Consider the following 57,671-nt stretch of genomic DNA (forward strand, 5'->3'; position numbering starts at 1 on the left):
TCGTCCGGAACGCATGAGCCGTACATGAACGGATATCCGGACGGCAAATTTAAGCCGGAGAGAGGGATTTCCCGCGCGGAACTCGCGGCTGTACTATCCCGCATTATTCCGGTGAACCCTGCCGTATCCGTTAACGTGCCGCAGCTTAGCGACCTGAAAACACGCTTCTGGGCATCGGAATCCATCGAAACGTCGCTTAAGCAGGGCTGGTTGAAAGGCTACACAGACGGAACATTCCAAGCGGCAAGATTCGTCACTCGCGCAGAGCTTGCTCAAGTCATTTACAATATGAAGGCTGCCGAATGGAAAGACGTAAGTCTTGATTCCAAATTCAGCGATATTGCCGGACATTGGGGAGCGAAAGCGATCGCTGCAGCTACAAATCAAGGTTTGTTCACGGGCGACGCAAACGGCAAATTCCGTCCTAACGATGCGGTAACGCGCGCGGAAGCGGTAACGTTGTTCAACAACCTGCTTGATCGCAATCCTGAAGAAGTGAGCGGAACACCTAGATGGTCGGATGTGCCAACTTCTTATTGGGCATATGAGGACGTTATGGAGGCTTCCATTACTCACGAGTATGTAAAGTATGACAATGGCGTTGAAGTTTGGGCTGCCGAATAGCTCATTTTATGGCAATAAGAGAACCTGATGCGGAAACGCATTGGGTTCTCTTTTTTAGTTTATTTAACTATATACCGCTCGTGATGGACGCGTCGAGTCAAACACTCTAATGCCCGGTCGCCGCAACAGCGAAGCAACCGGGCATTCTGCTTTTAATTTTCGCTATAAGGAATCGAAGTATCGATACCGACCAAGCTGCGCTGCGGGTCCCAGGTCACGCCGAAGTCAATCAGCTTTGCAATATCGCGCAGCTTGAAGTAGTTATTGCCGTCGATGTTGTAAGCGATCAACGGCACCTCGAGGCCGTCCACGTACAGCTTGGAGCCAGTCTGAAGCGCCGTCTTGTTCTTAGCGCCCAAGTTTCCGGCGGCAAGCTCGCCCCCGACGGGGGTATAGGCCTCGCCGACCGCCAGGCTGATGGCTTTCTTGGAATTGTCCCAGCCTACCTGGAACGCCCCCTCCGTGCCGTCCAGTGCCATGGCGAGATCCCGCAGCTTGAAGTAATTGCTTCCTGCGATTTTGTACGCGTCAAACGACACCTTGCTGCCATTAACAAGTACATCCGACGCGCTTGGCGTCGCCAACGCCGTCGGCTGCTTCACTGCGATGGATACGGTCTTCTCCGAAACCGGCTTGCCGTTTGCGGCATAGGCGGTAACCTTAAGCCCTACCGTCTTATTGATGTGCGGAGCAAAGTCGTACTTGAACGACCAGGGCGCCTTCGTCGCCGTCGCGATCGTCTTGCCGCCGATGGAGTAAACCACTTTGGACAGAATCGGCTCAACCGTTCGGATAAACGCGCTGAGCTCGACAGGCTTCGGCGCAACGGTTGTGCCCAGCGGCTTGTACGAAACCTTCGACTCCCCGCCTATCGTCGATAGATAAAATGGATTGGCGACCGCAGCCTTGTATGCGGCCAGCACCTTCGCGTTATCCGATAAGCTATACGAATTAAGTCTCCCGTCTGCCGTCCTCGTCGTATCGAACCAGAAGACGCCCTTGACCCCGGGATAAAGCATGGGAAGATTGGCGTAAAACTGCTCGATCTGATAGACCGCCCAATCCGACTTGTCGGTATGATGAACGGGGTCCGAGTAGGAGATGCCGCCCTCGGAAATAAATACCGGCTTCTTTTTGCCGTACAGCTTGTAGATATTATCGAATTTCTCGATAAAGCTGGACCGGTCTACGCCTTTCTTAAGCGGGTCAAGCGTTCCGTTGTGCGCCTGGTACATACTGACACCGACCCAGTCGACGTATTCGTCTCCAGGGTAATAATCTTCGATGTTGTCGATCGGGAAATAAGCCGGCGCCCAGACCATCGCGACATTTGGCGCTTCCTCGCGGAACACCTTGGCCACGATTCTGAATTTGTCGATATAGTCCTGCGGATTCGTCTCGTACCACTCGATCCAGCTGCCGTTCATCTCGTTCGCGAATCGAAGAAAGATGGGGATGCCGACATCCTTGGCGGAGCGGGCCAGCGAACGCAAATATTCTCCGTCCTGTACCTCATCCAATCCATTTATGGGCTGCAACGCAACCTGAAGGCCGACGCCAGCAGCTTTGGCGCGCTCGATATGCCCGCTGTATTGGCTAAAAAACGGTTTCCCCCAGCTCGTGTACAGCAGATACATGGCATGTTTTTTGCCCGTCAGCTCCGGAAAGGCGCTCATATAATGAGGATTGCCGTCCGTAGAATCATGCACTTTCTTGTCCGCTTCGGCATAAGCGCCTATGTAGGCCCCCGTCTTTGGCTCATACGGCGCGCCGTGGTAGATCGTATTCGGCGTCTCGCCCGCCTCCTGCGTAACGAACAGCTCTATGCGGCTGCGCACCCAATCCGCCTTCCGATTGGCGGCGATGGATTCTTGCGTCTTGCCGCCTTTGGCCCAATATGCCGCCTCGCTCTCCCAGCTTTTGACCGCATCGTCGTACTTGGCCAGCGCAATCTGGGATTCCGCCATCTTGTTGTACATTAACGCCGCGTTCGTAACTTCTCCGCTCTCCACAAACAGCCTGATGCTGGCTTTATAACCCTCGATAGCGGGCTCGTGCCTGCCAGCCGCCCTATCCTCTTCCGCCTGCTTGTACAACTGCCACACATTGGCCGCCGCAACCGGCTTAACCTCCATCATAAACAACGAAATTACCGTTGCGAAAATGAGAAATAATTTGACTCTTACCATGCTTCCAGCCCTGCGATTCAATCTTCTCTGCCTCCAGTTTCCTAGTCGAATAGTCATGTTTCCATTGCTGTATTCGCTAATGAACTGGGAAATTCCTCCTCCCAATCCTCCAAGTTCAACATCGGAAGGCCTATTTAAACCAAAAACCGCCGGCTGCAGCTTTGGGCTGCGCCGGCGGTCATGCGATTGTCGCGGATCGCGACAATGACCTTTTACATTTGGTTAGCGATCTTGGCTTTCAGAGCGTCTTTGCTCTGCAGGCCGACCATCTTGTCAACCGGTTGACCGTCCTTGAACAGGATCAGCGTCGGGATGCTCATTACTCCGAATTGGGAAGCGAGCTCGGGCTGTTCGTCCACGTTGATCTTTGCGATCGTCGCTTGGCCTTCCAGTTCTGTAGCCAGCTCCTCTACGATTGGAAGCTGCATCTTGCAAGGTCCGCACCATGGTGCCCAGAAGTCAACCAGGGATACGCCGCTTTCCACGCTTTGCGTGAAGTTGTCTTTAGTCAGTGCTACTGCCATTGTTAATCATCCTCTCTTATCCAATTCTATATGATCAAGGGGAATAACCCGTATCACCATCACTTCTTTACCCGCTAATCGCACGCGTGAATCTGCTTTAGCACATTGCCGATCGTAATGCCGAGGAAATGCTCCTCCAGCTGCTTCTCCGCCTTGCAGAAGATGCCGTACATGACCTGCGTCATGTTGGAGCCTACCTTGCAATCCATGTCCGGATCGCCGGAGCACCAGCTTGGGATCAGCGAGCCTTGGGCCATCACCCGGTAAATATCGGCCAGCGTAACGGATTCGGGATCGATCGTTAAGCGATAGCCGCCTCCCGAGCCCTCGCGCGTCTCGACATAGCCGCTTTTGCGCAAAGCGCTCATTACCTTGCGAACGCGGGCGGAATGCGTGCCTACGTTCTCGGCAATCATGTCGCTGCTCGCCATCTTCTCCGGCAAGTAAGCCAAGTATACCAGACTGTGCACGGCAATTGTAAATTCACTGTTCACGGTAAGCGAGCCTCCTTGCTTGTTACTGTAATAATATCCGTTACAGTTAGTCTTGTCAAGAGGCGGCACATTTTTTTCACCATGCTAGATAGCATGCGAAACATGACCGCTGGTTATGCAGGGGCTATTCGAGCTCGGGACATTTTTTTGCGTTCGGCAGTCATGATGGCAGCAGGTTCCCGAATACAATGAAATACCTGCTCCGAGTCGAAGGAGCGGCGAGTCTCCAATCCATGCGCTCGGCGGCGAGCCTTGAGGAGGTGGTGATGATGGGATTGTTTGGAAGGCGATGGGTGACGGTCCGAACGGAGAGCGGCTCCAAGGCGGACGACATCGACAGACTGCAAGCCGTGTTCAAGAGCAACGGGTTGAAGTCGAAGATTTTGATGGAAGGCAGCCATCTGAAAAAAATTCAAGTCACAACCAAAGATGTTGAACGTGCGAAGGAGCTGATCGACGTTTTTGAACAGGAAATTTGATGGAATGTACTTCATGCCCGTTCAAGTGGAATAAACCAAAAATAGGGTTTCGGGAATCGAATTCTTCAAGAAAATGGACCTCAAATGCCACTTCGAAGTGGCATTTGGGGTCCATTCGTTTATTAATGGGAAAGCTCCCGTTCAGATCCTCCAATCCGGCAAATAATCAGAGATGTTCCCCAGCATCCGCCGGAACAGTTCCTTGTTTCCCCTTCGAAGCTCATGAGTCTTCCTCCCTTATCCTTTTAACCCTGTAGTCGAGATGCCTTCCACGAAATACTTCTGAGCCATGAAGAATAAAATGATGCACGGCACGATGCTGACGACGGACATGGCCAGCACCTGGTTCCACGACACCGCCGAAGATGCGTCCAGCGTCATGCGAAGACCAAGCGATACCGTAAACTTCTTCACGCTGCTGATATAGATGATGGAATTGAAAAAGTCGTTCCACGTCCAGATGAACTGGAAGATGCCGACGGAGAAGATTGCGGGCTTGCAAAGCGGCAGCAGAATCCGTATTAATATCGTGAACGAGTTGCAGCCGTCGATCTTCGCCGATTCGTCCAGCTCCCGCGGCAAGCCGCGGAAGAACTGGATCAGCATGTAGACGAAAAACGCCGATGTCGCAAACGCCGCCGGCACGATAAACGGCAGGTACGTGTCCAGCCAGCCCATCTTGTTGAACAAAATGTAGCGCGGAATCATAATCGTCGAATCCGGCAGCATCAGCGTCGCCATCATGAGCGAGAACAGAATCGTCTGCAGCGGGAATCGGAATCGGGCGAAGCCGTAAGCGACGACAACGCTGGAGACAATGGTAAAGATAACGGTCGGAACGACCAGCACGAACGTATTAAGAAAAAAATCCTTGAAGCCGTACTGGCCCGTGCCGGCCCATCCCTTCGCGTACGAGTCGGTCACGTAGCTTCCCGCAAACAGGCTGCTGGAGCCGAAGATGTCCGCATTCGTCTTAAACGACGATACGACCAGCCAGATAAGCGGATAGACCATGGCGAAGCCCAGCACGACGAGTAATACGTAGGACAGCGTCTTGTTGCTCCCGTTTCGGGCATCCGTCATTTGCCTTTCCCCCCATCCTCGTAGTGCACCCAGTACGTCGAGCTTTTGAAAATAACCGCCGTCACGATCATGATGATGACGAACAGTACCCAGGACAAGGCCGATGCATAGCCCATCTTGAAGAAGGTAAACGCTTCTTCATACAGCTTTAGGGCGTACAGATACGTCGATTTCATCGGTCCCCCGTTCGTAATGACGAAGGCGCCGGTGAATTCCTGGAACGCGTTGACCATCTGCATGATCAAGTTGAACAAAACGATCGGAGTCAGCAGGGGCACCGTAATGGTGAAGAACAAGCGCGTCTTCGACGCCCCATCGATGGCTCCCGCTTCATATAAGTCGCCGGGAATCTGCTTCAATCCCGCCAGGAACAGAACCATGGACGAGCCGAATTGCCAAACCGACAGCATGCCCAGCGTGTACAACGCAATATCGGGATCGCCAAGCCAGTCTACCGCCGGGAGGCCAAGCGCGCCCGTCATGCCGTTGACGACTCCGTCCTTCATGAACAGGAATCTCCAGAGGACGGATATTGCCACGGAACCCCCAAGGATGGACGGCAAGTAATACATCGTCCGGAAGAAGTTGATGCCGCGCAGCTTGGCGCTTAGGATCAGGGCGATGAGCAAGGCGAACGCAAGCTTGACCGGTACCGCCATCAGCACGTAGATCGTCGTCACCTTTAGGGCCTGGAGAAATCCGGGATCGTCCGTCAATATCTTCTTATAGTTGTCTAATCCCACGAACGTCGGAGCGCTGACCATATTGAAATCGGTAAACGAATAATAGAACGAAGAGAGAAACGGATAGAACTGAAAGACGAGCAGGCCGACGACCCAAGGGAGCACGTAAAGCAAGCCGACATATTGGTAGTTTCTTTTCTTCAGGGACACGGTATCATCGGCTCCTTTCCTTCTACTTTCTTCCTTGCAGCTCGCTCAGCTTCTTCTCCAGACCTTCGATCAGCTCGTCCGCGCCTTGCTCCGGCGTATTCCGTCCGTATGCGACCTTCTCGATCGTGTCCTGCAGGATAGCGGAAATCTCGGAATTGGTCGAAATGGAATTTTCGACGATGCCCGCGTTCGCGAGGCCTTCCTCCACCGCCTTCGTGATGGCGGGATCGATCTTGCCTGCTTCTACCGCCGCTTGCTGCGCCTTCGACGATGACGGGACCGAACGAACGTCGCCCAGGATTGCTGCGGCTTCCGGATCATTCATGAACCAGTTCAGGAAGGCGGTTGCCTCTTCGGGATGCTTGCTCTTCTTGCTGATCGCGATCAGTTGGGAAGGGCGAACCACGACCGACGAAGCTTTGGCGTCGAGAGCCGTAGCCGGCAGCGACGTCGTCACTTCCGTCCCCTCGGACAGGACATTGCGCAGCGACAGAAGCGTGCTGCTCATCGAGGAGATCATCACGATATCGCCGTTGATCCACTTCGGGTTTTGCTCCGTCTTGCCGTAGAACAAATCCGCCTCGCCCAGCGGCTGGTAGACACCCGCTTTTATCGCCTTGTCCATCCAAGTAAGTACGGCAACAGCATCTTCTTTGGCGAAGCCCAGCGTATAGTCGTCTTTGATCCATTGATCGCCGATTCTCTGCTTGAGCATGTTGGTGAAGTCACCCATAAGATGACCATGATCCGCCAGCAGCAAGAACTTGGAGCTGTCCTTCTCATGAAGCTTCTTGCCTTCTTCGTAGAGGCGCTCCCAATCCCACCGGATGTCGGTCGGGACGCCCAAGCTGTCGGCCGCCGTCTTGTTGATGACCAAGGCGTATGCATTGACGCCCGTCGGCAGCGCCACCAGCTTGTCGTTATAGGTGCCGAAGTTGTCGAGGAACGCGGAATCGAAGCCATCGAGCGGCAGGCCAGGCAGATCCTTCAGCTCCAAGAAGCTGTCACTGCGAGAGAGCTCGTTCATCCAAGGCACGTCCAGCTGCATGATGTCGGCCGAAGTGCCGCCAGCGAGCTGCGTCTTCACTTTCTGCTCGTAGCCGTCGAAGCCTTGATACTCCGCTTCGATCGTGACGTTTGGCGCGACGGCCTTGTAGGCTTCGATCGCGGCAAGCGTAGCCTCGTGGCGCTCCTGGCCGCCCCACCAGCTAAATCGCAGCGTCACGGCTTTGTCGCCGCCGTCTCCATTACCGCTATTGTTGCCGTTGCCGTTCGTTCCTGACGAGCAGCCTGCCAGCAAAACGACCATGGCCGTAGCGGCGAGTATGCCGGATTTCCATTTGTTTCTTTTGTTCATCGTGTATTCTCCCCTTCTAGTGTGTATTTGAAATCGCTTACCCGAAGTATAAACCTATCGGGCAACGTCTTTAAGGCATCCAATCTTGGATTTCAGTATCACTTTTTCAGCAGAATGGCATCTTAGTATCATCATCTTGGATAAGGTGTCATTTTTCCCGAGAATGCGCTTTCGAAAGCACTTTCATTCTAAATCATATACAATGGAGAGAGAAAGAACCCAAGGCTCCAACGACTTCAGAACGCAAGAGGTGAGCTTATGTATAACCTGCTGCTGGTCGACGACGAGGCTGACGCCAGAGAAGCGCTGTCTAATTATTTCCCATGGAACGAAGTGGGATTCCGAATCGCCGGACAAGCCGGCAACGGCAAGGAAGCGCTCGAGTTTCTTCTTAAGAACGATCCTCCCATCGACGTCATCCTGACCGACATCAAGATGCCCGTCATGTCCGGCATCGAGCTGGCGGAGGCGGTCTACGAGCGCAAGCACGACGCCCAGGTCATCTTCCTGAGCAGCTACAGAGAGTTCGACTATGCGCAGAAGGCGCTCAAATACAGGGTCAAAAATTATATCGTCAAACCGGCGAAGTATCAGATGCTTCTCGACGTGTTCGGCCATCTGCGGGTAGAGCTGGAGGAGCAACGCAGGGAGCGCCCGGCTCGCGATGACGAAGGCGCAAGCGAAGAAGGGCTGCTGATCGCGCGCATCAAAGCGTATGTCCGCAGCGAATACAGGGACGCCACGCTGGATCATGCCGCCCAGCAGGTCCATCTGAACGCGAATTATCTCAGCTTCCTGTTCAAGCAGAAGACCGGCCAAAATTTCTCCGACTATCTGATTCGGGTAAAGATGGAGGTCGCCCTTAAGCTGCTTCGCGATATGCGCTACAAGACGTACGAAATTAGCGAGATGGTCGGCTACGCCAACGCCAAAAACTTCACGCGGACCTTCAAGTCGTTCTACGGCAAGACGCCCAGCGAATACCGGAACGGGCTGCATGCGACGCCATGAAACGACGGTATTTTGCCAAATATCTGGCGACGTTCCTCATACCGCTCCTCTTCCCGCTGCTCATTCTGGGCTCGCTTTCGTTTTTTACGACCCAGCATGATATGAAGAAGGACATTAACCGGAACAGCCACTTTCTACTGACGCAATCGCAGAATCAGCTGGAGCTTATTCTGCGCGAGATCGATACGCTAAAGCTGGCTCTCTTCCAGAACTCCCGGGTTTTCAACGAGCTGTCGGCCATTCTGCAGCAGCCCGAGTTCTCTTACGAGAGCTCCAAGTCGTACCAGCTCGCCTTCAGCTTTATTAATGCGATGACAAGCTCCAAACCTTATATCGACTCCTTTTACTTCTATAGCGACAATCCATACCGGCGCTTTGTTTCGTCCGCGGACGGCATATCCTCGCTGGATCACTTCCGGGACACAAGCTGGTTCATCAACTTCATGAACTATAAGGGACCGCCCGCCGAATGGACGGAGCGTCGCAAGGTAGCCGCCTACGATTTGCAGCAGACGACCGACGTCGTCACCATCTACCATGTGCTTGCGGAAGAGAAAATCGGCATCTTTCTCAACATCCGTACGGCATATATCGAACGGCTGCTGCGGGATATAACGAACTACGAAGGCCAGCTCTTTCTCGTGCTGGACGAAGGAAACCGCGTATTGTTCGCGAACCGTCCGCAATACGACATCGGCGAAGCCGAACTCGCGGCCATCGCCTCACGCGAAGAAGCGTCCTTCGAAATGGAATTGCCCGGCGGCGAAGCCGGCGTCACGAAGATCGAATCGGGGCGTTACGGCTGGAAGTACGTCTCGGTCATTCCGCATGCTTCGCTGTACGAGACGCCCTCCCGCATTCTGAACTACACCGTTTTGTTCGCTTGCGTCTCCTTCGCGCTCGGCCTGCTGCTTACCTTGTACCTGACCCGCCGCAATTACCGGCAGCTGCTCGCCATTACCTCGCTGATCCGATCCGCGGAGAACAATAAGTCGCAGCTTCAATCGCCCAAGCGGGTAAAGGACGAATACACGTATATCATGCAGAACATGGTGCAGCACTTCATCGAACACCGGTACGTCCAGACTCAGCTGTCGGAGAAGAAGTACAAGCTTCAATTTATGGAACTGCTGGCGCTGCAATCGCAAATCAACCCGCATTTTCTGTACAATACGCTGAATTCGATCTATTGGGAAACCGTCGGGCTGACAGGCAAACCGAACAAGGCAAGCACCATGATCGAGCACCTTTCCGACATGTTGTCTTATTCGTTCAGCAATCCGGCCAATGAGGTGACGTGGGAGGAAGAGATTGCGAACACGTCCAGCTACATCCACATTCAAAAACAGCGCTACAAAGAGCAGTTCGATGTCGAATTTCAATACGGGGAAGATGTGCTGCCCTACTACACGCTGAAGCTGCTGTTGCAGCCGCTGGTGGAGAACAGCCTGTACCACGGCATCAAGGAGAAGAACGGCCGCGGGCTGATCCGGATTCGGATTACGCGCGCCGGCGAGGAGCTTCGCCTGAGGGTTGTCGACAACGGCATCGGCATTCCGGAAGAACGTCTTGCCTATCTCCGCCAGGCCTTGTCCGACGAAGGGGAGCCCTCTCGCCATATCGGACTGGTTAACACGCACCGAAGACTCCGCCTCATGTACGATGCAGGCTACGAGCTTCGGCTTTGGAGCAAGGAGGGGCTGGGCACCGTCGTGTCGATCCGGTTGCCGCTGCGGGATCGGCCTTCTTGAACGAGCTATACCGCCATAGAAGTAGTCAGGGCTATCCCGCGTCATGATCGACGATTTGGGATGGCCCTCGTTATTTTGTCATACTTTGTATTTACATGACGATTCATGACCTATTGTGAATATCTTGTAAATGAATAACAAAAGTTAAATTAAAATATTTTAATGTTCCATTTATTGATATTGTAAACCGCAACGAACTGCCTTGAATTGGCGTTGATTATAGTGTTAACATGAATTGTATATGTATCATGCAGAAATAAAAAATTAATTATAAATGGAGGACCCAGGAACATGACCCAACCCGCACAACCGGAACGGACGCATATCCCGGAGCTGCAACTCGTGCGCGCGCTTGCCATCCTCGGCGTGCTGACCGTGCATGCCAGCGCAACCGCCACCATCACCATGAAGGAATCCGCGTATTACTATTTCTACAATTTCATTAATACCGTCATGCGCTTCGGCACCCCGACCTTCATTTTGCTCAGCAGCTTTGTCCTATTTTACAGCTATTACTCCAGACCTTTGAACGGCAAGCTTATTGCAGGCTTCTACAAGAAGCGGCTATTGTACATTCTCATTCCCTATGTCGTCTTCTCGGCGATCTACTTCGCTTATGTAAAAGACTTAACCGGCGTTCCGATCTGGAGTCTGGAGTCGCTTGGCGAATTTTTGAGCAAGCTGTTAATCGGCGAGGTGTACGCTCATCTGTATTTCGTCTTCATCAGCATCCAGTTCTATCTGCTGTTCCCGATTGTGTTATGGGCCGCTAAGCGATGGAAGAACCTTGCGCTCTGGTTCGTGCCGCTTGGCTTCGTTCTTCAGTGGACATTCGTGCTATTGAATTTGCATTATTGGCAGTTGCCCAACAAAGGAAGCTGGGCGCCGACCTACTTCTCGCTTTTCTTCCTGGGTGCGACGCTTGGCATCTACTATCCGAAGATCAAAGGCTGGCTGGCCATGACTCGCGACAATCTGAATGTTGGCCGCGCTGTTATGTGGCTTCTTGTCTGGGGAGCCTGGATTGCGGCATCCGTCGTGCACGTGACCGTCTGGTACAACGCGCGGCTGTATGGCACGATCTATCCCGCCGAGCTCTATGAAATCTTGTGGAATGCGCAAGCCGTCCTGGCGGCGCTAGTCCTCTTGCATGCGGCATTTTTTATCTATCGCCATCTGCCTGCAGGGCTATCCGCCATGCTCTATCGGCTCGGGCAGCTGTCATTCGGCATTTATCTGGTGCATCTGCTTTACCAAGCCTGGTTCGAGAGACTATTGCCGGCTCCAACCTCGGCCAGCGCCCTTCATCTCTACTATCTGGCAAGCTGGGCCATTATGTTGGCCGCATCTTGGCTGACCGTGTCGCTAATCTCCCGCTTCGTGCCTTTCGCCTGGATTTTATTCGGCAAAGTGCCTGCGGCACAGAAGCTTCAGCGGAGCGGAGCGAAGGCTCCCGTTCCTGCCGGGAAGCGGACCGTTGCGGGCTAGACGCTGGCGCCGCGACACGGCAGTACTCGCAGACATTGGTCAAGTCTGACGGGACTTGCCAATAACAAAGGCGGTGCCTGGGAGAAATCCTGGCACCGCCTTTTTCTCGGCTTACAGTTCCGCAAGTTACTCCGGCTATCTCTGCAATCTGATTTAATCGGGCTTTTGCAAGCCGCGCCGCATTATGCACTTCAACTACTCGAGCACTAAGCCCCTGCGCCCGCGCCTAAGATTGGCGTGGCATCAATGCCGTCAAGCCGCGAAGCGAACGGCTCACCTACACGCTATCACCGCGACGGCTTCCCGCCATGCGAGGCTCTCGCGCAGGTTCACAACTGGGCCGAATGACGATGGCGACAGGGCTAGTCAATTCCCGAACCTGCCCGGCAAATTGACGAACCTTAGCAACTCACCGTCATTGCCATCTCCCTTCACAACTTCATACCCGAGGCCGCGCAATCGCCGGCAATACCGGCAACGGCGGCAAACTCATCCGCCTCGCTCTTCTCGCCCTCCTTGCCTTCCTTGCTTTCCTCGCCATTCTTGCCCTTCTTGCCGTACCTGCCTTCCTCGTCCGCTTCGCCCCTCTTGCCTTCCTCGTCTTCCTTGTCCTTCCCGCATTCCTCGCCGCTTATCGCCGATCGGCTGCCGTAATACTTGGAGATCGCTACGACCATGCTGCCCATCCGCTCCTCCTCCGGATAGAGCACCCGCTCCACGCCTTCTTCCGTCAGCGCCTCGGCCGTCACCTTACCCACGGCTACCGCCAGCACGCCATCGCCGAATGCCCGAAGCAGCGCTTCCCGCTTGCCAAGGGCCGCAGCGACGTTCATTACGCAACGAACCTGCACCGTGCTTGTAAAAGCAACCGCCTGTACGGCTCCCCGAAGCACCTCGTCGATGAGTACCTCGACGGAGTCGCCTTCCGGCGGGACATGCCGATACGGCAGCAGTTCCTCGCAGACGGCGCCGCGTTCGCGCAGCTTGCCGGTAATCTTGGGCGCTGGATCGCCGTACAGCTGGAGAACGACGCGTTTGCCACGCAGATCGGCATCGCCCATTTCCGCCAGCATGCCGGCCGTCGTTCCGTCGTTATCGCGGATGACGGGCGTTATGCCGAGCTTCCGCAGCACGTTGACCGTTTTGTAGCCGCGTGCCCCTACTTTCATTTTGCCGAGCGCTTCCAGAAAGGGGGCCGTCAGCCCTAGCCGCTCCGACGTCTGCAGAAGCGCCTCCGTCCCGACCCCCGTTGTCAGAAGCAGCCAATCCGCGGGCTGCCGTATCAAATCCCTCAGCTGCTTCTCGATCATGCTGTCATCCAGAAATACCGTTCCTTGCGCCGGTCGCACGACCGTCTCGCCTCCGAACTTGGCGATCATGCGCCCGATCTCCTCCGCCTTGCGCGGTCCCGTGACCGCGACCGTGACGCCTTCCATCCGAGCTGTTCCCATCTCCAGCCCTCCCTTCCATCCGCGTTCTTATGAAGCTCGCATATTCGACAGGTTAACGGACAGATGCACGTTGCCAAGCTCGTCGATACGGATCGGGAATGCCGTCACGCAGCCGTCGTCCGGCGCCTGTACCTTGCCATCGTTCAGATCGATCTTCCAATCATGCAGCGGACAGTAGACGTGATGATCGCATACCATTCCTTCCGACAGCTTCCCCTGCTTGTGCGGGCAGCTATTCTCGATGGCCTTCAGGCTGCCGTCCGACAGCTTGAACACGGCGATCTCGACCCCTTCCAGCTTCAACACGCGGCTTCTGCGTTCCTGAAATTCCGACACATGGGCGACAATCAGTTCCGTCATGGTTTTATTCCCCCTGCCTATTCTCTCATTTGGACTCGCCGGCCGCAGCAGCTTCGGGGCTAGTCGGTCCGGTAAGCGCGTCGAACGCTTTGCGCAAACCGTCATTCTCGATAATTTGTTTCCATGGATCTTCCTGCATCAGGCTGAGCGCCTTGTCGATCCGCGAAATAAGAGCATCCCGTTTTCCCTTGGTCGCCAGCGCCGCCTTGATCGTATCCAGGCCGATCCGGATCGACCATTCGCTCGTCCGCTCTCCCCAGTCCGCCGTCTCGCGGTAATATTGAAGATACGCAGCCGTCCAATCCATGACCTCTTGCTCCGTCTTCACCTTTACGAGCAGATCCGCCGCGCGCACTCTCGTGCCGCCGTTGCCGGCTACGTAGAGCTCCCATCCGCCGTCGATGGCAACGACGCCAAGATCCTTGATCGTCGCTTCCGCGCAGTTCCGCGGGCATCCCGACACGGCAAGCTTTACCTTATGCGGCGTGCTCAGCCTCTCGAACTTCTTCTCGAGGTCGATGCCCATCTGGATGGCATCCTGCGTGCCGAAGCGGCAGAACGTATTGCCCACGCAGGTTTTTACCGTACGCAGCGCCTTGCCGTAGGCATAACCCGATGGCATGTCGAGATCCTTCCACATACTCGGCAGGTCTTCTTTTTTCACGCCCAGCAAGTCGATCCGTTGACCGCCCGTGATTTTCACCAGAGGCACGTCATACTTCTGCGCCACGTCCGCAATGCGCTTCAGATCCTTCGGCGTCGTTACGCCGCCATAGATGCGGGGCACTACGGAGAAGGTGCCGTCCTTCTGAATGTTGGCATGGTTCCGTTCGTTGACGAACCGCGATTCCGGCTCATCCTCGTGATCCTCCGGCCAGATCATGCCGAGATAATAATTGATTGCGGGGCGGCACTTCGTGCAGCCTTCCGGGTTATGCCAGCCCAGCACATGCATGACTTCCTTGGTCGTCGTCATCCGCATGCTCTTAATGGCTTCCACTACCTCTTCCCGAGAGCGGGTCGTGCAGCCGCATATGCCTTCCTTGGCCGCGGTGACATTGTCCGCCCCGACCGTCGCTTCCAGAATCGCTTCGATTAAAGGCTTGCAGCCCCCGCAGGAGCCGGATGCCTTGGTACACGCCTTAATCTCGCCGATACTGACGCAGCCCTTCTCCGTTATCGCCTCCACGACGGTATCCTTCGCTACGCCGTTGCAGCCGCAGACGATCTCGTCGCCGCTCATGGCCGACACCAGATCCGTATTGCTTGTTCCTTTCCCGCCGCCCGCCGCGCCGAACAGAACTTCCTTCTCCCTGCCGGAGAAATCTTCGCCGCTTCTAATGTAGGAGAAAATGCGCGAGCTGTCCGTCGTGTCGCCGAAGAGCACGGTACCGATGATTTTGCCGTCCTTGAAAACGACCTTCTTATAGATGCCGTCCAGATCGTCCTGAACCCGAAGAGCCTTCGTACCCGGTTCGTCCAGGAAGATGCCGGCGGAGAATACGTTGACGCCCGAAACCTTCAGCTTCGCGGACAGCACCGTTCCGTGGTAGCCGTCGCTATCGACGCCCGCCAGCCGCTTGGCCAGCACGGCTCCCTGCTCGTAGAGCGGAGCCACCAACCCATAGGAGATGCCACGATGCTCGGCGCATTCGCCTACGGCATAAATGTTCGGCACGTTCGTGCCCATATAGTCATCGACCAGAATGCCTCGGCCCACGCTGATTCCGCTGCGCTTCGCAAGCTCCGCGTTCGGCACGATGCCTACCGCCATGACGATCAGGTCGGCTTCCGCCTCCATACCGTCCTTGAACTTCAGCCCGGATACGCGATCGCCCCCGGTAATCCGCTCCGACTGCTTGTTCAGAAGGAAATGCATACCCTGGCGTTCCAGCTCCTCTCGGAGCATGACGGACGCGGTCGCATCCAGCTGCCGGTTCATCAGGTAAGACGTGACGTGAACGACGCTAACCTCCATGTTCAGATTCAGCAAGCCGCGCGCGGCCTCCAACCCCAGCAAGCCGCCGCCGATCACGACCGCTTTGCGGTAAGCTTTGGCCGTCTCGATCATCGTCTCGCAGTCCTTCATGTCCCGGAAGGCGATGACGCCTTCCTTATCCGCTCCCGGGAGCGGCAGCATATACGGCAGCGACCCCGTCGCCAGCACCAGCTCGTCGTAAGGGATGACGAGACCTCCGTCGGTCTCGACCTTGCGAGCTTCCGCATCCATGTTCGTCACCGTGTGTCCGGTATGGAGCTTAATGCCGTTGTCCTCGTACCAGCTCCAGTCGTTTAATACAATATCTTTCATGTCGGCATCGCCGGCAAGCACGGATGATAACATGATCCGATTGTAGTTCGGATGCGGCTCGGCGCCGATAATCGTAATCTCGTATCTGTTGGGATTAAGCTTAAGCAGTTGTTCGATAAAGGATACGCCCGCCATGCCGTTGCCAACCATCACCAGTTTCTTCATCGTGGTCCCCTCCTGCGTTCGTAAAACATGAAAAGCCTACCCCCGACATGCGCCATGCATGAAGGAAGTAGGCCTCTTTGCCAACCAGGATGCGACACGCCGTTGTGCCGACTTGGAATAATTATTGCAAGTATACCTGCCTTTCAACGTTTATGTCAATATACCTAACACATTTTAGGCTAAAGTGTTGATTTTAGCATCCAAGAAACATAATCTAACATTAAGATTTTTTGAAGGCAGCACTGCCACGACGAGCGAGCGCGATTACAAGCGGCTGTTTTCACCAAATATGGATTGCATTTTCCCGATAAAGCCGCATTTCCACCTAGTTTATGTGATAAAGCAACCGAATTCGTCTCGTTTTTCACTAACAGGTCCTCAAACAGCCCATTCCTACCATCGACAGAGATCAAGCGCTGTGTTATATTTACTTACAAATTTCCCAAGATCGACGAATCGGACGATAAGAGGTGGAGTCAAACATGCTGAAAATCATTCTGTTCATCGAGCCAAGAACAACCGGGGCAGACACGGCAACGGACAATCTCCGCCGGAACTGCAAAAAGCTGCATTGCGTCAAAAGCGAGGCCGACGCGCTTGGACTTGTCATGATCGCCGACGTTGCCGTCATCCACGCGCCTGCTCCGGAGATGCTGAAGCTGCAGCACGCGTTGACCGGAACCAGGAAACTGCCGATTTTTTGGCTGAACAGCTTCCTGGACAAAGACGCGAAGCCGGAGCAGGAAGACTGGGGATTTGCGCTTGACGGCCTGCTGTTCCCCACCATGCGCCCTACCGAGATGGGTTATGCGCTGAGCTTCGGCATCCACGGCTGGAAGCAGCGCAAGCGCTGGGCAGAAGAGAAAGAGAGCCTGTCGCTCCGCTTGGAGGAACGCAAGTGGATCGATCAAGCCAAGGCGGTTCTTAGCGAGATCAAAGGCATCTCGGAGAACGAGGCCTACGATTTCCTGCGCAAGCAAGCTATGAATGAACGGAAGAGGGTCGGTGAAGTTGCCGCCAATATCGTGAAAGTATATCAACTCATCCATGGATAATTTTTTTATGTAAGGTATATTGACATAAATGTAACCCTCAATCTATAATGCAGGTATGCAAGCGAGCCTTCATGACGAACTTCAATGATGAGGTCCCGTCACGGAAGGGAACTCCCCTTAATCATATCGAGCGAGCACAATGTCGTGCCGCCATGGCAATGAAGCCGCACAACAGTCCTTCGGGATTGTGTGCGGCTTTTGATGTTTACAGATCGTCCTATATTGGAGAGGAGATGCTTCACGATGATTCAACGTAACGGATTTCTTAAGAGCGGCCACAGCCCTTCCTTGTTCAGCTCGTTTCTGTATTTCGATGTCAGCTTTATGATCTGGGTCCTCCTTGGGCCGTTGTCCGTCATTATCATGGGCGACTACGAGATGAACGCGGCGCAAAAAGCCAATCTGGTCGCCCTGCCGATTCTCGGCGGCTCCATCCTCAGGCTTGTTTTCGGCTACCTGGCTGATCGCATCGGGCAGAAGCGTTCGGGACAGCTCGGCATGATCATCACGATGATCCCTCTCGTCTACGGCTGGCAATTCGTAAGCTCGTTATCCGAGCTGTACGTCGTCGCTATGCTGCTCGGCGTCGCGGGCGCATCCTTCGCCGTAGCTCTGCCGCTGGCCAGCCGGTGGTACCCGCCGCAATATCAGGGACTGGCAATGGGTATCGCCGGCGCAGGCAACAGCGGCACGGTATTCGCCACCTTGTTCGCCAACCGGATCGCGGAGCATTACGGCAGCTGGCAGGCGGTATTCGGCCTGGCGCTGATCCCGATCGTGATCGTGTTCATCGTGTTCAGCATTATCGCCAAGGACAGCCCAGATCAGCCCGCTCCCAAGAAGCTCCGCGACTACGGCGCGATTCTGAAGCAGCGCGACGCATGGATGTTCTGCATCATGTACAGCGTTACTTTCGGCGGATTCGTCGGCTTGTCGAATTACTTGACGATCTTCTTCAACACGCAATACGGCCTGGACCCGATCCGCGCAGCTGACTTCACGACCGTGTGCGTCATCGCGGGCAGCTTCTTCCGTCCCATCGGCGGATGGTTGTCCGACCGCTTCGGCGGCGTGCGCATGCTGTTCGTTCTCTACGGCGTCGTCGGCATCATGCTGGCCAGCGTCTCGTCGCTGCCCCCTCTCACCGCGATGATCATCCTGCTGTTCATAGCGATGATGGCGCTCGGCATGGGGAATGGCGCCGTTTTCCAGCTGGTGCCGCAACGATTCCAGAAGGAGATCGGCATCGTGACGGGCATCGTCGGCGCGGCAGGCGGCGTAGGCGGATTCTTCCTGCCGAAGATTCTGGGCAACCTGAAGCTGACGACGGGCTCCTACACATCCGGCTTCCTTATCCTCAGCGTTATTGCCTTGGCTTGCATCGCGCTTATCGCCTTGGTGCAAGGCAGCTGGAAGCGGACATGGATTGCCCAGGGCGGCCGTGCCCGCGTCGAGGATTCGACGATGGCTCAGTAGCGGCGGCTGAACCTGGCCGCTCGGCAGTCCGACGGTACGTTTCCGAGGCGAGGCGGTTGTATATTGAGGGATGCTGCAGGGGTGCTTTGAGGGGGGGAGGGATGCTTCGAGAGTAATTGTGCATATATACATAATTACTCGACGAGAAATGGCCGCCGAAAGCCAAATTGATCAAATATGTACAAATCGAGTCTCAGAAAGGCCGATTCAACCTTATCAGGCTCCACATTTGTGTATATTTGAACAATTCCAGCAGATTGAGCAGGTTACAGACATTAATTTGAGCATAAATGCACAATTGGCAGTAGGTAACAAGAGTAACTTTAGGCACTTCCGCACCACCAGACACATTTCAGCAGTTTGTTTGAGCAATTCCGCGCCACTAAGCACGTAGCAACAGTTTGTTTGAGCAATTCCGCACCACTAGACACGTTGCAACAGTTTGTTTGAGCACATCTGCACAATTATCCATCCGCGAGCCGGACGGAGGCCGTCCTCCTCAGACGGCTTCACCGCGACCGCTTGATAGCCCCCGCCATTAAGCCCGTCGGAGCACGGGAGAGCTGGCTCGCAATGCGGGCGCCTCGCGCGCGGCAGACTTCGCCGGAGACTTCCGACTCTCCGGCGATCATGCGCCGCAGGCGCCCGCCACTAACCAAAAACAACAGCCATGCCAGGCCCCGTCCCATCCGGGCGCCTGTCATGGCTGTTGTTTTGTTTGGCGATTATTTATGAATTGGCTCTGTTCCGCGCCATCGCCGCGGACCGTTTTTCCGCTACTCCACGATCTCCCTCAGAGCCCCGACGAACGTATTCATCTCCTCGTCGGTGCCGATGCTGACACGCAAGTAGTTGTCGATGCGCGGGGAATTGAAGTAGCGCACCAGCACGCCCCGCTCCCGAAGTTCCGCGAACAGCTCGCTTGCCGGAATAGCAGGATGCTCGATGAACAGGAAGTTCGCCTTGGAGTCCGTCGAACGGAAACCAAGCTCCTTCACTTGCCGAGCTACGCGCTCACGGGTCGCAACCACCTTATCCGTCGTTTCGCGGAAGTAAGCTTCGTCCGCAAGCGAGGCTACCGCGCCGCGAAGAGCGACTCGATCCATTGTGTAGGAGTTGAACGAGTTTTTAATCCGATTAAGACCGTCGATCAACTCCTCCGAGCCGAATGCAAAGCCGACGCGAAGTCCCGCTAGCGAACGAGACTTCGACAACGTCTGCACGACGAGCAGATTCGGGAATTGCGGCACCAGGGTTACCGCTGATTCTCCGCCGAAGTCGATATATGCTTCGTCGATGATGACGACGTTGTCAGGATTGCGCTCCAGCAAGGAGCGAATCTCGGACAGCGGAATGAGCTGCGCCGTCGGCGCGTTGGGATTCGGCATGATGATGCCGCCGTGTTCGCCCTGGAACTGATCCATGGGGATATTGAAATCCTCGTCCAATGGAATCAGCTTGGGCGACAGTCCGTACAGCTTGGCATACACCTTGTAGAAGCTGTATGTAATATCCGGGAACAGCAGAGGCTTCGCGGGATCGAAGAACGCCGCGAACGCAAACGCCAGCACTTCGTCCGAGCCATTGCCGACGAAGGTCTGCTCAGGCGACAAACCGTAATAATTCGCTGCTGCCCGAACGAGCTCGTCGCAGGTAGGATCGGGGTATAGACGCAGGTCGTAATTAACCGCGTCTTCCATCGCTTTCAGCGCGGCAGGGGAAGGCGGGTACGGATTTTCGTTGGTATTCAGCTTTACATAGGTCTTGTCCTTGGGCTGCTCACCGGGCACGTATGGCACGAGCGAAGCTGCAAGCGGACTCCAGAACTTGCTCACTTGTTCAATCTCCCTTCTGTCATGAACGGCCGCGCCAGCATCAGACCGATCCAGGCGCCCGCCGTGTTCAGCAGTATGTCGTCAATATCGAAGCTGCCAACGCGAAGCAACATCTGCGCCAGCTCCACGCATGTAATTATCGTCACGCAAGCCGCCACCATCCGGAAGCCGGACCTGAACCGCTTGTTAAACAACGGCAGGAACATACCGATGGGGATGAAGAGGACGACGTTTCCGAATAAATTTTTGAACCAGGTGTCGAAGTTGAAGTGGTCCCGGTGCACGATATATCGCTCTATCGTATCGAACGGCACCAAATTGTACGCATAACCGGTGTAGAAATAGCGATTCCGATAGAATAGCAAGTATAACATAATAGCGGCATAGACCAATGCGCAAATCAACAAGAAGCCGTTAAAAAAGATGTTCTTACTGTAGGCGTTCCGAAACAGCTTGACCACCGCCACCCCCTAACCGCCCCTTGCTGGAAGGGAGCTGAGTATTGCGTGAAGTTACGTTACTCGAAGACCCGCAATGACCAAATCCCGCTCCACGCCGTCCAACACAGCCACTCTCGGCAGCAAGCCCCAACGCTGGAATCCAAACTTCTCAAGCAATGCCAGACTCGGCCCATTATGACCGAAGATGAAGCCGACAAGCGTCGTCAGACCCAGCCGCGGACATGCCTCTATCGCCTTTTCGATCAGGTAGGAGCCCAGTCCCTGCGAACGATATTCCTCCGCAATATAGATGCTGATCTCCGCCGTCGCCTGGTAAGCGGCTCTGCCATAGAACGATTGGAAGCTCAGCCAAGCCGCGATTTCGCCGTCTTCCCGCCTGCGAACAACCCAGATGGGTCTTTCCTCCGGCGAATGGGCATTGAACCAGGCTCGTTTGCTCTCTACCGATACCGGCTCGAGATCCGCGGTCACGACCCGACCCGCAATAGTAGAATTGTATATCTCCACGATGCAATCCAAATCCCGCTCGGCTGCGTCCCTTATTTCATACGTCTGATTGATGTCAGTCATCTCCGATGTCCCTGCCTTCCGTCATCCTCTGCCGATTGCTCCAGCTGCTCTTGCTGTCTGTTGCGGCCATCGTCGTCCCGCTTATCTTATTTAGTGTACTCACTCATTCTTCTATCTTATGAGGCTTGTTCGCCAAATACGTCTCGTATTGCTCCGGCGTATTCAGATTATAGAGTCCGTATGCCGCCTTCTCCTGCTCGGTCAGTGTCAGCTCGACGGCTCCGGCGCGGCGCAGCAAAGAGATCAGACGGTAATCGCCGTCGGCTAACGCCCGCTCCGCGAGCCGCGCAAGCCCCGTGTGGTACAGCGCGTGCAGCGGCTCGCCTTGGGCTGCGACTGCCGGGGCGCCGTTCGCCATCGCTTCGTGCAGCAATCGCACGAGCCATTGTCGCGACAGCTCCGGCGTATCGCAGGCGGTCGCATACGCATAGCCATCCGGCAGCGCAGCCAGTCCCGCCGCGAGACCTGCAACCGGCCCCGCGTCCTGCTGCCGGTCGAGGACGAATGCGACTCCGCCGGGCAACGGGCCGAGCAAGCTCCGATAGGCGGCTTCCCGCTCCGGCGAGCTAACCGCCACAACGATCTCGCCCGTCACCGCCTCTCGCAGCTCGCCGATAAGTCGCGCCAGCAGCGGTCGTCCTCCCACGGGCAGCAATGCCTTGTCCCGCCCCATGCGCGAGCTTCGCCCTCCAGCCAGGATCACCCCGTGGCAGATCGGAATAAGCCGCGCTTGTAGCGGGTTCGACAGGTCCGGTAGGACCGGTGGGTTTGGTGGGTTCAGTAGGTCCGGTGGGTCCGGTGGGGCCGGTGGGTTCGACAGGTTCAGTATGCCCGGTGGGACCGGTGGGTTTGACAGGTTCGGTATGCCCGGTGGGGCCGGTGGGTTTGGCGGGTTAGTCCCAAATTCGGTTACCGTCATTGTCCCGCCCCCTCGCGCCTAGTTACTCAACTTCTTACGAACATCTTCGACGCTTTTTGCCCATTTTGTCGGTGTTCCTCTTTGCGCTCCTTCACCAACCGTTACGCTCTCACATACAACCCACGGTTACTCCAATTCTAACAGACAACAACGACGCTATTTGCCCATTTCAGCGCATTTCCGAATTCTATCGGACACCAGCGACGCTATAACTGGTTAATAACAGCCAACTGGCTCGTTCGGGGCCATATAGCGTCTTCTATGTCCCTTAGAATCGCTCCATACCCGTTTTTGCTCGAATAACGTCTCGCATGTCCGTTAGCCCACACTTGTCTGCTAAATCCCTACCGCCTGCCAACTTGCTCCATTCATTTTGCCCGCTACCTGAATACTGTCGCCATTCCAAAAAAGCCGGCCAAGCCGTGAGGCTGGACCGGTTCGGCGCTCCACGGAGCCAAACACATCCGTAAGATCGCAAGATCGAGCTAATCCCCCAGATCGAGCGAACTCATCAGTCTGGGCGAGGCTTGCGAGGGACCCGATCTCGCTGGATCTTTGGCCCTCCAGCTCTCGCCGCTCCCTGGCACCCGCACTCTCGCTGTCCTCTGGCACTCCAGCCCGCCGATCTCTGGCACCCGCACTCTCGCTGTCCTCTGGCACTCCAGCCCGCTGATCTCTGGCCCCCGCTCTCTCGCCGATCTCACCCTCGCACTCTCGCCGATCTCAGGCCCTCCCGCTCCCTAAGCCTTGGTCGGGTCGAACGAGCTCTTGAGCGACACGATTCGATTAAAGGCCAGCTTGCCGCCGCCCGAATCCTTGGAGTCGACGCTGAAGTAGCCGTGGCGGAAAAACTGGAACTTGTCGCCTCCGACAGCGTCCTTCATGTTCGGCTCTACGTAACCTTGCTCGACTTGCAGCGAATTCGGATTGATGCGTTCCAGGAACGACTTATCGGACCCTTGCGACGCCTCGTCCAAAATAAGCGGCTCGTATAAACGGAAGTCCGCCGGTACCGCCTGCGACGCTTCAACCCAATGGATCGTCCCCTTCACCTTGCGCTCGCTAAATCCGCTCCCGCTTTTCGTCTTCGGATCGTACGTGCAGCGAAGCTCTACGACTTCGCCGTTCTCGTCCTTCACGGCCTCTTGGCAAGTAATGAAGTAAGCATGCTTCAACCTCACCTCGTTGCCAGGGAACAAGCGGAAATACTTGCTCGGCGGATTCTCCATAAAGTCGTCGCGTTCGATATAAATTTCGCGCGAGAACGGAATTTGGCGGATGCCCATTTCTTCGTTCTCCGCATTGTTCTCCGCTTCCAGCAGCTCCGTCTGTCCTTCCGGATAGTTGGTGATGACGACCTTAAGCGGCCGCAGCACCGCCATCGTCCGAAGCGCCTTCAGCTTCAGGTCCTCGCGGATGAAGTGCTCCAGATTCCGCTCGTCCACGACGCTGTTGCTTTTGGCAACGCCGATCTCGCGGCAGAATGCGCGAATCGCCTCCGGCGTGTAGCCGCGGCGGCGCATGCCGCTGATCGTCGGCATCCTCGGGTCGTCCCAGCCGTCTACAACGCCCTCGTCTACGAGCTGCTTCAAATAACGTTTGCTCATCACCGTGTTGGTGATGTTTAGCCGCGCGAATTCGTACTGGCGGGGAGTGCTCTCCATCTCGCATTCCGCGATCGCCCAGTCGTATAGCGGACGATGGTCCTCGAACTCCAGCGTACAAACGGAATGGGAAATCCCTTCGATCGCGTCGCTGAGCGGGTGGGCGTAATCGTACATGGGATAGATGCACCAAGCGTCGCCTGTCCGGTGATGATGCGAATGGGAGATCCGATAGAGAACGGGATCGCGCATCGTGATATTTGGCGAACCCATGTCGATCTTCGCCCGCAGGACGCGCTCGCCATCCTTGAATTCTCCCGCGCGCATCCGCGCGAACAGATCCAGATTTTCCTCCACGCTGCGATTTCGGCCAGGACTTTCCTTGCCCGGCTCCGTAAGCGTCCCTCTCATCTCGCGCATCTCGTCCGCCGTCAAGTCGCAGACGTAGGCCTTTCCTTTCTTAATAAGAAGCACCGCTCGATTATATAACTCTTCGAAGTAGTCCGAGGCGAAACGCAGCTCATCCCAATCGAAGCCCAGCCAGCGCACGTCCTCCTGGATGGCCTCAACGTACTCCGTGTCCTCCTTGACGGGATTCGTATCATCGAAGCGCAGATTCGTCTTTCCTTTGAACTCATCCGCGAGCTCGAAGTTCAGACAGATCGACTTCGCATGTCCGATATGCAGATAGCCGTTCGGCTCCGGCGGGAAGCGCGTAACGACCTCTTGCACGCGGCCGCTCTTTAAATCTTCCACGACAATATTTTTGATGAAATTGGAGGATGATGACTTGTTCTCCATTGTGTTTTCCACTTGCGACCTACCCCTTTTCCACTCGTGCGCCCATCCGGGGAATGTCTGGCAATCCCCAGGCCTTCACGTCGATTCTAACGTTGTTTATAGAGGATTGTCCGACACGGGACAACACCCTTCGCCTTATCGCGCCTCGCCGCTTTCAACAACGACAGCCGATTCATTGTATCTCCTTATGATACACAAAATTTAGCTAAATTACACGCTTTGGAAGCGCCTTCTACCCATGGTTTTTGAATTTGAAACGGATTATTTATGAATCTAATATTAATATCTTCTCATATTCAACACGAATCTACATTTTGCCATTATTATAATCCTTAGAAAATAACTTTGGATGACATTGCCTAATTCCCAATCGGGAAACGGGGGAACCACTCTGGGTGAATTGACTTCGACGTCTGGTGTTCTACAGCGCCTGAGAAGTCATAGGGAACCTTCAACCGAACCCCACAGCTAACCTCGTCGGCACCGGAAGGAGAACCATAAGTTGAAGAAGAAGATTAGCTCTGTTTTACTAGGGCTTGTGCTTCTGCTGGCTTTCCAGGCAGGAAGCGCTTTCGCAAGCTCAGAGATGGACAGCATCATTGATGATGTAATTGGCACGCCATATTCTTACGGCGGGACCACCACAAAAGGTTTTGACTGCTCCGGATTTACCAGCTACGTATTCAAGAAGATGGGCGTTGATCTTCCTCGTAGATCGGTGGACCAAGCAACAGTCGGAACCAAAGTCGCTAAAGCTGATCTGCAGCCAGGCGATCTTGTCTTCTTCGACACAAGCGGCAAGGTAAACGGTGAAATCACGCACGCAGGCATCTACGTAGGCGGCGGCAAGTTTGCCCATGCTTCTACAAGCCGCGGAGTTATCATCGACGAACTTAACAGTTCCTATTATAAGTCCCGTTTTGTAACGGCGCGCAGCGTCATGGATGCCAAGCAATTCGAGACTTACGCAGTCGCAGCCAAATAATGGACAAGGCAACAGCCTCCCCGGCAACGGGGAGGCTGTTCTTTTGTTCGACAGTCGTTTGCTTTTCTCATTGTGCAATCCGTCGCTTACGACCGCAGCCGCTCCACGTGACCCGCCAATCTACGCCCTTGATGAAGGATCACTCCAAGCAGGACGAGCATAATGACAACCAGAACGGCAAGATAAACAAGCGTATATTCCACTTCGAAGCGATCCATCAGCCAGCCCGTCATTCTCGGAAACAAGGCGCCGCCGATACCTCCAAATGCTACCATTAGACTAGTCGTTCGCTCCGTCATACCCGGCAGCAAGCTGTTGGCGTACACCAATGCGATGCCGAACACGCCGGAGAAAAACAGTCCGCCAAGCGCAATCAATAGCAGCATCCAATTCAAACTGGTCGTAATCGTCATTAGCAGGAATACGATCGCGGCCCCCAGCGTAGATATCGTCAGGTACCTTCCATAGCCGACCTTCTCCGCAATCACTCCCGCGAACAGCCTGCCCAGTACGATCGTTCCCCAGAACAAGCTAAGTGAAGCAGCCGCGCCGGCTTCTCCCATCTCCGTACGGGTGATGAGTATGGACGGAAGGTAGTTGGAGAAACTCATCTCCATCCCCACGTACATCAGGAAGAACAGCGCGCAGAGAATCAGGAAAGGCAACAGTCGACCCGAATAACCCAGCAAGACGCCTCCCGAAGGTTTGGACATGGTTGCGTCTTCCGGCGAACCCCCGCCGTCGGCGCCCACACTTGTTTCCGCCTTGGCATCAGCATGGCTCGAAGCTGCACGCTCCCTTGCACCTGACGTTGCCGGCCTTGCCGCCAGCCCAAGCTGACTGTCCAGCTCGCCGAAGGACATCGTCAACCATAAAACGAAGGTAATCCCCGCCATGGCGGACAGAATCGGGAATGACAGCTGCCAGATATGCTCTTGAATAAGGAAGGCCACAGTCACCGGTATGATGAGCGCCCCGATTCCGAAGAACGTTTCGAGACGGCTCATGGCCGACGCCTTTCCCTTTACCAGGTCGATGATGGCCGCTCCTACGATTGCCTCCGTCATCCCGAAGCCGACCCCCGCGATGGGAGCGATGGCGAGCATCCATCCCCAAGGCAGCAGCAAGCTGTACGCCGCTTCGCTAAGGGTGAGCAAACCCATGGCCAGCAATACGGCGCCGCGTTTCCCTATGCGCGCCGTCAGAGTAGGGGCTAGCAGAACGCCGACCATAAACCCCAGAAATTGATTCATTATCCACTGGCCGCCATCCTTGTAAGAGACGCCATAATAGGCAATCAACTGTTCTAATACCGAGCCTCCCACCACGTGGGCGATACCAATAACGAGATAAGATAAACATCCGATCCATAGCAGCTTCTTCACGTTGCCGATTCTCCTTACTACATACACGCGCCGTGGCGCCTATCTGATATAATCAAATTATGTTGAATTCTGCAGAGCACGAACCTAACCTTAGTTATTATAAACCAAATCTATCGGCGCTGACTATCGGACCACTGGAAGTCTCCCATGCGGAACAGCTATGTACGTGGAGGTACGAAGAACCATACGAGCGCTTCAACTGGCCGTCCTGGGATCAAATGCAACAGGACGGAATCGAATTCGGTGATCCCGTCCTGCGAGCAGAGCAATATGGAGCCATTCTCGACGAACGGCAAAGGTTGATTGGCTATGCCCAATTCTTCCCCATGGGCAGCGTGACCAGACTTGGCCTCGGACTGTATCCCGACCTGTGCGGCCAAGGGTTGGGCTCTTCGGTTGTCGGTCTCATTGCAGCGGAAGCTCTTCGTCGATGTCCGGGCAACGAGATCGACCTCGAAGTGCTTGTGTGGAATGTCCGGGCCATCCGCGCCTATGAGAAAGCCGGCTTCAGCATTACCGACACCTATCTTCGCCCGTCTTTCAGCGGCGGCGAGCCTGAGTGGTTCCACTGCATGGTGTACGAAGCGCCTCGTTAAGCGCGCGTTTGCAGCTTCCAAGATCTGACGGCCACCTCATTAAGAGGCTTCCCACGGACAAACCTCATCCTTGCTGTCTGCAAACAGGATCAGACCGGGACGGACGAGCACCGAGACCGAACGAATCCATGCTCTGGAATCCAGATCCGTATACGAGCGGGATACGATCGCCCTTCGGCTCTCCCCCAGTTGAACCAGGTTAGGGACAAAATACGGCCTCCAACTCCAATTCGCATACCGGTACTCTTCTTCCCGCTTCCAGACTCCGTCTTCCCCCCTGCTGAAATTCGCGGACAGCTGAATGCCTTCCTCGTTGCATAGATATACCTTGGTGCAAGAGGATTTTAAATGCGGGATAAGCAACTCCAGCCAGTCGTCGGCCTTCTCCGGCAGTACCGCTCCAAGCATAATCGCCTGCAGGTGCTCCGCCAGACGTTCTGCCTGCTGCTGCCACCACCTCTCGGTATGAGCGAGCTGCCTAAGATTGCGATCCAGCTCGTTCTCGATGACGGCGGCAAAGCTTGCCGGACCGATAAAGTCGGCTCCCGCCCGCGCGAACAAGAAACCTTGTACGTACCTGGCGCCGGATTGGATGGCGCGCTCCAGATCCTCTCTCGTCTCCACACCCTCGAACAGCAAAGAGGCGCCAATCTGCTCGGCAAGCTCGGAGAACGAACGAAGCACCCCATAGTAGCCATTGTGCGTCCCGCTTCGTTTGACGATATGCATATCGATCTTGAGCAGGTTGGGTTGAATCTGGGCGATACGATCGGCGCTGCTAAAGCCGCTCCCGACATCGTCGATAGCGATCAGACAACCAGCCGCGCGATAACGGTCGACCACCTCCCGCAGCACATCCATGGAGCCATGGAAACTTTCCTCCGTTATTTCGATCACGATGCGAGCCGGATCGGCATGATGCTTGGCGATCAGATCCAACGTATACAGCTCGCCCTTTTCTCCTTGCCGGTAGATCCAGGCTGGCTTAAGGTTCAGAAAAAGCAGCGGAGGATTTTCTTGGCATGCATGCTTGGCTATCGCCTGCTCTCTCAGCAGTCGGTCAACAAGCAGATGATCCTCCATCGGGATAGCATCATCGCCGAAGAAGGGCCCCAGACTTCTCGGGCCCTTTTCGCCAACGGCTCTTCCAAGCACCTCGTAGCCTTCGATCCTTCTCGTATCGAGCGCAATAATAGGTTGATAGAAGGCTGCTAACGTTTCCCCGTCCAGTCGAAGACTTGGCGGCAACGAGCCCGCCGAATGAGAACCAGTCATGTCGCTCTCTCCAATGTAATGTACATGTTAGCTATCATGCCATTGTGATTTGCTTTTATTCTAATGGAGAGCTGTAACGTTGTAAAGATTAGATGAGGCGAATAATGTGAATGACATTATCTCCTTGCATCACTTCTATAATATGATGCTTGTTGTTGTACACAATTTCACCCTGTCCAACCTTGATGACGGGCTCTTCGCCAAGTCCGAAGAAGACGTCGTCCGCCAACGCTTCCATAACCTCATGCCGATCAGATGTCGGCAGCGCCGCCCACTCTTCCGGCTCCATCTCGAAGAAGGAGTAGCTGCCCTCGATATCCCCCACCGCTTGAGTTAATTCCTTCAATATATCCGCATATTCGCGCGCGTGTCGTACACCCATCGTTCACACATCTCCTTAAAATTATGGTTCGATCTTTATTACTATAATTTCAGAATACCCTTTTGACGATATAAATAGAAGTAGATGGCTCAAATATAGAACATACTGGACGGGGTGTATGATGAAGAACTCAACAATTATCGGTCTTGTGTTAGGTCTAATCGCAGTGCTGGGCGGGATGGTGGTTAAGGGCGCGCACTTAACGTCGCTTATGAATCCCGCAGCCTTTATGATTATTATTCTTGGCACCGTTGCCTCCGTCATGGTCGCCTTCCCAATGTCCGAACTTAAAAAAGTCGGCAAGCTGCTCAAGATTGTCTTCTCCGAGCAGAAGCTCACTTCCCGCGAGGAATTGATCAGCCGTTTCATGGAGTGGGCTTCCATCACCCGCCGCGAAGGTTTGCTCGCGCTCGAGGCTCGCGTCGACGAGATCGAGGACGCCTTTCTGCGCAACGGCATGCGCATGATTATTGACGGCAATGACCAGGATCTCGTCCGCGACGTTCTCCTGGAGGATATCGCCGCTACAGAAGAGCGCCATAAGGCCGGCGCTTTGATCTTTACGCAGGCGGGCACTTACGCTCCCACGCTCGGGGTACTCGGCGCGGTCGTCGGCCTCGTTGCCGCTCTGTCTGAGATGAGCGACATGGACAAGCTCGCAAAGGCGATCGCGGGCGCATTTATCGCAACCTTGCTCGGTATCTTTACAGGTTATGTCCTGTGGCATCCTATTGCCAATAAACTTAAACGGATCTCCAAACAAGAGATCCAGATCAGACTGATGATGCTGGAAGGACTGTTATCCATCCAGTCCGGCGTATCCACGATCGCCATTCACCAGAAGCTTTCCGTATTCCTCACGCCTACGGAGCGGCTGAAGATGAAAGAGAAGGAGGAAGGGGCCGTTGAGCAGAAAGCATAGGAAGCATGACGATCACGAGGAGCACGTAGATGAATCTTGGCTTATCCCTTATGCCGACTTGCTCACCTTGCTGCTTGCGCTCTTTATCGTTCTCTATTCGATGAATTCCGTTGATGTAAAGAAGTTCGAAGAGATGTCCCAAGCGTTTAGCATTGCGCTCAGCAACGGCAGCGGCGTTCTGGACCTTCCCTCGATCGTTAAAGAAGGCGAGGATACGACCAAAAAAAATCAGGGCGGCGACAAGGATAACGACAAGCAAACGGAAAGCCAGCAGCAACAAGAGCAGCAATCCGAGTCCAGCCTGGAAGAGCTGATTAAGAAGGAACAGGCGGAGCTGGACGATTTAAAAAAGAAGATCGACGCCTATATCGACAAGAACGGCCTCACCTCCGATCTGGAAACGAAGATGAACATGTCTCAATTGCTCATCATCATCAGCGATAACGCCTTATTCGCGCCGGCACAAGCTACCGTCAAACCCGAGTCCAAGGAGCTTGCAGCGGCTATAGCGACCATGCTGACGCAATATCCGAATTACGATGTTATCGTTGCCGGCCATACGGACGATACGCCGATCCACAATTCGCAATTCCGCTCGAACTGGGATCTGAGCGTTATGCGCGCGGTCCGCTTCCTGGATGTTATGCTTGAAAACAAGGCGCTCGATGAAAAACGGTTCAGCGCCACCGGATATGGTGAAAACCATCCTGTTGCAGAGAACAACTCGGTCGCGAACAAGGCGAAGAATCGCCGAGTCGAAGTGTCCATTCTGCACACCTATGTCAATACGCAGAGTACACAAAACTTGTCCGTGGGCGGCAACGCCTCACAGTAAGACTAATCGAACAGAGTCCGGGAGCTTATCCGAACACAAAGAAGCTTTCGTCTTCGCCGACATGCGGAGACGAAAGCTTCTTTTTTCCTGAAACGCGCTGCCCCGCCAGAGGACGACGTCAACCGTTTCACCTACCGCGGCTCATATTGCAGCAGATCAAACAGCTCCCTGCGCTCATCTTCGGTCAGGTCGCGCCACTTGCCTACAGCCAACTCGCCGAGATGAATGTTCATAATCCTCACTCTCTTTAATCTGCGGACATGGAAACCGAGTGCCTCGCACATGCGCCGAATTTGCCGATTGCGTCCCTCCGTCAGCACGATACGGAATGTACGCTCCGCGACGCGCGTCACTTTGCAGGGCAACGTCAGACTCCCCAGCACTTTAACCCCTGTAGACATCCCCTTGACGAAAGCTTCCGTAATGGGCCTGTCCACCGTCACGATATATTCTTTCTCGTGTTTCCCTTCCGAACGTAGAATGGGATTAACCACATCGCCGTCGTTCGTAAGCAAAATAAGTCCTTCCGAATCCTTATCGAGCCTCCCGATCGGGAAGATCCGTTCGGAATGTCCCACGAAATCGACGATATTTCCTTTAATATGGCTCTCGGACGTGCTTGTAATACCGACTGGCTTATTAAGCGCGATATAGACGTGGCGGCGCTGCTCGCCAATTTGCCTGCCGTTAACCCGAACATCGTCGCCCTGCTCTGCCTGGCTCCCGAGAACGGCTGTCACGCCATTAATCGTTACCTTGCCGGACTCCACCAGCTTATCCGCCTCCCGGCGGGAGCAGAAGCCGGTCTCGCTTATAAATTTATTGATTCTCACTGCTGCCTCACCTCGCTGTAGCGTATGCTACACTAACTTTCTTATTTGCGCAACAAAGACGCCATCGATCCTATCCGGTTAGAGGGTATGATCCTTTCGAACGTCCCTTTCGTCAGCGCTGCGGCCGCCATGGCTCCAGCGATTGCCTCCGCATGTACGGGCTTGTACTTGCCTAATGGGCCCGCGAACAATAGCGGCATCCATGCCGATAATTTCGCTGCCACGCTCTCCCCGAACCGGAACTCTCCTCTATCGCCCAGAATCAGCGACGGGCGGAAGAGATGCAGCGAGCGCAGCGACAGCGACTGAAGATCCCGCTCCAATCTGCCTTTGACCCTGGTGTAGAAAAACTTGGAGTTCGCGTCTGCTCCAGTCGAGGATACGAGCAGGTAACTCGCTGCCCCTGCCCGCTTTGCGAGCTTCCCCAGCTCCATGGGATAATGATAATCCACCCGCTCAAACCTCTCCTTGGAACCCGCCTTTTTCATGGTTGTGCCGAGCGCGCAATAGACGTCGGTTTCCGCGAATAGCTCGGGCGGCAGTTCTCCGAGCTTCTCGTAGTCGATCACGAGCTGCGTTAGTCTGGGATGCGCAACATTTATGCGCCTGCGCACCAGCACGGTAATCCCCTCATATTCCCTCATCCCAAGCAGAAGCTTTACCAGCTCTCCCCCAACCAGGCCGGTTGCCCCTGCTATAATGGCCCTTCTTCCCATTGCCGACCCTCTCCTTTTCTCTCTCTCTCGAGAAGCCCCTCTTACTGCGCAGCAGGAAGATCTTCTTGGGGCTCCTTCTTCAGTGCCGGGAGCGTCACCTTTACGGAGGTGCCAACATTTACCTGACTTTGAATATCCATCGTACCTTGATGGCTGGTAATGATGCGCTGGCTCACCATAATGCCAAGCCCCGTGCCCGTCTCCTTCGCCGTGAAAAACGGATCGCCGATCTTCGAGATCATCTCCTCCGGAATGCCTACCCCTTCATCCGTTATCGATATTGCGATTCGGTCGCCCTTGCGCTGGATAGAGATATGGACGGAGCCTCCCCCCGGCATAGCTTCAATCGCGTTTTTTAGCAGATTGATAAAAACTTGCTTGAGCTGGTTCTCCTCGCACGAGATTCGGCACTCCTCCTCGGTAATGACGGTCCGGAAAACGATATTATGAAGATGGGCTTCGCTATCCAGAAATACGAGCACATCATTGAGGACGTTGCGTATATCCTTCGTCACGAACTTCGTGGCTTGCGGCTTCGCCAGTATAAGGAATTCTCCGACGATCAGATTAATTCGGTCCAGCTCCGACAGCATCAGATTTACATGGCTTAGAGACAGCTTCTGGCTCTGCTGCTGCAGCTGCAGGAAGCCCCGCAGCGTGGTAAGCGGATTACGAATTTCGTGAGCGACTCCGGCAGCCAGCTGACCAACCGTCGTCAGCTTCTCCGACCGTCTAAGCAGCTCCTCCATCCGGTTCCGGCTGCGCATATCCCGGCAGATGCTTGCGAAGGCGCGGATCGTCCCGTCCGAGTCGCGGATCGGCGATACCATGACGCTGACGGGAATGATCTCGCCCGACTTCGTCATGCGTACAGTCTCTTGGGCCGGCAGCTTCTTGCCGGTCAGGAGCAAGCCGATCATCTGGCGCTTCTCCATGCGGTGAGTGTCCGGCACGGTCGGGAACCTCATGCCGAGCACTTCGGACTCTTCATACCCGAACAACTGCTCGAAGGCCCGATTGATCTGAATCACCTTGCCTTCCAGATCCATGAGATGAATAGCATCATTGGAATGATTAATGAACGACTCCAGATGTTCTTTCATTCGCCGATTCTCTTCGAAAGCCTTTCGAAGCTTATCCATATAGATACTGAGATTTTGCGACATGGCATTAATCTTGAGCGCAAGCAGGCCGAACTCATCCTTGCGTTTGATCTGGATCGGCTTGTGAAATCGGACGGACGACACTTCATTGACCTTCCATAATATGTCCTTGAGGGGGCGAATCATGAAGCCGATCAAAATATAGGTCAATATCATCGTACATAGCAGGAATATGCCTGTGTAGACAAGCGCATGATGCCTCTTCAAGCCAAGCATGCTCTCGATGCTGGACTTGTCGTAGACAACGCTGACCACGAGCCCGCGCGCGTCGGGGCTGGCCAGGAAGCTGCGATAATAAGATCCTCCGTTGTGATCGAACGTGGTATATTGTAAGGATTCGTCCCGATGAGCTTGCGCGATGAACGGATCGTTGTTAGCATCAATATATGTATACGTACCGTAGTTGACCTGACCGGAATCGTTGCCGAACACCGTAATTTCCTTAATGAAAGGATTGATTTCGAGGATCCGGAGAAATATCCCATCCGGCTGAAGCAAACTATCGATGCCGGCTGTATTTTGCGGATTGCCGCGGTTCTCGTAATCTCTGACGGCAAGGCCGGCCTGTTCGGAAGATTGGCGTATGGACGCACTCATTAATTGCTCGAAGCCTTTTACCATGGTATATTCGCTGACCAGATGGTACAGAATGACGACGGACACCAACATGAACGAGATTGCCACCGTCAACTTGGACTTGATCGACAAGGCGTGACCCACCCTTCGCAAGATGATCCGGGAGACTTGCATTACAGGTTGTTCAAAAGTCCGCTTCCCATTACGAAGTATTCCCTGATGCTTACTCGACATCGAACTTTTGAACTTGATTTTTAAGCAGATATACACATTACGTTAACACTGCCCACAATAGTTATGCACAATCGTGGATGGAATGTGCACAACTTTGTTGATAATTATTTAGTTATCCACAAAATTATCCACTGCCTGTTAACACCGGAATATTTGTTCGTTGGATATACGATCATTCCAGCAGGAATAGGAGACTGACTATGAGAAGAGAGCAAGAGGATCGTGAATGGATGATGGAAGCGATCGCCGAAGCCGAGAAGGCGGAAGCCATCGGAGAGGTGCCCATCGGCGCGGTCATCGTTCGCAATAATGAAATCATTGGACGCGGTCATAATCTCCGGGAGACGAAGCATGACCCGACCGCCCATGCGGAGATGGTCGCCATTCGCGACGCATGCGAACGCATTGGCGCCTGGCGGCTGCTGGACTGCACGCTCTATGTCACGCTGGAGCCTTGCCCCATGTGCGCCGGAGCGCTTGTCCAGTCCCGCGTAAAGCGTGTCGTCTACGGCACGGTCGATCCCAAGGCCGGCTGCGCCGGAACGCTTATGAACCTACTACAAGAGCCCCGTTTCAATCACGAAACGGAGCTCACAAGCGGCGTCCTGCAAGCGGAATGCGCTTTGCTGCTTACCCGGTTTTTCCGTAGGTTACGAAATCGTTGAGAAGCATCTATTTTCTTATATCTCTTAGATCGGACGAATGCTGGGCCTCTTCGCGCTGCAGATACTGCAGTGCGACGATAAGCTGATCGGCTTCCTCGCTAATAGCAAGGACCGCCGGGTCTGTCAAACTCCCCCGCGCCTCGGCAATTTCATGAAGCTTGAGCCTTAGCGATTGCAACTGAGTTAGCAGATGTTGTTTATCCATAATCGCTTCGAGGCACACTCCTTATCTGGCAGACTTCGTGAGGAATAGTACCATTATACTCTGTCCCAACCAAAGAGTTTGTAAAATCTTGTCGACGAATGGCAATAATTTTCAGGCATGATTCGACAGATGGGTTCCTTTTTTTCCTTTTACTAGAACTTAAGGCCTATTCGACCTGCGTCGCAGCTCACGGCCTCCAGACGCAATTGTAATCTAAGAATTGTTGCAGTAAAATGTCTTCATATAGTACAGGAAGAGATTACTGCGTTCATCTCCTTTCTCGATGATTAAGCCTTGCAAGCTGATCAAGGTGTTGTGGTCGTTCTCGGCTTGATGAGCATATGTACACCTTACATAAATATTTGAATCAGGTTGACAAAGTAACACTGGCAGATGTCATGATTCGACTGCTATTTCAATAAGCTAATAAGTAAAGGGGCTGATCGCATGCTGCTTCGTGCCTTAATAGAAGAGCTGGACTATGTCGCTCTGCAGGGTGAGCCGGACGTCGCGAATGTAACGTCGATAGCCTTCGATTCCCGCGAGGTTGCCGAGTCCGGGCTGTTCGTCGCGATAACCGGCTTTACCGTCGACGGCCATCGCTATATATCCAAAGCTGCCGAGAACGGGGCTGCGGCCATCCTCGTGGAGCGCGAGGTCGAGCTGTCCGGCCTGCCTTCCTCCATCGTTGTCGTTAAGGTGACGGATACTCGCCAGGCGCTGGCGCTCGTTTCCGCGCGTTTCTACGACAATCCTTCGGAGAAGCTCAGCTTGATCGGCATTACGGGAACGAACGGAAAGACGTCCACAACGTATTTCTTGAAGTCGATTCTCGAAGAAGCGCGCGCCACCGTCGGCGTAATCGGTACGATTGGCGCCATGATTGGCGACACGCCACTGGCTACGAAATCGACGACGCCAACAACGCCGGAATCACTGCATCTGCAGCATATGTTCTCGGACATGGCGCATGCCGGCGTAGACACCTGCGTCATGGAGGTATCCTCGCATGCCTTGAGTCTGCAGCGGGCGGCGGCTTCCCGCTTCCGCATCGGCGTCTTTACGAACCTGACGCCGGATCATCTGGAGCTGCACCGCACGATGGAAGAATATTACGAGGCCAAGGCCATGCTGTTTGACCTGACGAGCGACTACAATGTCGTCAATATCGATGACGAGTACGGACGCCGTCTCTCGGACAAGGTTCGCCATCACAAGGCCCAATTGCTCACGTACGGCGTAGTCCCGGACATCCCGTCCGCAGGGTTCGATGAGACTGCCTTGCCGGACGTCTACGCCACGAACATACAGTACGAAGCCGACCACACAACTTATGTCGCGCACACACCCGTCGGAAGAGTCGATATCCGCGTCAATCTGCCGGGGTTAATCTATGTGTACAACAGCCTCGCGGCTGTTGCCGCCGCTTATTGCCAGGGCATCGGGCTGGGGCAGATTGCGGCGGGTATTCGAGCCGTGCAGCGTATCAAGGGACGGCTTGAGGTGGCTTATCAGGACGATGATATCAAGGTCGTGATCGATTTCGCTCATACGGAGGATAGTCTCGAGAAGGCGCTGACGACGTTGCGACCCTTTACCGATGGACGGCTGATTCTCGTATTCGGCGTCTACGCCGCGCCCGGCAAGGATGGCAGCGGCAAGCGCGAGGCCATGGGCAAGGTGGCGGCGCAATATGCGGACTTCTGCGTTGTCACTTCGGACAATCCGAAAAATCAGGATCCCGATGCCATTATCGCTGAAGTTTCCGAAGCTGTCGCTTCGGCAGGCGGCGAGTACCGGGGCATCGTCGATCGCCGCGAGGCGATCGAATACGCGATCGCCATGAGCCGGAAAGGCGACGTCATTCTCATTGCCGGCAAGGGCCACGAGACGACGCAAGTGATAGGCAAGACCGAGATTCCGTTCAACGAAGCGGAGATCGTTGGAGAAATCATGAGCAGCCGGGCTTAACAATGGCACTATTACGGAGGAAGAGCAGGTTATCACACATATGGAACAGAAAAGCTTAGGCGTAATCGGAGGGATGGGACCCAAGGCCACTGCCGTTTTCTTCGACAAGGTGATCGAGAACACGGCCGCCGATCGCGATCAGGAGCATCTCGACATGATTATCTTAAACCACGCTACCGCTCCGGATCGCACTGCCGTCATCCTCGAAGGCAAGGACGAGCTGTTCCTGGAAGCCATAACGAAGGATCTGAGGCTGCTGGAGCTGGCTGGCGTATCCCATATCGCGATACCTTGCAATACATCCCATTATTTCTACGACAAAATGCAGGCCATGACGAGCATCCCCATCATTCATATGGTGGAAGAGACGATTAAGCTCATCCACGACCGGTTCGGCGCCGGCAGCCGCATTGGCATTCTCGCCACGAACGGTACGATCCGCAGCGGGATCTACGCCAAGGTGTGCGAGCAATACGGCATGAATTTGTACGAGCATGACGAACGCATTCAGCAGAAGAGCATGAAGATCATCTACGAAAATGTAAAGAGCAACATGGACTTCTCGCCCGAAGAACTGGAGGAGCTCATCGACGAGCTGGTCACCGCGCATGGCTGCCATTGCGTCATCCTCGCCTGTACCGAGTTATCATGCATCAAGCTTAGCCGCCATGCGGCCGAGGTCAGCGTCGATGCCATGCAGGTGCTGGTGGAAAAGTCGATCCTGTTATCGGGCAAACAAGTAAAAAACTCCGGCGTCTCTTGAGCTCTTGAGACGTCGGAGTTTTTTTATCGCCGAAAACGTTTATTGCGGCCCTTCGTTGCGCAAGCGCTAAAAGCCTTTAGGCTTCAAATTGAATATCCTGCACGTCTAAAATTACCATTTGATGTCCGTGAACTTTGGGAATTGTCAGCTTCACGGTGTCGCCGGACTGCACAAACGGGATGGATTCGCCTTGGAGAATTAATGTCGCGCGTTGCACGCGTGATTTGACCGTCAGCTCGACGGCGACGTCGTAAATCGGCGGCATGTCCTCGATCACGCTCGTCCTGCCGCGTTGAATCGGCGCGGCATACGTCAGGTGCAGAATATATCGCATCCGGGAAGGCTGATAGACGAATCGGGCCCGACCGCAACTGGGCAAGTTTACTTTCATAACAGGCTTGCGGTAAACCAGATTTAAGGCGTTCATCAGATAGTCTCGATGATATTTGGCGCCATGTCGGAAGTACATCGTGCAGATCGGATGAGCCGCGTAAATGATGTTGCCTTTGCGTATGGCGGCCGGGTAATCGGCCGGTTCCAAACGATAGGGCGTATTCTGATGCGAGCAATAATGTCCGTACGTCCTGTTGAAGTACGGTTCGTGGATCGTGGCCAGAACTTCCGCATCTTTGACGCCAACCTGCTCCGCGCCCTCATAGAACAAAAACGGACTCGATACGATGCCGGCTTTTAATTGTTCACCTGCAAGCACATAGTCGTTCTCGTATAAGGAGGGCCCTTGATAGGCGGCGCCGACATCGATCTGAAAATGGGTTTTTCCCGGATTCAAGCCGCTGGCGCCCGTGAGAAGCAAACTTCCGCCCCGGTCGACATAGCTTTGAATTTGCAAGGCCGACTCCTCGCTTAACGCGACGGAATCCGGCAGGATCAGCGTCTCGAATCGATCCAATCCCTGTTCCGGGTCCGCGATGTCGAAGTCGAGTTGGCATTCGAGCAGCATCTTGGTCAGACCTTCATCCGCTTCCGATTGGTTAGATAAAACCACGCCCAGCGTGGCCGTCTCCTCGACCTCGAAGCACCATTCCTCGATCTGTTCCGCATAGCGGTAAGCTTCGCCGATCGTGCGATACGTCTCCATATCCATAAGACCGCTCGGATGCATCTGATCGCCTATGCTGCAGCGGGCGCCGTACATCATCATCGAAGCAATCTCGTAGCGAAGCGCTTCCGGGCTCTTGAACCCGCCGAACTCGCCCCACATCGTGTGGAATTTTCCGGTCATTCCAAGATATTGACGCCCAAGGGCTGCAAAATATTTGGCCCGCACGGGCATCTTGTCGTATCCGCCCCACGTCGTCGGCAAGTCTTCCATCTCGATATGAGTGTGGACGCCGTGCCATTCCTTGTGATTCAACTCCGCGCCGCCGTTAAAGAAAATGGACGCATCCGGGTGAAACTCTCTCAAAATGGCTGTGCAGGTCGATGTGAAACGCATCCATTTGAGGGTATGATAGCTGCGCGCATCTTGTTCAACAGCCGGGTTCAGCCCCTGTTCCTCCATGCCGGCAAGACAATTTGCACACCAACAACCTAGAGGTTGGAAGCAAATATCGTAAAAAAGACCGTCCAGCTCCGGATAACGTTCGCACACTTCGCGGGTTTGCGCGTAAATCAAGTCGGCATAGTTGCCGCTCGGGCACATGAACTTCCAAGAGACGATCGGCCGCTTATCGGAAGGCGACGCATCCGGCTCTCCGCCGATCATCTGAATCCGGCCATCCTGCTGCCGCGCTACGCATTCCGGTAAATCGGCCGCATCCCCCGCCGACCAGCCGACCGTAAGATAAACCGGCGCCTTGACGCCGATGTCATGCGCGGCGTTCATCATCGCTCCGGTCAGGTCGAAATCGAGCGTCGGATGCATCCGCCCCGCTTTGGTCGGATAATAACTCCAGCTGTGATGGCATTTGGCGAAAATCGTTATGGAGTTTACATGCCCCGCTCTCAGCGCATCCTGGAATTGCGTTGCATCGAATTTTGCGCCGACTCCCGATATAAACTCGGAAGTATGAAAATCCAAATGTACTTGCCTGGAAGCCAACTTGTTCATTCGTTAAACCTACTCCCTCCAAGAATCGTTCATGATGTTGATGTCCCATCAAACACTCTAGTGGCTTTTATATAATCCGTGGGAGCAACTCCCATTACTCGCTTGAATGCTCGCCGGAACGTTTGATCGCTGCTGTATCCGACAGCCTTGGCTACGTCCCGGATCGTAGATTCCTCCCCGTTCAGCAATTCGCACGCACGCCGAATCCGCGTGTTTTCAAGATAATCGGAGAATGTGGCGTTCATCAGCTCCTTGAACAGCTGGTACATGTGCGTCTCGGAAAAATGAAAGCGGGACGCAAGCTCATTCAGAACAAAATTCTCCCGCATATAGGATCGCTCGACAAACTCGGCGAGTTGCTCCTTCAACTTTGCTTTATCCTGATTCTTCTGTTCGGTCAGCGCGTTGCATAATAACAAATGAGACTCCAGAATAGCTTCGAAAATGTCCTCGATCCTGTCCAACCGATGAACTTTCTCCAGCAATCGGGCGATCTGCGGTTCCATTTCATTTGGACCGAGACTCCGGACGACGGTTCCCTTAAGCGCATGGATGAGCTGCTCGATCATCCCGGGCGTCAACTTTCGGTTCACGAAGTTTTCCTCGCTGATTTTGCGGATGATTTTGCGAACTTCCGCTTCGTCGCCGCTCTTGACGTTGCTGATGAGCTTCAGTTCCATTTCGATAGGGTAGTAGCATTTCTGGTTCTCGTTCGGCACTTCGCTAAAAGGCATATAGGCTTTTGCGTTCTTCGCATAGCGGGCGTATTCGAGCGCCTGCTTGGCCTCATCGAACGAAATGCTTACGTTCTGCAATCCCGGGTACACCGCTCCGGCGGAGAAGTGAATGTCGGCGGGCAGCTTGTTCCGGACTTTCTCTTCAAAACGTTCGACGATCTGCTTCATCGACGTCGGATCGCCCTCTTCGAAGGCAACGACGATCACGATTCGGTTATCGTTCAGGTCATCCTTATAATAGGGAATATTGGTTTCGGTACACAGCTCATCCTTTACGAGGAGCATCAGTTTGTTCATTTGTTCCGCCGTCCGGCTGTCCGACTTATCCTTGCCCGGCACAATCCGCGCCAGCATGACTCCGAAGCGTTCGCCTTCTACATGAACCGGAAACGAATCTTCGCCGTGATCGTCAAAACCGCCGTTCAGCAGCCGCTCGAAAAATGTCGTTCGAAGCATCTGGTCGCGCATGCTCCGATTGTTGCGGTACAATTCCGAGATCCTGCTGTCCAGATAATCATACTCGCTCATGCTTCTGTCGTTATCCGTTCCGAAAAGCTCCTTGATTCTGCCGACCAGATGTTTGACCGGCTTGTAGTTCCTGTAGGCCAGCATGCATGCCGTGACGACGCCGAGCGTAAGAGTGATCAGCAGTACGGCAAAGGTAACGTTGCGAATATAGTCCACCTTGGACATCACCAGTCTCGACGGAACGACGGAAACGTATTTCCAGCCGCTGACGGTCGACAACGAGCGGGACACGATAAACTCCTCTCCGGAAGGCGATTCGTAGGTTCCGGCCTGAAGGCTGCCCGCCGCAATGCCGGACGGGTGGATGACCGTCTGGTCTCCCTTCAACTGCGTAATGATGCCCCCATCCTGATTCTCGACGAATATCATCCCGCTGCTTCCGAGGTTGATCTTGGACAGCAGGTTCTGAATGGCGGATTCATCGATCAGAATCATCAACGCCCCCTTGGGATTGCTGCTGTACTCCCACGGAATCGACTGCAGATAATAAATGACACGATGGCTCATGCCATCGATCGTAACCTGCCCGCCGGAGACGTATCGGCTCTGGTGACGGTTCTCCCACAGGACGCTGTCCCAGTCAGGGTGACTGATGCCTTGATTCCGGTACAGGCTCTTCTCGAACTCTTCCGGACCGATATAGGACCGATCCGACGAAAGCACAAGCCCATTATCTTTGAAGAAGACGAAATAATCGACAATAAATTTGTTTGTTAAATTGTACTTGGGATTCGTGCTCAGGATGTCCCAGACCTTGTAGTAATCGTTTGAACCTTCCGCGATTCGCTCGACGTTCATGAGGGAGATGATTTTGCGGTCCATCGCGATATACTTGGAGATGGCGCCCAGCTCGTTCAGCCGCTCGTCCACGATCGCCCGCGTTTGCTCCAGAAGGGATTGATTGGAACGGAGCGCCTCCTCCCGCGCAAGTTGGACGGTCTCCTTATAAACATAGCTTCCAATCAGCAACGGAATCACGAGTACAAGCAAATAGGAAAGGATCAGTTTGGTCAAAGTGGCATGCCTGCGTCTTTTCTTTAGAAACGACATCGAATCCCCCCTGCAATTGCGAAAGCGTTATCAAAGAAGTATAGCACATGCTTTTAGGCATTTCTATCTTGCAGACGGGCGTAAGGCCGCCATAACGAAGTTATGACGGTCTAATCGCCTCGGATGGCTTATTTGCCCGAGTACTGTCGATCGTAAGCCTTTTGATTGATCTCGACAAATCGTTGGAGTCCGATATTATCCAGACTCTGCACGTAGCTGTCCCAATCTGCTTCGGGCTTCAAATCGCCGGTAATAAAGCGAACGCTCGATTCGTTGATATAGTTCTCCAGCTCGATCCGGATCGTTTGAAGCTCGTCGTTTTCTTCCGCAAGCAGTTTGACCGGCGGCATGACCGTCGTGTTTTCCGGTGCATAGGGTTGATAATTTTTTGCTGTCTCCTCATAAAGCAGCCTTTCGAGACCTTCCGGCGAGAAAAGATCCGCATTGGGCTCAATCTGTTCGCCAAGTCGCCATTCGGCCGGCGCATATTCGACTCCCGCATGCATCCAGCCGTCATTTTGCGGTTCATTGGTATAAGGCTTCAAACGTTTCAACAACGCCGGTTCCCCATTCAGCCCCACGGCACCCGGATCCGGGGTTGTCCAACCGATATCCTTCGGCCCGCTGATCATCCGGTATTGCGTCTCGAATTCATACAAGCCGTCCGCCCAGCGAATGGCCGCTTCCGGATATTTGGAGCTGGAAGAGATGAGCAAATCGCCGCCTTGCGCCGCGTCGAACTGGAAGAATGCAGCCTGTCTCGTTCCGTCCGGCCCTTCAAGCGGAGGTACAGTAACATACTGCTTGTATCGTTCATGATTAGTGGCAGAATCGATCACGCCTACGCTTGCCCCGGTCGGGAAGGCGCCGAGGATCACGCTATCCTCGTTGGCGGCGATCGACTTCAACTGGTCGATCTTCTGAGTGAACGAAGGCTGATAGATCAGCCCCTCGGCGTAAAGCTTATTCAGGTATGCGAGTCCCTCTTTATATTCGGGCGTATTGACGATCGACATGACCTTTCCGTCTTGTACGATCATCTTCAGCGGATTGTACATCCCCGGATGGAGGATAAACGAACTCATTAGAAATCCATCGATCGTCGTGTACCAGCCGTCGGTCGCGCCGGCCAGAGGAATTTCGTCGGCTTTGCCGTTGCCGTTCGGATCCTTTTCCTTAAAGGCCTTCAGCACCTGATAAAATTCGTCCGTTGTCGTAGGCATCTGAAGTCCCAGATTATCAAGCCACTCTTGATTGATCCACATTTTTTGGGCAAAGCCGCAGTGGAAGCAATCATTCCAGGTAGGCAGCGAATAAATATTGCCATCCGTGGCGGTAATTCTACCCTTAACGGCCGGATGCTTTTGCAGAACGTCCTTGAAAGCAGCCATATTCTGCTCTATCAAGTCGTCAAGCGGCCGGAAAACCTGCTGACCCACGCCATATTGGGCCTCAATGACATCGTCGACGCCCAGTCCGAGAAAGATGTCCGGATAATCGCCGCTCGCCAGTACGAGATTCAGCTTTTCTTTGACGTTGCCCGGAGGGACGATTTCCCATTCGACATGAATGTTCGTTCTCTCTTCATACCATTTCGTAAACTCGTTTGTATTGAAATCGATCACCTGAGGAATCTGTGCAGCCATGACCCGCAATGTGATTTTATCTTTGACGATCGGGTAACTGCCCGGTTCGGAAACCGCATTTTCTCCGGCATTGCCCGCGTTTCCGCCGTTCGAGGCGTTCGGGCTGCCCGCCTGGTCGCCATTCCCCTTACTATTTGTACATCCTGCAAGAATAAGTGACAGACAGAAAAGACTGAAGATTAACGTTTTGACCATTTTTTTCATGGTATGCCTCCCGTTTCTTTTTCCGTTCGATGATCCTTCCTACCCTTAGCATGCAGCTAAGTCTAACAGATTTGCAACCCTCGTATCTTCCCCCCGCTTCCCGCACTTGCTTGCCATTAGCCTTTGATGGCGCCGATCATGATTCCACGCACAAAGTACTTCTGCACGAACGGGTAAATGAGCAGCACCGGCACGCTCGCAACGACGATGACGGCATATTTGACGATGTCAACCAGGCCCTGCTTGCGCTGCAACGCCTCGAAATCCTGCATCATCGTCGGGTCCAACTGATTCAGGACCAGGATGTTGCGCAAAATAATTTGAAGCGGCTGAAGATCCGGCGATTTCAGATAGATCAGCGCGTTGAAATAACTGTTCCAGTGCCCGACCCCGTAATACAGCGCTATGACGGCCAAGATCGGCGCAGATAGCGGAAGCGCCATACGGAGAAGGAAGCGAAAATCGTTGCAGCCGTCCATCGATGCCGCCTCGTATAGCTCATCCGGAATAGTGGCCTGAAAATAGGTTCTGGTGATGATCACGTTCCACACCGACAAGGCCACCGGCAGAAGCATCGCCCACCTCGTATCGAGCATGCCGAGGTCCCTGACCAGTAGAAAGTTCGGAATGAGCCCCCCGGAGAAGAGCATCGTGAACACAAAGATCGCCATAAAGAGGTTTCGGCCGGAAAGCTCCTTCCTGGATAAGGGAAACGCTGCCATAACGGTCATCACCAGATTGATCAGCGTGCCGGCCACCATGTAAAAGATCGAGTTGGCAAAGCCGCTGACCAGCTGCTTGTTCTTAAATACGGCCTCGTAACCGTTCAATGTCGGCTCCACGGGCCAGAGCCAAACCTTACCCGAGATCACCGCGCTCGGCGCGCTAAAGGAAGCGCTTACCACGTAAATCAACGGATAGGCGACCAGAACAAAAATGATCCACAGGTACAGATGCGTTGCCACATTGAATACCCGGTCCCCGGGCGATTCCTTAATCAGCCGATTCGGATATATCGTCATCGGATCCCCTCCTTTTCTCACCACAGGCTGTTATCGGTGAACTTCCGGGCCAAGTAGTTCGCCGACACCAGGAGGAACAGATTGATAACGGAATTAAATAAACCGATTGCCGTGGAGAAGCTGAAATTCGCATTGATCAAACCAACCTTGTACACATAAGTCGAAATGATTTCGGATGTGGCCAGATTCAAGCTGTTCTGCATGAGAAAAATCATCTCGAAGCCGACGTTCATCACGCTCCCGAAGCTTAGAACCAGCAGAATCACGATGGTCGGACGGATGGAAGGCAAATCGACGTGCCAGATCCGCCGGAGTTTGGACGCCCCGTCGATGACGCAGGCTTCCTGCAGATCCTTGCTCACGCCCGACAAAGCCGCCAGATAAATAACGGCCGAATAACCGGTTCCTTGCCAGATCGTGGTCCACACGTAGATGGATTTGAAGTATTCCGCCTTGCCCATCAGGTTGACCGGATCTCCGCCGAATAGCGTGATAACCTGATTGATTATGCCGGCCCGCGGATCGAGAACCTGCATCAGCATGCCGACGAGCACCACCGTCGAAATAAAATAGGGCGCATAAGTGATCATCTGCACCGTTTTCTTAAAAAATCTCGCCCGCACTTCGTTTAACGCGATGGCAAGCATGATTGGAAACGCAAATCCCGCCGCGATCGAATACAGGCTGATGCCGATCGTATTGCGGATGATTCTCCAGCTGGAAGGCGAACTGAAAAACTGTTCAAAATGTTTCAGTCCGACCCACGGACTGCCGGTAATCCCGCTCGTCGCCTGGAATTGTTTGAAAGCAAGCTGTATGCCGTACATCGGTATATAGTGGAAGACGATCACATACAGCAGCGGAGGGAGCAGGATCAAGTAAAGCTGCCAGTGAGAAAGCATTTTCCGGAACGTACGGTTGACTCCGGTTCGGGACCCCCGGCCCAGTTCGGTCTGAACGAATATATCGGCCTTCAATACAGTTTCCCCCCCATTCAATTATCGTTTCGGTCGTTCGTCAATCTTCGAGCGGCGCTCGCTCCCATGTGACGGTCAAATCGTGATGGAGCCTCCTTTCCCGATTTCGGATATGCCCGGTGCCTATCCACAAGGTATCATCCGGCGTGGTAGAAGAATACGGCCAAAACTTGATTTGCTTGGGCATTTCTCAGGAAACCGAGCATATAAGGCGCTAGCAGCGGACGGACGATTTTTAAAATGGCATACCATTTATAGCGTACAGACGAATAAAAACCCTCAAATAGAGGGTTTCTATGGGCTATCGGCAAATTTGAATAACAATCCATTGCATAGTACAAGCCCTTCCTCCCATAAGCTTGGAATATACGATAACGGTATGGAGGGCACTGATTCTATGGATGAGAAAGCCAGGTTCGAGCATACGTTTTGGCTGCAAATATTGGGCGATCACTCAAGGTTTATCTATAATGCGTTGTCTCCCAAGGAGCTTCAAGATATTCGAAAGGCGTCGCAGTTCATATTCGTGTTCGACCAGTTGTTGAAGCAGGCGCGAGATGCCATGGCCTCGGATGCTTCCGAAGATTTGACCAACCGCGCGCTAGAGGCAACTACAGAGCTTCGGACGTTCAAGCTGAATCTGCTGGACCGGTTGCTGCTCGGCCAAGTCAGTATCGCTCTGTCCCCCACCTTCATCAATCACATGGTCAACGAGCTGGAGGAGTATCTGCGGATACTGATCTCGTTGCGGGAGGGCAAGGGTGTCCCCGTATTCCCGTCGCTGCATCATGATCTGTTATGGCTGCCCGACGCAGCCGGACACGCAGGAGCGATCGCCGCCGAACTCGATCTCGTCGAGAAACGATTGATCGAGAAAAGCCAGAAGTTCGAAAAACACTTTAACGACTATTATCTGAAAGCTATCGAATTGGTCGGTTACTTCCGCACGCTTAGGGAGCAGTATCCGGCGCTCAAGAGGTTTCATGCCGACGTCGATCTTGAGATGAAGGTGTTCATGACTTTCCTGAAGGAAATCGAGGAGCTGGAGCTAAGCGAAGAGCTGCTCAGCCGCATCGACCCCCTCATGCCGCATCATATGTACCGCGAAGAATGTTATTACTTGCTCAAACTATCAGAGAGCGGACAGATTTCCGCCCCCGACTGCGACCCTGCGAAGCCGCGGGAAGAAGCGACCGGGTAAGCAGCATTCAAGGCACGCAAGGGGCGGAGTTGCTCACCATGTCTTTTCTTCTGTATGCGCCGAGTACTAAGCCAAGCGCCGCGAATTCCACAATAGTGCCGGAATGCCAAAGAATAAGGGGCAGCTCCATCCCTATCACCGGAACCCAGCCTAAACACATGAGAATGTTCCAGAACATCCGGACCATCAAAACAGCCATTACGGCGATGACCAGCTTATTCGCATAATCGTCGCGAAGCGTCTTGCCAATCCTAAACAGCCTAATCGCCATCAGCAGACTGGAAACGATGATGACCGCGCCGAATACCCATCCGAAACTGTAAACCAAATAAGAAAACAACATATCGGATGTGGCGTAAGGAATAACAACCTTCTTGTCCAGCCCTTGCCCCCATAGCCCCCCGGATCGGATGGCCTCCAAGGACTTTACGCTCTGGTAAACCGCATCCGGATGTTTTTGTATATAAGCATTGATCCTTCCCCATAGAACTTCATAGAAGTCGGGGTTAAGCATTTGCCATATCGCGAATAGACCCGTCCCGGTAACACCCGATGCCAGTATCAGCCTCCAACGTCGGCTAAGAAGCAGCAATATGGCTAAGCTAAGCACATAGATGAGCATTTGCGCCATGGAGGATGTAAGAAGGTACAACGATATGGGAATCATGGCAAACACGATAACATTCCGAAGCAATATCGTTAGTCGGACAATCCCTTCGTTTGGGGCCTCTCTTTCCTTCTCCAGATGCAGAACTCCAGCAAACGCGATTAGGAGCAAGTATGGAGAAGCATGAAGAACGTTGAAGCCGAAATTCCCTATTAATATCCATTGAGTCGAGCCATTAATCTCTACACCGTAGAATAGAGTCAGCAGCATTATAACTACCGTTCCCCAATAAAGCGGCCAGGATAAACGGAGCAATCGGCGATAATTAACAAACATCATAACTACCATTGCAGTTATTCCGATTGCGCCATATACGAGGACGGGCTCTAATCTATATAAACGTTCGTCCGATGTATGTACCGCCACCAAGGAAACTACCGCAAGCACGACCATAATCGCAATCAGGCCAATAAGATTCCACTCCATGCTAGGTCTATGGGCGGCATGCAGGCCTTTTCCGATTTCTACGGGGTTACCCATCGCTTTCAGTGCCTCAGCAACGGCTTCCTCTGTCTTAAGTCCACTCTCCAGCATCTCGCTCACGAGCTCCTCCAAATGCCCCGCGATCTCCAGTCGGATATCATCGTGCACGGCCTTCGCCTTCACTTGCGAGCAGACGGTATCCAAGTAGGCGGCGACGGCAGGATCCGTCAAGATGGACTTGACCATCGTCATACGCCTCCCTCCCCGATCACCCGGTCGACCGACGTTCGGAAGAGCGTCCATTCCGCGCGTTTCTCTTTCAGCTGCGATCGCCCTTCGTCCGTAATGCGGTAATACTTCCGTTTGCGGCCGCCTTCCTCGCTCCAGTACGCCTCTACCTGGCGCTCCGCTTCCAGCGTATGGAGAATGGGATACAACGTGCCTTCCTTAAACGTGAAGACGCCGGCCGAGCTTCTCTCGATCTCCTTCGTCATCTCGTAGCCGTACATATCCTTCCGATCCAGCAGCGTCAGAATAAGAATAACCGTGCTGCCCTTCATTAATTCCTTATTGATAGCCATAGAGCCTCCCCCTTTCATTCCTCTCCTGTGAATGATCAAATTAATACATCGGATATCTAGGTATAAATATATCGGATAACGCATTTTTTTTCAACCTCGCTCATTTCAAAAGAGCAAAGATCGTCAGATAAAAACAACTATAAAAAACTAGAAAAAGGATTAAAGATGTTTTCTCTTTTTTGAATCATATATTGCATTTATCATAAGGAGGATAAGTTCAATACTTCGGATTCTAGGGCAGATTAAGGAGGCGAGATATCGAAATGGCTGGAATATTACCAGAAGTTGTTGAGAGGTCTATGCGAAAGTTATACGAATCGCTCCAAAATCGCATACCGGATACCGTAGTATCTGTTTATGTTTATGGCTCGACTGCTCTAAATGCTTTTATTGAGGGCTCAAGCGATATAGATTTTCTCGTATTCGTTAATCGATCGCTAACGCCGTCCGACATTCGATTAATTGAGGATGCGCACAAGGAGGTTGAACCGACTCTTTTCGGATTAGATATAATGGGAGCCTACATCCGGCAAGAGGATGCTGGAAAGTCTGTCGGAGAAATCCCTCCCGTCCCCACCTATTTCGATAAAAAAATGCAATCGGATGGAGATGGGGATTTAAATCCGATCACATGGTGGATCCTTCAAAGACACGGCATCTGTGTGCATGGTCAGCGTTTATCCTTCGATTATGAAATATCATCTGAAGAACTTATCCAATACGTGATTGAAAATATGAATTCCTACTGGTCTGGTTGGATTTCCCGATTGGAACAAAACCTGCATTCGTCTGATATGAACGAGCATACCGTGCCAGTGGAACAATTGGATTTTGCAGTAGAATGGTGCACGCTTGGCATGTTGCGGCAATTTTACACCATCCGGGAGCATGACGTGACGGGCAAGATCGCTGCCGGTGAGTATGGTCTTACGCAATTGCCCGAACGTTGGCATGGGCTTATCCGCGAGGCAATCGCGATCAAGCGTCGGGAGGATGCAAGACAGTATGCCTCGCAGTTGAAGCGGCTTCATGACCTAGTCGAGCTTCTGCGCCTGATACATACAGAGAGCAACGCATCTTTTCAAAAACAAAACTAAACCTCTTGCACAGTTCTAAGTTGCGCCACCAAAGGCTCCGGTGTTATAATGTTACTTGCTGTGGCCCCGTAGCTCAGCGGATAGAGCACACGTTTCCTAAACGTGGTGTCGGATGTTCGATTCATCTCGGGGCCGCCAGTTTTTATCCATAACCACAGCAAACAAGCCAGAGACTGATACAATCAGCTCTGGCTTTATTATTGGACCGCGAAGGCTTAAACAACATAAATCGGCGAAATCCAGGCGCATTGTCCGTTCTCTTGTTGAACTTCAACATGATAAACGTCGCACTCATCTTCCTGCTCGGAATCCGTGAAGCTGCCGCTAAACGCATATTGGGCGACAGGGATGGCGGGATGAATGACAACCGCTTCCGAATTAAAGCTATGCTTGTGGCGCGTAATATTGCCGCTTATCAGCTCTTGAATCGTGGTCGCGATGGAAATGCCGTTAGCCTCCAGCTCAAGCCGAGTGTTCAAATCGCCGTCGATTTCCAGAATAACGCCGCCTGTGTGCGGATGGAGCGTTGTCGGGTTCTTAACCGTCAGACAAGACCAGCTCACATGAGAATCGGACTGACTATGAACGGCATTGCCAAGCGCGTTCAATTCGGGATCATCCTTCAGCTCCGGAGTCGGAGCAAGCACGCTTCTGCCGCGGAAGCAGGTTTCGACAGAACGCAGGCTGCCGCCGCTTACCTTCACATCCGCATTCCATAGGTAGCCCGCTTTATTATCTCCCCAGCCCATCTCTACTTTTACTTTATACGTTGAGCCGCTAACGGAAGGTTGGTTCAGCATATCCCAGCCGGTTACAACTTTCCACGGGCGCAAGTTTTTGAAAATAACGATTTTATCGATCCGATCGCATGCTGTCAGATCAAGCCGAATATCTCTTGCCCCCGCCCCCACCGCAATCTCGCTGCCCATATGAGCCCCGTTGAGCGTAAACCGGCAATCGATTTTATCTCCGCTGACGGCATAAGTGCGGCGGGCTTGAATCGCCTCCCAAATCCCTTCTCTCGTTTTCTCCGCGGCCACTACAGCCATACGGCCATCGCCGTAAGAGCCGGGATAACCGGCATGATGATCCGTCGAGCCGACAAAACCCATCCGGTGCTTGCGGGCAATCGCCGCGTATACGGTGCTTTTGGAATCGCGAGGTCCCATATCATGATAATAAGGAAACGGGCTGTTTACCGACATGCCGCAGCCATGTTTGGATACAACCTCTACGATAGGACTGATGGCGGTATTAAACGATTCCCAGTTGCCGCCGCGATAGCCCGGCGTGTACCCGACATGATGCGGAACGGCGATGACGCGGCGCGGCTTCAGCTGCTCGATAATATCCGCCGGCGACTTGCCTTTGACAAGCGGCAAATCATCGTCGGGCGATACGTAATGATGATCGCCAAATTCGCTGGAATGAGCCTCATAACCCTGGAACGTAACAAATTCGTGATCTTGGTTGAATTGCTTCACGACTTCTCTGACCTGATCCCAATGCCCCTCCAGCTTCGCAAAACCATTCGTATGGAAATCTACGAGAAACTCAAGCGGAGCGCGGCGCTCGGGCATATCATACCAGGAAGCATGTCCGATAATCGCACAGAAGTCGAGCTGTCCCTTCGCCGCCTTCAACGCATTCTCCAAGCTGCCAAAACCGTAACTGATGCCGCAATGATTGTGTATATCTCCCCAATACGTTTGCATATTCATTCTCCTTTTTATCAAAATGAAATGGTGTACACCTCTTAGCGCCCGAGAACAGCGGCAGCTTCCTCCTTGCGTCCCGCCCGCTCCAATCTTCCCGCCCAATCGTGCGGCTTTAAATACCGGAACGGACCTCCGTCCTCTATAATCTCCATCATGGGATCGTCCTTCATGAGATTGCCCGCCATTTGTTCCGCAATCCACCCCTCAAGCTGCGCGCCAAGCTGCCGCACGACATCGGGATGCTCGCTGGCGACATTATTGCGCTGGTAAGGATCTCTCTCCAAATCGTATAAAATGTCCGGCTCCAACTGATAAAAACCTTCATGATAAGTTCGGATATAATGCCACTCTTTTGTCCTTACCGCCCGTTGGCAAGCATAAAGACCATGCTCCAGCACGAGGAATTCACGCTTCTCCGCCTGACCGCCCGTCAGCGCCGGCAGGAGTGATCGGCCGTCCCAGCCTGCCGGCTTCGGCAGCCCCGCCAAATCGGCTATGGTGGCCACGACATCAACGTTATAATGAAGCCCTTTATCCACATGCCCCGTTTTGCTCAATCCCGGGAATTTCATAATTAACGGAATATGATGAACGGCCTCCGTTGCCATGCCATGCTCCAAATATACGCCCTGCTCGCCGAACGACTCCGCATGATCCGCGCTGACAATAAAACAGACGTCATCCAGCACGCCCAGCTCGCGAAAAGCGTCCATTAACTGACCGATATGCTCGTCCAAATAGGAAATACCTCCGTCATAGCCGTTAATCAGCTTCTCGTAGTCCAGACGGCCCGCAATCTCCAGCGGCATCGTCCGCTTGGGAATTTTGCTGTAATCATCGCTCCAATGCAGGAAAGTCGCCGAACGGGGATGCGTATCCTGACGGTGGCGCTTAATATCTTCCTCCGTCGGAAAGACGGGCGCGGGCTCATTGGCAAATTGCTCCGCATATTGCTCAGGATAGGTGTACCTGGAATGCGCATCCCAATACTGAATATGCAGGAAGTAGTTGTCCTCGGCGCCATGCGCCTTCACCCAAGGCAGCACCGCGGCGTTCACCTCATGGGCGTCTTCGTTGCCGCCTTTCAGCGTGTGCGTATGAATTTCATTCCAACCCGCGAAGTACCACCAGGCATGGTGCCGATCGCCGAAAGAAGAAAAGGTAATCGTGCGGTAGTCTGCCTCCCGAAGCAGACGCGGCAGGAACGGATATTCCTTGCTGTGCCCGTCGCCTTGCGGATATTCGTAATGGCAGCCTGCCCCCCAATGGGTCAGCACCCCGTGATTAATGCCGAAGCGACCCGACATGAAGCTGGCTCTCGAAGGCGCACAGGGAGAAGCGGCTGTATATACCTGATCGAAGCGGACGCCTTCTGCCGCTATTTGATCCAAGCAGGGTGTTGTATTTCGGTTGTACCCGTAGCAGCCCATATGGTCGGGACGCAGCGAATCGATATCCAAATAAACAATTCTCATCGTAATTCCTCCCTCGCTCCCCCATAGAGAGCTCTACCAAAATAGTAGACGGCTGCCGAGCAATCCGGTCAAAGCCTCCGCATAAAAATAATCGCCATAGATGAGCGGCGTGTCGATATTTTTCCCGGTTGGGAAGTTGCCTGTCGCATGCCTCACAATGGCTTCATCCTCCGCTCCGTAGGCGGCGCACCGCGTATCAATAGCTTGCAACAATCGCAGCGCGCATCGTTCGTACATCCCGCCTTGATCCGCCGGCAATAGACGCGCAAGGAGCAGCATGCCGCTGGCGGCAATCGCCGCGGCCGACGCATCGCGAGGAGCATCTGCGTAATCGGGAAGTCTGAAATCCCAATAGGGGATACCATCTTCGGGCAGATTGGCCATAAAATAATGCGCGGTCTGCTGGCTCGCCCGCAAATACCGCTCTTGGCCCGTATAACGATAACAAATCGCCATCCCGTATATCGCCCAGGATACGCCCCTGGCCCAGGCCGAGTCCGGCGAATAGCCTTGGCCGCCTAATGCCGACTCGCGTTCGCCGGTCTCCGCATTAAAACAAACGATATGAAAAACGGAACCATCCGGTCGGATAAACCGGCTCAGCACCGTATCGGCATGACGCATCGCAATATGCCTGTACCTCGCATCTCCGGTCTCTTCCGTCGCCCAGAACAGCAGGCTGATATTCATCATGCAGTCGATAATCGCCCAACCTTCGTTATGTTTCTCATTCCGCCACACATAGCTGTTCCATGCCCTTATAAAGTTGCCTTGCGGATTAAAGCGCCCGGCCAGAATGGACGCTGCCTTTAAGGCGCGTTGCTTGGACTGCTCGTCCCCCGTCAGTTTGTAGCTGGCTACAGCGCTCAGACACCACATGAAACCTACGTCGTGATGCAGCTTTGCGAATTCGTCAAGCGCCTCATCCTGCGCCGCCTCGCATCCCTGCGCAAGCCGCCTCAAGCTCTCGTCTCCTTCTTCTCTGTAAGCAAGCCATAGCAGGCCTGGCCAGAACCCGGATGTCCAGGCGCTTGCCGCGGTTCGATCATACTTGCCCGCCAGACTCGCATGGGGGAAGCCGACTCCGATCGTCTCGCTCATTGCTTTAATTTTGCCCGCCGTACGCCGCCATGCGTCTTGCGCCCATTGCTGCTTGTCCAACATCCTGACCCTCCTCTCGCGTAATCCCTTTATTTGATTCGCATTCTAATTTGAAATTGATAGATTCCAGACGCGACTTTGCCTGTATTCCAACGCAGCGGCACCGTTGTGACCGATGGGAAAATAGAGACGGTACGCCTCGCCAATGACCCCCGATCCAATACAAACGAATCGTCGGACATCGTCAACATTAATTGGCGTTGATGCAGAACCTCCACTTGAATGCGTCCGCCCGCCTGAGCAACGGCTGCGCGAGCCGTTACAATCGGCTCCACAATCGCGATATTGTCGCAAGCAAGACGCACATCGATTTCATACCGCTTGATGAAGTCGTCGCCGTCCATTTCATAATCAATCCTGTAGAAAGCGGCGCAATCATAACAATTGCCTTCGTCCATGGCCTTGAGCTTGCCGTGAACAACGGCTAGAGCCCCGGCAGCTCCATACTCGCGGCTGTCCGCATTGTTTACTGCGGCAGCATCCGCATAGGCATCATGTTCGTACAGATTGCTGTACAATCTTCCTTCCCGAGAAACCTCAATTCTTGGCGCAATCGGCTCTTCCATCCCCGGCAACGCTTTCGGCATATTAAACGCCTCGTATTGCCGATACACGGTCATCCCGCCCAATTGCACAGCGCCAACGGCCTTATGCCATAAGTAGCCGACCGTCCCTCCGGTCGGAGCATTGCGAACCCCTGAGCAGCTAATCGTTGCCATCCAATTATGCGAACGCAATTGATGGACGGCCAGCTCTTTGTAGGACTTGGCCCCGAACAAGATTTCGGAAGGAAGCTGCACCTGGTTCCTCGTGTCATCCCATTCCTCTTGTTCTCGCTGCCCGAATTCCGCGCCGTAAGCCAATGCTACAGCCAACGCATCTGCACGATTAATAGAGGGATGTATACATCCCTGTTCGAACAACTGCTCATGCATCGGACCATAACCGAACCGTCCATCGGGACGAATGCAGCTTGCCAAATAATTCGTATGGAGCCGAGCTGCCCGATAAAAGGCAGCATTTTTGTCAGCCAGCAGCATAAAGGCCATCTGGGAACCATGCGCGGTCTTGCTGCCGAACAGCGTCCATTTGTAATTGCGGCTTCCAAAGGAGTTATCGATCGAGCCGTCGGGATAAACCATTTCCATATGTTTGGCAAGCGCCAGCAGGACGGCCGACATGACTTTGGGATCACCCGTGAGTTTGGCATATTCCGCCATGACCCCGAGGCTCATATCGAGGTTATAGCCGACATCGACCGTACACGTCATTTGCGTAAAAGGACGCATTCTCGTCTTCTCGCCAAACAACCATCCGTCCCGGCTGAGCCGGGTATCGATGCATCCATGCATAAGCCGCTTGGCTTGTCCGCCATATTCAGGTTTGCCCAGGATTCGATCCGAAAGCAGCAAAGCCAATGCAGAGGACAAATAATAATTGATATTGGTATCGCCGCCTTCCCCGAACGTCGCGGATACCCAAGCCGCCGCTTTGGCAATGACGGGTTTAAGCGCCTCGCCATCTTCTTGATCCGTCAGTTGATCGCAGGCATGACATAAGGCAAGCAGTTGGAAAACCGTCGTTCCCTTCCAATCGGCTTCCGGCTCATTGCGCCAAGCTCCGTCTTCCCCCTGGGCGGCTATGATATAACGAAGCAGAGAGCGTGCCGCATCTCTGTATTTCTCTTCTTTGCTGATCGAATATAAATAATAGAGCGGAAAAATCGCATCTCCGCTGCGGCCATGAACGGTCTGACAGCCCGTACACCAAATACCGCCCAAGCTGCCGTTCCATACATCCCGCACCTGTTCCTCAACAAGCAAATCGCAGCAATGGCTCAATATGTCCAGCATAAGAGCTTCCACTGTCCGCTCGCCCTCCAGGAAACCTCGCAGGTCGAATTTGATTGGCTTGCTCGCTCGTTTTTGCGTCTTGTTCCTATGCCAACCCATCGCTTTCCTCCCTCTCTCCTAAGGGCGTTTGATAAAAGCGCTATAGCTTGCAATAAAAGATTCGTACGCATCGGGGGGAAGCTTCAACAAATCGTTTGTTGCTTCCATATGCCTCGCCAAGCTGCCAAGCAGAGACCGGATTTCCTCCTCATGCGCCTGCTCAATGGCCAAATTGCGCTGCTCCTGCGGATCTTCCGCCACATCGTACAATTCAAGGAACAGCTCATTCTTAAACATATCCGCAATAAGCTTGCGCGCTCCGCGCACCACGCTGCGTTGGAAGTTGCCCCTCGCCCCATTGCCGTCAAATTGGATAAAAAGATCTCTATTCGTCAAGGAATTCCCGGGCGCATCATCCGCTTCTTGCCGCCCACTTCTTAAAAGCCGCAGCAAAGACTGTCCGGAGAACGCCGTTTCTGCTTCAAGCTGCAAATAATCGGCAAGCGTCGGCATTATATCTACGGCGCTGACCGGCGCTTCTACCGTTTGCGGGGCTACGCGGCCGTCCGCAGGAAATTTCATGAACAATGGCGTCCGTACCGACTCCTCGTACATGCACATTTTCTGATAAAGCCGATGCGAGCCGAGCATTTCGCCATGATCGCTTGTCAATATCACTAACGTTTCGTCGTAAATGCCCTGAGCCTTCAACTCGTCGATGATTAGCCCCACGCAATGATCCAGCAGCGATACCAGACCTAAATAGACTTGCCAGATGGACCGCCACTGCTCCTTCGTATAGCCGTTGCCGATG

At 53.8% G+C, this 57,671-nt stretch carries 49 protein-coding genes, 1 tRNA gene and 1 riboswitch (2 of these 51 cut by a window edge); of the genes, 17 read left to right on the top strand and 33 right to left on the bottom strand.

Going from position 1 to position 57,671, the window contains the following annotated elements:
• On the top strand, nt 1-624 hold the final stretch of the coding sequence (locus tag B1748_RS21235) for a cadherin-like beta sandwich domain-containing protein (RefSeq protein ID WP_087569950.1). Its footprint begins 2,820 nt before the window's first position; 624 of the gene's 3,444 nt are visible here — the last part of the coding sequence; its start codon lies beyond the left edge, outside the window; the stop codon is at nt 622-624.
• Between the two features lie 152 nt (nt 625-776).
• Here B1748_RS21235 and B1748_RS21240 read toward each other — a convergent pair whose 3' ends face one another.
• The 3 genes from B1748_RS21240 to B1748_RS21250 all read right to left on the bottom strand — a co-directional run bounded on the left by B1748_RS21240 (nt 777) and on the right by B1748_RS21250 (nt 3,831).
• Entirely contained in the window at nt 777-2,834 is a 2,058-nt protein-coding gene (locus B1748_RS21240) for a glycosyl hydrolase (RefSeq protein ID WP_179215723.1), read from the bottom strand.
• Nucleotides 2,835-3,025: 191 nt separating this feature from the next.
• Nucleotides 3,026-3,337 (bottom strand): thioredoxin, encoded by a 312-nt coding sequence (gene trxA / locus B1748_RS21245; protein ID WP_087569952.1) that lies wholly within the window; start codon nt 3,335-3,337, stop codon nt 3,026-3,028.
• Nucleotides 3,338-3,411: 74 nt separating this feature from the next.
• Nucleotides 3,412-3,831, bottom strand: coding sequence for an RrF2 family transcriptional regulator (locus tag B1748_RS21250; protein ID WP_087569953.1), 420 nt, complete (start codon nt 3,829-3,831; stop codon nt 3,412-3,414).
• Nucleotides 3,832-4,019: 188 nt separating this feature from the next.
• Here B1748_RS21250 and B1748_RS21255 point away from each other — a divergent pair, with 188 nt between their 5' ends.
• Nucleotides 4,020-4,310 (top strand): hypothetical protein, encoded by a 291-nt coding sequence (locus B1748_RS21255; RefSeq protein WP_256975814.1) that lies wholly within the window; start codon nt 4,020-4,022, stop codon nt 4,308-4,310.
• A gap of 237 nt (nt 4,311-4,547) precedes the next feature.
• On the opposite strand, the gene B1748_RS21260 is transcribed toward B1748_RS21255, so the two are convergent.
• The 3 genes from B1748_RS21260 to B1748_RS21270 are packed head-to-tail and all read right to left on the bottom strand — an operon-like array spanning nt 4,548 to nt 7,643.
• The gene (locus B1748_RS21260; RefSeq protein WP_087569954.1) at nt 4,548-5,393 is read right to left on the bottom strand and encodes a carbohydrate ABC transporter permease; all 846 of its coding nucleotides are present in this window, start codon (nt 5,391-5,393) and stop codon (nt 4,548-4,550) included.
• Nucleotides 5,390-6,286 carry a carbohydrate ABC transporter permease gene (locus B1748_RS21265; protein WP_087569955.1) on the bottom strand — a complete coding sequence of 299 codons (897 nt, stop codon included), beginning with the start codon at nt 6,284-6,286 and terminating at the stop codon, nt 5,390-5,392. Before B1748_RS21265 ends, B1748_RS21260 begins: the two co-directional genes overlap by 4 nt.
• 22 nt (nt 6,287-6,308) lie before the next feature.
• A complete protein-coding gene (locus tag B1748_RS21270; RefSeq protein WP_087569956.1) occupies nt 6,309-7,643 on the bottom strand; it encodes an ABC transporter substrate-binding protein in 1,335 nt (444 codons plus the stop codon).
• Nucleotides 7,644-7,901: 258 nt separating this feature from the next.
• On the opposite strand from B1748_RS21270, the gene B1748_RS21275 reads away from it, so the two are divergent.
• The 3 genes from B1748_RS21275 (at nt 7,902) to B1748_RS21285 (ending at nt 11,893) form a co-directional block, all read left to right on the top strand.
• Nucleotides 7,902-8,654, top strand: a complete 753-nt coding sequence (locus tag B1748_RS21275) for a response regulator transcription factor (RefSeq protein ID WP_087569957.1) — start codon at nt 7,902-7,904, stop codon at nt 8,652-8,654.
• Nucleotides 8,651-10,405, top strand: coding sequence for a sensor histidine kinase (locus tag B1748_RS21280; RefSeq protein WP_087569958.1), 1,755 nt, complete (start codon nt 8,651-8,653; stop codon nt 10,403-10,405). Before B1748_RS21275 ends, B1748_RS21280 begins: the two co-directional genes overlap by 4 nt.
• A 291-nt stretch (nt 10,406-10,696) precedes the next feature.
• Nucleotides 10,697-11,893 carry an acyltransferase gene (locus tag B1748_RS21285; RefSeq protein WP_087569959.1) on the top strand — a complete coding sequence of 399 codons (1,197 nt, stop codon included), beginning with the start codon at nt 10,697-10,699 and terminating at the stop codon, nt 11,891-11,893.
• 431 nt (nt 11,894-12,324) lie between these two features.
• Here B1748_RS21285 and B1748_RS21290 read toward each other — a convergent pair whose 3' ends face one another.
• Genes B1748_RS21290 through nirB form a run of 3 tightly spaced genes read right to left on the bottom strand, consistent with a single transcriptional unit; the run spans nt 12,325 to nt 16,180 of the window.
• Nucleotides 12,325-13,344 (bottom strand): uroporphyrinogen-III synthase, encoded by a 1,020-nt coding sequence (locus tag B1748_RS21290; protein WP_087569960.1) that lies wholly within the window; start codon nt 13,342-13,344, stop codon nt 12,325-12,327.
• Between the two features lie 27 nt (nt 13,345-13,371).
• Complete coding sequence (gene nirD, locus B1748_RS21295) at nt 13,372-13,704, bottom strand: nitrite reductase small subunit NirD (protein WP_087569961.1); 333 nt, start codon at nt 13,702-13,704, stop codon at nt 13,372-13,374.
• 25 nt (nt 13,705-13,729) lie between these two features.
• Nucleotides 13,730-16,180, bottom strand: coding sequence for a nitrite reductase large subunit NirB (gene nirB, locus B1748_RS21300; protein WP_087569962.1), 2,451 nt, complete (start codon nt 16,178-16,180; stop codon nt 13,730-13,732).
• A 482-nt stretch (nt 16,181-16,662) separates the two neighbouring features.
• Between nirB and B1748_RS21305 the strand changes: the two genes are divergently transcribed.
• Entirely contained in the window at nt 16,663-17,235 is a 573-nt protein-coding gene (locus B1748_RS21305; RefSeq protein ID WP_256975815.1) for an ANTAR domain-containing response regulator, read from the top strand.
• Between the two features lie 243 nt (nt 17,236-17,478).
• Entirely contained in the window at nt 17,479-18,711 is a 1,233-nt protein-coding gene (locus tag B1748_RS21310; protein WP_179215724.1) for a nitrate/nitrite transporter, read from the top strand.
• A gap of 776 nt (nt 18,712-19,487) precedes the next feature.
• On the opposite strand, the gene hisC is transcribed toward B1748_RS21310, so the two are convergent.
• The 5 genes from hisC to B1748_RS21345 form a co-directional block, all read right to left on the bottom strand.
• On the bottom strand, nt 19,488-20,546 hold the full coding sequence (gene hisC, locus B1748_RS21315; RefSeq protein ID WP_087569963.1) for a histidinol-phosphate transaminase: 1,059 nt from the start codon (nt 20,544-20,546) through the stop codon (nt 19,488-19,490).
• Nucleotides 20,543-21,007 (bottom strand): VanZ family protein, encoded by a 465-nt coding sequence (locus B1748_RS21320; RefSeq protein WP_087569964.1) that lies wholly within the window; start codon nt 21,005-21,007, stop codon nt 20,543-20,545. Before B1748_RS21320 ends, hisC begins: the two co-directional genes overlap by 4 nt.
• 51 nt (nt 21,008-21,058) lie before the next feature.
• The gene (locus B1748_RS21325; RefSeq protein WP_179215725.1) at nt 21,059-21,577 is read right to left on the bottom strand and encodes a GNAT family N-acetyltransferase; all 519 of its coding nucleotides are present in this window, start codon (nt 21,575-21,577) and stop codon (nt 21,059-21,061) included.
• Nucleotides 21,578-21,680: 103 nt separating this feature from the next.
• Complete coding sequence (gene mobA / locus B1748_RS21330) at nt 21,681-22,496, bottom strand: molybdenum cofactor guanylyltransferase (protein WP_306299337.1); 816 nt, start codon at nt 22,494-22,496, stop codon at nt 21,681-21,683.
• A gap of 740 nt (nt 22,497-23,236) precedes the next feature.
• Nucleotides 23,237-24,901, bottom strand: a complete 1,665-nt coding sequence (locus tag B1748_RS21345) for a glutamine--tRNA ligase/YqeY domain fusion protein (protein ID WP_087569968.1) — start codon at nt 24,899-24,901, stop codon at nt 23,237-23,239.
• Nucleotides 24,902-25,247: 346 nt separating this feature from the next.
• Nucleotides 25,248-25,399, top strand: a riboswitch (cyclic di-AMP (ydaO/yuaA leader).
• Between the two features lie 4 nt (nt 25,400-25,403).
• Here B1748_RS21345 and B1748_RS21350 point away from each other — a divergent pair.
• On the top strand, nt 25,404-25,886 hold the full coding sequence (locus B1748_RS21350) for a C40 family peptidase (protein ID WP_087569969.1): 483 nt from the start codon (nt 25,404-25,406) through the stop codon (nt 25,884-25,886).
• 86 nt (nt 25,887-25,972) lie between these two features.
• Here the strand turns inward: B1748_RS21350 and B1748_RS21355 are convergent, their stop codons facing one another.
• Nucleotides 25,973-27,271 carry an MFS transporter gene (locus B1748_RS21355; RefSeq protein WP_087569970.1) on the bottom strand — a complete coding sequence of 433 codons (1,299 nt, stop codon included), beginning with the start codon at nt 27,269-27,271 and terminating at the stop codon, nt 25,973-25,975.
• Nucleotides 27,272-27,330: 59 nt separating this feature from the next.
• Between B1748_RS21355 and B1748_RS21360 the strand changes: the two genes are divergently transcribed.
• Nucleotides 27,331-27,867 carry a GNAT family N-acetyltransferase gene (locus tag B1748_RS21360; RefSeq protein WP_087569971.1) on the top strand — a complete coding sequence of 179 codons (537 nt, stop codon included), beginning with the start codon at nt 27,331-27,333 and terminating at the stop codon, nt 27,865-27,867.
• A gap of 39 nt (nt 27,868-27,906) precedes the next feature.
• On the opposite strand, the gene B1748_RS21365 is transcribed toward B1748_RS21360, so the two are convergent.
• Complete coding sequence (locus tag B1748_RS21365; RefSeq protein ID WP_087569972.1) at nt 27,907-29,142, bottom strand: EAL domain-containing protein; 1,236 nt, start codon at nt 29,140-29,142, stop codon at nt 27,907-27,909.
• Nucleotides 29,143-29,230: 88 nt separating this feature from the next.
• Nucleotides 29,231-29,524 (bottom strand): hypothetical protein, encoded by a 294-nt coding sequence (locus tag B1748_RS21370; protein ID WP_087569973.1) that lies wholly within the window; start codon nt 29,522-29,524, stop codon nt 29,231-29,233.
• A gap of 121 nt (nt 29,525-29,645) precedes the next feature.
• Here B1748_RS21370 and motA point away from each other — a divergent pair, with 121 nt between their 5' ends.
• Together motA and B1748_RS21380 are read left to right on the top strand one after the other, a co-directional pair.
• A complete protein-coding gene (motA, locus tag B1748_RS21375; RefSeq protein ID WP_087569974.1) occupies nt 29,646-30,446 on the top strand; it encodes a flagellar motor stator protein MotA in 801 nt (266 codons plus the stop codon).
• Nucleotides 30,430-31,281: a flagellar motor protein MotB gene (locus B1748_RS21380; protein WP_087569975.1), complete on the top strand. Its 852-nt coding sequence runs from the start codon at nt 30,430-30,432 to the stop codon at nt 31,279-31,281. Before motA ends, B1748_RS21380 begins: the two co-directional genes overlap by 17 nt.
• A gap of 131 nt (nt 31,282-31,412) precedes the next feature.
• Here B1748_RS21380 and rluF read toward each other — a convergent pair whose 3' ends face one another.
• From rluF to B1748_RS21395, 3 genes are read right to left on the bottom strand one after another with little or no spacing between them, the layout of a single operon-like run.
• Entirely contained in the window at nt 31,413-32,114 is a 702-nt protein-coding gene (gene rluF, locus B1748_RS21385; RefSeq protein ID WP_087569976.1) for a 23S rRNA pseudouridine(2604) synthase RluF, read from the bottom strand.
• A gap of 41 nt (nt 32,115-32,155) precedes the next feature.
• On the bottom strand, nt 32,156-32,830 hold the full coding sequence (locus tag B1748_RS21390) for a Rossmann-fold NAD(P)-binding domain-containing protein (RefSeq protein WP_179215726.1): 675 nt from the start codon (nt 32,828-32,830) through the stop codon (nt 32,156-32,158).
• A 41-nt stretch (nt 32,831-32,871) separates the two neighbouring features.
• Nucleotides 32,872-34,701: a PAS domain S-box protein gene (locus B1748_RS21395; RefSeq protein WP_256975817.1), complete on the bottom strand. Its 1,830-nt coding sequence runs from the start codon at nt 34,699-34,701 to the stop codon at nt 32,872-32,874.
• Nucleotides 34,702-35,003: 302 nt separating this feature from the next.
• Here B1748_RS21395 and tadA point away from each other — a divergent pair, with 302 nt between their 5' ends.
• Entirely contained in the window at nt 35,004-35,468 is a 465-nt protein-coding gene (tadA, locus tag B1748_RS21400) for a tRNA adenosine(34) deaminase TadA (RefSeq protein WP_087569977.1), read from the top strand.
• 7 nt (nt 35,469-35,475) lie between these two features.
• Here tadA and B1748_RS21405 read toward each other — a convergent pair whose 3' ends face one another.
• Nucleotides 35,476-35,673: an aspartyl-phosphate phosphatase Spo0E family protein gene (locus tag B1748_RS21405; RefSeq protein ID WP_087569978.1), complete on the bottom strand. Its 198-nt coding sequence runs from the start codon at nt 35,671-35,673 to the stop codon at nt 35,476-35,478.
• A 447-nt stretch (nt 35,674-36,120) separates the two neighbouring features.
• Between B1748_RS21405 and B1748_RS21410 the strand changes: the two genes are divergently transcribed.
• Both B1748_RS21410 and cuyB read left to right on the top strand, forming a co-directional pair.
• On the top strand, nt 36,121-37,644 hold the full coding sequence (locus B1748_RS21410) for a UDP-N-acetylmuramoyl-L-alanyl-D-glutamate--2,6-diaminopimelate ligase (RefSeq protein WP_087569979.1): 1,524 nt from the start codon (nt 36,121-36,123) through the stop codon (nt 37,642-37,644).
• A 40-nt stretch (nt 37,645-37,684) separates the two neighbouring features.
• Nucleotides 37,685-38,407, top strand: coding sequence for a cysteate racemase (gene cuyB / locus B1748_RS21415; RefSeq protein ID WP_087569980.1), 723 nt, complete (start codon nt 37,685-37,687; stop codon nt 38,405-38,407).
• Between the two features lie 76 nt (nt 38,408-38,483).
• On the opposite strand, the gene B1748_RS21420 is transcribed toward cuyB, so the two are convergent.
• The 5 genes from B1748_RS21420 to B1748_RS21440 all read right to left on the bottom strand — a co-directional run bounded on the left by B1748_RS21420 (nt 38,484) and on the right by B1748_RS21440 (nt 46,642).
• Nucleotides 38,484-40,478, bottom strand: a complete 1,995-nt coding sequence (locus B1748_RS21420; protein ID WP_087569981.1) for an alpha-amylase family protein — start codon at nt 40,476-40,478, stop codon at nt 38,484-38,486.
• A 29-nt stretch (nt 40,479-40,507) separates the two neighbouring features.
• Nucleotides 40,508-42,793, bottom strand: coding sequence for a helix-turn-helix domain-containing protein (locus B1748_RS21425; RefSeq protein ID WP_087569982.1), 2,286 nt, complete (start codon nt 42,791-42,793; stop codon nt 40,508-40,510).
• Between the two features lie 128 nt (nt 42,794-42,921).
• Entirely contained in the window at nt 42,922-44,643 is a 1,722-nt protein-coding gene (locus B1748_RS21430; RefSeq protein WP_087569983.1) for an ABC transporter substrate-binding protein, read from the bottom strand.
• A 116-nt stretch (nt 44,644-44,759) separates the two neighbouring features.
• Nucleotides 44,760-45,665, bottom strand: coding sequence for a carbohydrate ABC transporter permease (locus B1748_RS21435; protein ID WP_087569984.1), 906 nt, complete (start codon nt 45,663-45,665; stop codon nt 44,760-44,762).
• A 17-nt stretch (nt 45,666-45,682) separates the two neighbouring features.
• Nucleotides 45,683-46,642, bottom strand: coding sequence for an ABC transporter permease (locus tag B1748_RS21440; protein ID WP_256975818.1), 960 nt, complete (start codon nt 46,640-46,642; stop codon nt 45,683-45,685).
• 397 nt (nt 46,643-47,039) lie between these two features.
• Between B1748_RS21440 and B1748_RS21445 the strand changes: the two genes are divergently transcribed.
• Nucleotides 47,040-47,843: a DUF2935 domain-containing protein gene (locus tag B1748_RS21445; protein WP_087569985.1), complete on the top strand. Its 804-nt coding sequence runs from the start codon at nt 47,040-47,042 to the stop codon at nt 47,841-47,843.
• Between the two features lie 7 nt (nt 47,844-47,850).
• Here B1748_RS21445 and B1748_RS21450 read toward each other — a convergent pair whose 3' ends face one another.
• Together B1748_RS21450 and B1748_RS21455 are read right to left on the bottom strand one after the other, a co-directional pair.
• Nucleotides 47,851-49,185, bottom strand: a complete 1,335-nt coding sequence (locus B1748_RS21450) for an FtsW/RodA/SpoVE family cell cycle protein (RefSeq protein ID WP_179215727.1) — start codon at nt 49,183-49,185, stop codon at nt 47,851-47,853.
• Nucleotides 49,182-49,514: a PadR family transcriptional regulator gene (locus B1748_RS21455; protein ID WP_087569987.1), complete on the bottom strand. Its 333-nt coding sequence runs from the start codon at nt 49,512-49,514 to the stop codon at nt 49,182-49,184. Before B1748_RS21455 ends, B1748_RS21450 begins: the two co-directional genes overlap by 4 nt.
• A 263-nt stretch (nt 49,515-49,777) precedes the next feature.
• On the opposite strand from B1748_RS21455, the gene B1748_RS21460 reads away from it, so the two are divergent.
• Both B1748_RS21460 and B1748_RS21465 read left to right on the top strand, forming a co-directional pair.
• A complete protein-coding gene (locus tag B1748_RS21460) occupies nt 49,778-50,611 on the top strand; it encodes a nucleotidyltransferase domain-containing protein (protein ID WP_087569988.1) in 834 nt (277 codons plus the stop codon).
• A gap of 62 nt (nt 50,612-50,673) precedes the next feature.
• Nucleotides 50,674-50,749: transfer RNA gene (locus B1748_RS21465), tRNA-Arg, on the top strand.
• 77 nt (nt 50,750-50,826) lie between these two features.
• On the opposite strand, the gene B1748_RS21470 is transcribed toward B1748_RS21465, so the two are convergent.
• The 5 genes in view from B1748_RS21470 to B1748_RS21490 are tightly spaced (at most 41 nt apart) and all read right to left on the bottom strand, a layout consistent with a single transcriptional unit that may run on beyond the window.
• Nucleotides 50,827-52,326: a DUF3604 domain-containing protein gene (locus tag B1748_RS21470; protein ID WP_087569989.1), complete on the bottom strand. Its 1,500-nt coding sequence runs from the start codon at nt 52,324-52,326 to the stop codon at nt 50,827-50,829.
• A gap of 41 nt (nt 52,327-52,367) precedes the next feature.
• A complete protein-coding gene (locus tag B1748_RS21475) occupies nt 52,368-53,804 on the bottom strand; it encodes a sulfatase family protein (RefSeq protein ID WP_087569990.1) in 1,437 nt (478 codons plus the stop codon).
• Nucleotides 53,805-53,837: 33 nt separating this feature from the next.
• Nucleotides 53,838-54,968 (bottom strand): glycoside hydrolase family 88 protein, encoded by a 1,131-nt coding sequence (locus tag B1748_RS21480; protein WP_087569991.1) that lies wholly within the window; start codon nt 54,966-54,968, stop codon nt 53,838-53,840.
• A gap of 26 nt (nt 54,969-54,994) precedes the next feature.
• The gene (locus tag B1748_RS21485; RefSeq protein WP_087569992.1) at nt 54,995-56,917 is read right to left on the bottom strand and encodes an ulvan lysase-like protein; all 1,923 of its coding nucleotides are present in this window, start codon (nt 56,915-56,917) and stop codon (nt 54,995-54,997) included.
• Nucleotides 56,918-56,935: 18 nt separating this feature from the next.
• Nucleotides 56,936-57,671, bottom strand: partial view of a sulfatase family protein gene (locus tag B1748_RS21490; RefSeq protein ID WP_087569993.1) — the final stretch only. 836 nt of this gene lie beyond the right edge of the window; 736 of the gene's 1,572 nt are visible here — the last part of the coding sequence; the start codon falls outside the window, past its right edge; the stop codon is at nt 56,936-56,938.

The sequence above is a fragment of the Paenibacillus sp. MY03 genome (genome assembly GCF_002165585.1).
In the GTDB taxonomy this organism is placed as follows: domain Bacteria; phylum Bacillota; class Bacilli; order Paenibacillales; family Paenibacillaceae; genus Pristimantibacillus; species Pristimantibacillus agaridevorans.

Coding starts and splice junctions, on each gene's coding strand:
- trxA (WP_087569952.1), bottom strand. CDS start 3,337: ATGGCAGTAGCACTGACTAAAGACAACTTCACGCAAAGCGTGGAAAGC.
- B1748_RS21255 (WP_256975814.1), top strand. CDS start 4,020: ATGAAATACCTGCTCCGAGTCGAAGGAGCGGCGAGTCTCCAATCCATG.
- B1748_RS21260 (WP_087569954.1), bottom strand. CDS start 5,393: ATGACGGATGCCCGAAACGGGAGCAACAAGACGCTGTCCTACGTATTA.
- B1748_RS21270 (WP_087569956.1), bottom strand. CDS start 7,643: ATGAACAAAAGAAACAAATGGAAATCCGGCATACTCGCCGCTACGGCC.
- B1748_RS21275 (WP_087569957.1), top strand. CDS start 7,902: ATGTATAACCTGCTGCTGGTCGACGACGAGGCTGACGCCAGAGAAGCG.
- B1748_RS21280 (WP_087569958.1), top strand. CDS start 8,651: ATGAAACGACGGTATTTTGCCAAATATCTGGCGACGTTCCTCATACCG.
- B1748_RS21285 (WP_087569959.1), top strand. CDS start 10,697: ATGACCCAACCCGCACAACCGGAACGGACGCATATCCCGGAGCTGCAA.
- B1748_RS21290 (WP_087569960.1), bottom strand. CDS start 13,344: ATGGGAACAGCTCGGATGGAAGGCGTCACGGTCGCGGTCACGGGACCG.
- nirD (WP_087569961.1), bottom strand. CDS start 13,704: ATGACGGAACTGATTGTCGCCCATGTGTCGGAATTTCAGGAACGCAGA.
- nirB (WP_087569962.1), bottom strand. CDS start 16,180: ATGAAGAAACTGGTGATGGTTGGCAACGGCATGGCGGGCGTATCCTTT.
- B1748_RS21305 (WP_256975815.1), top strand. CDS start 16,663: ATGCTGAAAATCATTCTGTTCATCGAGCCAAGAACAACCGGGGCAGAC.
- B1748_RS21310 (WP_179215724.1), top strand. CDS start 17,479: ATGATTCAACGTAACGGATTTCTTAAGAGCGGCCACAGCCCTTCCTTG.
- B1748_RS21325 (WP_179215725.1), bottom strand. CDS start 21,577: ATGACTGACATCAATCAGACGTATGAAATAAGGGACGCAGCCGAGCGG.
- mobA (WP_306299337.1), bottom strand. CDS start 22,496: ATGACGGTAACCGAATTTGGGACTAACCCGCCAAACCCACCGGCCCCA.
- B1748_RS21345 (WP_087569968.1), bottom strand. CDS start 24,901: ATGGAGAACAAGTCATCATCCTCCAATTTCATCAAAAATATTGTCGTG.
- B1748_RS21360 (WP_087569971.1), top strand. CDS start 27,331: ATGTTGAATTCTGCAGAGCACGAACCTAACCTTAGTTATTATAAACCA.
- B1748_RS21365 (WP_087569972.1), bottom strand. CDS start 29,142: ATGACTGGTTCTCATTCGGCGGGCTCGTTGCCGCCAAGTCTTCGACTG.
- B1748_RS21370 (WP_087569973.1), bottom strand. CDS start 29,524: ATGGGTGTACGACACGCGCGCGAATATGCGGATATATTGAAGGAATTA.
- motA (WP_087569974.1), top strand. CDS start 29,646: ATGAAGAACTCAACAATTATCGGTCTTGTGTTAGGTCTAATCGCAGTG.
- B1748_RS21390 (WP_179215726.1), bottom strand. CDS start 32,830: ATGGGAAGAAGGGCCATTATAGCAGGGGCAACCGGCCTGGTTGGGGGA.
- tadA (WP_087569977.1), top strand. CDS start 35,004: ATGAGAAGAGAGCAAGAGGATCGTGAATGGATGATGGAAGCGATCGCC.
- B1748_RS21405 (WP_087569978.1), bottom strand. CDS start 35,673: ATGGATAAACAACATCTGCTAACTCAGTTGCAATCGCTAAGGCTCAAG.
- B1748_RS21410 (WP_087569979.1), top strand. CDS start 36,121: ATGCTGCTTCGTGCCTTAATAGAAGAGCTGGACTATGTCGCTCTGCAG.
- cuyB (WP_087569980.1), top strand. CDS start 37,685: ATGGAACAGAAAAGCTTAGGCGTAATCGGAGGGATGGGACCCAAGGCC.
- B1748_RS21420 (WP_087569981.1), bottom strand. CDS start 40,478: ATGAACAAGTTGGCTTCCAGGCAAGTACATTTGGATTTTCATACTTCC.
- B1748_RS21425 (WP_087569982.1), bottom strand. CDS start 42,793: ATGTCGTTTCTAAAGAAAAGACGCAGGCATGCCACTTTGACCAAACTG.
- B1748_RS21430 (WP_087569983.1), bottom strand. CDS start 44,643: ATGAAAAAAATGGTCAAAACGTTAATCTTCAGTCTTTTCTGTCTGTCA.
- B1748_RS21435 (WP_087569984.1), bottom strand. CDS start 45,665: ATGACGATATATCCGAATCGGCTGATTAAGGAATCGCCCGGGGACCGG.
- B1748_RS21445 (WP_087569985.1), top strand. CDS start 47,040: ATGGATGAGAAAGCCAGGTTCGAGCATACGTTTTGGCTGCAAATATTG.
- B1748_RS21450 (WP_179215727.1), bottom strand. CDS start 49,185: ATGACGATGGTCAAGTCCATCTTGACGGATCCTGCCGTCGCCGCCTAC.
- B1748_RS21455 (WP_087569987.1), bottom strand. CDS start 49,514: ATGGCTATCAATAAGGAATTAATGAAGGGCAGCACGGTTATTCTTATT.
- B1748_RS21460 (WP_087569988.1), top strand. CDS start 49,778: ATGGCTGGAATATTACCAGAAGTTGTTGAGAGGTCTATGCGAAAGTTA.
- B1748_RS21470 (WP_087569989.1), bottom strand. CDS start 52,326: ATGCAAACGTATTGGGGAGATATACACAATCATTGCGGCATCAGTTAC.
- B1748_RS21475 (WP_087569990.1), bottom strand. CDS start 53,804: ATGAGAATTGTTTATTTGGATATCGATTCGCTGCGTCCCGACCATATG.
- B1748_RS21480 (WP_087569991.1), bottom strand. CDS start 54,968: ATGTTGGACAAGCAGCAATGGGCGCAAGACGCATGGCGGCGTACGGCG.
- B1748_RS21485 (WP_087569992.1), bottom strand. CDS start 56,917: ATGGGTTGGCATAGGAACAAGACGCAAAAACGAGCGAGCAAGCCAATC.